Raw genomic sequence first — 54,865 nt, 5'->3', positions numbered from 1 at the left:
CACACCGACTTCACCAATGCCGCGGGTGCCGGTCGGCATCTGGCCAAACGGGAAGTAGGTCATTACCGAGCCCGGCGTCCCGGTCTCATCGCCGTAATACAAATGGTAGACGTCGGGCGCGTCGAAGTTCACGGTCTTCTTGACGCGGCGCAGTCCCAAGGCCTTTGTGAAGAAATCATTGTTCTTCTGGGCGTCCGCAGCCATCGACGTGATGTGGTGGAGCCCCTTGATGAGCTTGTCCATGCCAGTCTCGCAGTTTTGTTTCCTGTGTCAGGATCAAAAATAGGAGACGGCCAACTTGATGAGAATGATAATAGATTTGCATTTACTGTTGCATTAATGGCAATAAAAAGCATGCAAGAGCTCAAACCAATCCGTGTCTTTCTGGAAGTTGCAAGGCTTCAAAGCTTCGCAGCCGCCTCCAAAACACTTGGCATGACGCCCGCCTCAGTCACCCGGGTCATCGCGCGGCTGGAGCAGGATCTGGGTCACCAGCTTTTGGTGCGCACCACGCGCAAGGTGGCGCTAACATCTGTCGGCGCGACGGTTGCCGCCCGGTACCAGCCGGTGGTGGAGTCGTTTGATCGTATTCAGCGTGATCTGGAGCGGGAGATGCAACCGCATCGCGGCCGTTTGTCGGTCAACGCACCGATGTCTTTCGGATTGCGCCTGCTCCCCGGTCTCTTGGACAGCTTTAAGCTGGCCTATCCGAACATCGATCTGACTGTGATGCTGACGGATACGCTGGTTGATGTTGTTGCCGAGGAGTGCGATCTGGCAATCCGCTTGTCGGAACCGCCCCGGGACAAATCAACCATATGGCGGAAGATCTGCGAGGTGCCGAGATGCGCCGTCGCGTCCCCTGATTTCTTGGAACGCGTCGGCAGGCCCGAGGCCCCAGAAGATTTGACACCCGAGATGTGCCTATCCTACGGCGCTGGACAGGAACTGGAGACCTGGCGATTTCAAAAAGGTGGCCTGAAACGGACAACCCTGACAGGAGCCGGCATGCACTCCAATAATGGAGACTTTCTCTATGCCATGGCCCGCTCAGGCGCCGGAATTACGGTTTTGCCGGAGTTTATCGTTGCGGACGGCCTGCGCAGCGGAGAGGTCGAGAGGGTATTGCCAGACTGGTCCTTGCCGTCGCTTTGGCTGTCGCTCTACTATCCGCCCTATGAAGCGCTGCCGCCGCTGGTCGCCACCTTCACGGACTTTTTCGAAGCCTTCCTGGACGATCGTGACGGTTTTGATTTCAGTGGTGTTTAATTGGTCTCATTAACGGCCGGGGCAAATCGTTGGCTGATACGTGGTGTCCCGACCGCATGCTACCCACCCCATACAACAGCATCTTCATGTCTCTTGATGAGATGGCGCAAGTCCTTGAAACCGCTCGCGATGTGCTGCGCATACTTGTCGACCGCCGGAAGATAGGGCGCATCCGCCGGGCGTAGGATTCCAAGTGCGCGATCAGGATGCGGGATCTTGAAGGGCAGCGCAGTCAAAGTGCGGTCTTTCCTATAAGCAAAGACAACGCTGTGCGGCAGAACCGTCAAGGCGTTTGTGCGTGTCATATAGTTGATCACGCTTGCAAGAGACCCGCCAGAATAGCGGATCTTGATTTCCGTTGCACCCAGCGACAACAGAATGGAATGCAAGTCCGCGTAAAGCGGGCTGCCTTCCGGCGGAGCCACCCAGGGGTACTCCAGCAACTCTCGAGCAGTCGGCTTGCGCTTGTTCAAAAGCGGATGCAACACACTGCAGGCAACCACATTGCGCCCTGGCAGGATTTCTTCAAAAACCAGACCCGACCCTTCGCCCAGTATGTCGATCGGACAGATGGCAAGATCTATGCGGTCGGCGTGGATCGCCTCCCGCAGGTCTCTGACATACCCGTAACTCTGGTCGACCCGGATCTCGGGAAGGGAGTTTTGGAACTCGGCGGTCATGCTTGAAATCAGCGCATCCATGAAAAACGGTGTTCCGCCCACGCGCACGCTGCCGGCCTTGCCTTCGCGGAAAAACTGAACGGTTTCTGAGGCTTTGCGCGAGGCCGCCAGCATCGCGTTGCCCTGATCCGCCAAAGCCCGGGCCAAAGGCGTTGGCTGCAGTGGGCGCTGCCCTTTGAAGAAGAGCGGTTCGCCAAGGCGTTTTTCCAGCGTTGAAAGGGTTCTGGAGACCGCAGGCTGTGTCATCCCGAGGAGGTCTGCTCCCCCGGTGACGCTGCCCGTTTGAACCACTGCAGCCAACTGAATGAGATGTCGCTCATCTAACTTCATAGCAATTTGTTATAAAGAAGCGCTCACAAATCATCAACCGTTCTGGTTCGCCCGATAAGCTTCTCTCAAGGTCAGTTAACGACCGGTGGGAGGAACCATGGCTGGCATGTCTGACATTGCCTTTTTCCAGGCCGATGCATCGGACCGTCTGTTCGCAGAGCGGATCAGCGGTGCCGCAGATGAGCGGCTCGCAGTTGTGCTGTGCAAGGTCGCCGAACATGTCCATGCCGTAATTCGCGAAACACGCCCATCCTTGAGTGACTGGCGCGCGGCCATAGAGTTCCTGACCGAAGTGGGTCATCTGTGCGATGAGCGCCGCCAGGAATGGGTCCTTGTGTCGGATTTGCTCGGAACGTCGACCCTTGTAGATGCGCTCAACTCGGACCGCCCGGAGCAAGCCACGCCAAACACAATGCGCGGGCCGTTCTATCGAGGTGATGTCCCCTTGATGGAACATGGCGACAACATCAGCCTGGACGGAATTGGAAATGCCGTCGCCGTAACGATCAGCATTCTAGATCTCAACGGAACACCGATTCCAGACGCACGCCTGGAAACCTGGCAAGCCAATGCTCAAGGGTTTTATGAAAACCAGCAGCCGGATCTGCAACCTGAACACAATCTGCGCGGTCATTTCCTTTCCGGCGACGATGGCAAGGTGTCTTATCTCACGATTCGGCCGTCCGGCTACGATGTGCCAAAGGACGGTCCGCTCGGCGATCTTCTTGAAAAATTGGGAGCGCCGCTGTGCCGGCCCGCGCACATCTATTTTCAGGTATCAGCGGACGGCTACGAAACGCTGACCACCCAAATCTTCGATGGGGACGACCCTAATCTTGGAACCGATCCCCTCTTCAGCGTCAAGCCTGGCCTGATTGGCTGCTTCAAGCCCGATGCCACAGGCAAGGCCGCTTTGCGTCTCGACGTTGAATTTCGTCTTAATCCTTTGCCGCAGGAGCTGTGCTCATGACCCGGGCCTTCACCTATCGGGGCAGCGCAGCCCACATAGTCTTTGGCGCAGGAAGACGAGCCGAAACAGGCGCCTGGCTCGAGAAACTCGGCTGCTCGAACGCTCTGGTTATATCGACACCCAACCAGAAGAGCGATGCCACACATTTGTCCGATCTACTGGGAAGCTTGAGCGCAGGCGTCTTTTCAAAGGCCACCATGCACACCCCTGTCGACGTGACCGATGAGGCAATGGAGGCGGTCAAATCGACCGGTGCTGATTGTGTCGTGTCTCTTGGCGGCGGATCTACAACCGGCCTTGGCAAGGCGATTGCGTACAGGACCGACTTGCCGCAAGTGGTGATCCCGACAACCTATGCCGGATCGGAGGTTACACCGATCCTGGGGCAGACCGAAGGCGGGCGGAAAACGACCGTCCGGGGGGACAGCATCCTGCCGGAAGTGGTGATCTATGACCCTGAGCTGACCATGGGCCTTCCGCTTGGTATGAGCCTGACAAGCGGCCTGAACGCCATGGCCCACGCAGCTGAAGCTCTTTATGCGCAAGACCGCAATCCGGTCTCCAGCCTGATGGCTGCCGAGGGATTGGGCGCCTTCAAGCGGTCCTTGCCCGCACTCGTTGCCGATAGTTCGGATGCAGAGGCCCGCGCGGATGCGCTTTATGGCGCCTGGCTGTGCGGCACCGTGCTTGGCACTGTCGGCATGGCGCTGCATCACAAGATTTGCCACACCCTCGGCGGCAGTTTTGATACCCCGCATGCCGAGACCCACGCGATCATGCTGCCGCACACCGTTGGCTTTAATGCCAGCGCGATGACCGCCGAACTTCAACCGGTTGCCGATCTGTTCGGCGCAACACCGGGGGCTGGTCTTTTTGACTTTTCAAAGGAAATCGGTGCCCCACAGGCGCTCAAGGACCTCGGCTTAACCGAGGCCGATCTGGACCGGGCATCTGATATCGCGACAGAGAACCCGTACTGGAACCCGCGCCCCATCGACCGGGAATCCATTCGCCGTCTGCTTCAGGATGCCTGGGAGGGATCCCGTCCGGCACTTTAACCCTGTTGTTCTGGGAGGAGATTTCATGACTGACCGATACGGATCTTTACGGCCTTCCGAAGCTGATCGGAAGATCTTCGTTATGGCGCATGATCCTGCCGCGCACAAAAGCTGCTTTGAATAAAGGACGACCTTATGGAAGCGCACGAGCTTGGTTATTTCACCGAAGAAAACTCCGCCGAAGTTGTTACCGGCCGGAACAAGAACGCCTCGGATCAACGGCTCAAGGAAATTATGGAGGTCCTTACCCGCAAACTCCATGAAGCGGTAAAGGAAATAGAACCAACCCAGAAAGAGTGGTTCCAGGCAATTCAATTCCTGACCAAGACGGGCCACAAGTGTGACGACTGGCGCCAGGAATTCATCCTGCTGTCCGACGTGCTCGGGGTTTCCATGCTGGTGGATGCGGTCAATTCACGCCGGCCAAATGGCGCTTCGGAGAACACGGTCCTTGGCCCGTTCCACCTCGGCGACGCGCCTGAATACGAGATGGGCCACAACATCTGCCTCGATGAAAAAGGCGAGGACATGCTCGTCTGGGGCAGAGTCACGGATGTCGAGGGCAATCCGCTTGAAGGCGTCAAGATCGATGTGTGGCAGGCCAACGACGAAGGGTTTTACGACGTACAGCAAAAAGGCATCCAGCCGGAGTTCAATCTGCGCGGCGTCTTCCGCACTGGACCAGATGGAAAATATTGGTTCAAGGCCGTCAAGCCGAAACATTATTCGATCCCCGCGGACGGACCGGTCGGAGATCTCCTGAACCGTCTTGGACGTCACCCGTTCCGGCCGGCGCATTTGCATTACATCGTTTCCAAGGACGGCTACGACGAGCTGACGACGCATATCTTCGATCCGGATGATCCGTACATCGATTCCGACAGCGTGTTCGGCGTCAAGAAAAGCCTCATCGCAGATTTCAGGGAAACCAACGATCCGGACAAGATCGCGGCCGCCGGTTTCGATGGCTCAACTTACTGGGATGTCGAGTTCGATTTCGTATTGGCTCCGAAGAAAGCAAAGTCATGAGCAAACCCTGCATCATTTGTGTTGCGATCACGGGCTCTCTGCCGCGCAAGGAGCACAACCCGGCGGTTCCGGTGAACGTGTCTGAACAGATTGAGAGCACACAGGAAGCCTTTGAGGCGGGGGCAGCGATCTGTCACGCTCATGTGCGCAACGAGGACCAGACACCCAGCTCGGATCCGGAGAAGTTTGCACGCCTCAAGGAGGGACTGGAAAAGCATTGCCCCGGCATGATCATCCAGTTCTCGACCGGCGGACGATCGGGAGCGGGCAAGACGCGTGGCGGCATGCTGCCACTGAAACCCGACATGGCGTCGCTCTCCGTCGGCTCGAACAATTTCCCGACTAGGGTTTATGAGAACCCGCCGGATCTGGTGGACTGGCTCGCCGGCGAGATGCGGACCTATGGTGTCAAACCGGAAATCGAGGCCTTTGATCTCAGCCATATCCTGCAAGCTGCGGCCATGCACCGGGACGGTCGCATTCCGGGCAACATCTACATCCAGTTCGTTATGGGCGTAAAGAACGCCATGCCGGCAGACAAGGTTGTCTTCGATTTCTACGTCAAGACCGTCGAACGCCTGATGCCGGAAGCAGAGTGGTGTGCTGCTGGTATTGGAGCAAGTCAGCTAACTCTCAATGAGTGGTCGATTGCCGCCGGAGGGCATGCCCGGACAGGTCTAGAGGACAACATCCGTCTCGACAAGGACCGCCTTGCCCCATCGAATGCAGCGCTTGTGAAACGCACGGCCGAGATCTGCGCTGCCAATCAGCGGCCCGTGGCAACGCCCGTTCAGGCCCGGGACATTCTCGGCCTTCCGCAACACGCTTGAACCTTTAGACTGGAGACCTTTGATGTCTGATGCAGATCTCGCCGCCGATGCCGCCGCCCGTGAGGCCGCCAGGGCGTTGCAGCTTGAAAATCTCAGAGCCGACGAACCAACATTGCGCCTGCTCTTCACCGAAGCCCGGACGCACTACGGTTGGCAGGACCGGGAGGTTCCGGACGAGGTCCTCAAAGATCTTTATGAGATTGCCAAGATGGGCCCGACGTCCATGAACCAGCAGCCCATGCGCGTTGTGTTCATCCGTTCAGACGACGCCAAGGACCGTCTGGAACCGGCCCTGATGGAAGCCAACCGCCCCAAGATGCGATCGGCTCCGGTAACAGCAATCATCGCCTATGACCTGAATTTCTGGGAAGAGCTTCCCAAGGTGTTTCCGCCAAATCCGGCTGCTCAGGACATCTTCAAGAACAATGCCACAGCCGCACAGGTCAATGCCTTCAGAAACGGGACGCTTCAGGGCGCCTATTTCATGTTGGCTGCCCGAGCCGTCGGTCTCGATGTGGGTGCCATGTCGGGCTTCGACAACGCGAAAGTGGATGAAGAGTTCTTCCACGGAACGTCACTCAAGTCGAACTTCCTGGTGAACCTGGGCTACGCCGATACGGATCGTATTTTCAGGCGGTTGCCACGGTTCGACTACACGGACGTCTGCCAGACGCTTTAGGAGGAGGAAGCCATGTCCGGCCCAACAGTCACAAAAGACGACATCCTGAAAGCATCCGCCGGGATGCTTCAAAAACAGCTCTATGTGGTCTTCACCACACCGACCAATGGACTTGGACCGGTTATGGAGAACATTGAAGAGCACCTAAATTTTCAGGTCGATCTGGAACAACGCGGCATCATGCTTGGCGCTGGCCCGTTCTGGGCCGATGACGAACACACCTGGAATGGCGAAGGCATGGTGATCATTCGGGCGGACAGCCTGGAGCATGCCCGCCAGATTGCAGAAACGGATCCGATGCATTCCTCAGGCGCCCGCAGTTTCACTGTGCGGCCATGGTTACTGAATGAGGGACGCATCACGGTGGAGGTGAATTTCTCGACCGGACGGCACGCGGTGAGCTGAGAACCGCATTTTTGGGAGGAAGTACCATGAAACGCATGCTTGCAGCCCTTGCTGCCGTCGCCTTCAGCGCCGCGGCACAAGCTGAAACCTACAACCTCACCATGGCATCCAGTCACCCGACTGTTCTGCCCTGGGTCGGGCAATTGTCTACATTGGTTGTCGGTGAATCCAACAAACGTCTCGAAGCCATGGGATCCGAGGACCGCATTGAATGGACGGAAGCCTATGGCGGTTCGCTTTATGGCTTCAAGGATACGCTGGAGGCCGTGGGAGATGGCCTGACCGATGCCGGATGGGTTGGCACGCTCTGGGAAGGCTCAAAGATGCCGCTCCAGAACATGACCTATTTCACGCCGTTCGTTTCCGATGATCTCGTTGCAACGCTCAAGATCATGAACGAACTTCACCGTGAAGTTCCAGCGCTACAGAAAGCCTGGGACGACCAGAACGTTGTCTTCCTGGGCGCAAGCGGCGTGGAGACCTACCACCTCCTGACCAACTTCCCGGTTAATTCGCTCAAAGATCTGGAAGGCCGCAAGATCCTGGCACCTGGACCGTCCGCGAATTGGATCAAGCATCTCGGTGCCGTGCCCGTGAACGGAGCGCTGCCGACTTACTACAACCAGATCCAGACCGGTGTGGCAGACGGAATGGTAGTCATCCTGACCGGCGCGTTCCCGAACAAACACTATGAAGTTGCACCATATGTCACCCTTGTCGGAATCGGGGCGCAGATGACCGGCGGTCTTGGCATCAACAAGGATGTTTGGGACGGATTGTCTGACGACGTCAAAAAAGTCCTGACCGAACTCGGTGAGGAGTACACAGTCGCCCACGCCGAAGAAGTCATGGCACGCTATGACACCTTCCTGAGCAAGCTGCCGGAAGTTGGCGCCACTGTCACCACGCTGCCGGCGGAAGACATTGCAGCATGGGCCGACGGCCTGCCAAACCTCGCCAAGGACTGGTCAGACGCCAATGCAGGCAAAGGCGCTCAGGAAGCACTCGAGGCTTACATGGCGAAAGTGCGCGATGCCGGCCTTGAGCCGCGCATTGACTGGACACAACGGTAAGCGGGGGCCTCGCCGTGGCGATAACACTCAGACAATTCCGCCACGGCGCAGACCGGACGGTGACCGGGGTTTCCTCGCTCACCGGCGCTGTCAGTGCGGCTGCTTCGGTCTGGATTTTTTGCCTGATGCTTCTGATCTGTTCAGATATCATCGGACGGACCTTCTTCAACTCACCCGTCCAGGGTGTGGCCGAGATTGTGGCCAATTCGATCGTTGCGATCGTTTTTCTTCAAGCAGCACACACCGTTATGAGTGGGCGTATGACCCGCACCGATATCCTGATTGGTGCGATCGAGGAAAACCGGCCCTTTGCAGCCGCAGTCATGCGGGTTTTCTTCCATCTCGCGGGGATCTTCGTCTTTGCGCTGATTGCCTGGGGCACCTGGCCGAAGCTGGTCGATGCCTGGGTCGAGAATGAATTCTTTGGCGCTCAAGGGGTTTTCACCGCTCCCGTTTGGCCAATCAAGGCCTGTCTTTTCGGCGGCTCCGTTCTGACCTGTCTTGCCTTCGCCACCCAGGTTCTCAAAGACATTAAGGAAATTCTGAACTCCACCCGCGTTGAACCGCTGACAATCCGGCACTCGGTCACGGTCGAGCCGCGCGGCATACCATTCCTGATCGCCTTCGGATTGGTCCTTGTCCTTGGTTACGCTTTGTTTTTTGCAGATCTCGGGCGCATTGAGATTGGCTTTGCAGCCATCGGTTTCATGTTGCTGCTGATCTTTTCGGGCGCTCACATCGCCGTGGTTTTGATCCTGCTCAGTTTCTTGGGCATCTGGCTGATCCGGGACAATCCGAATGTCGCCATGCGCTCGCTGGCGCTCGCTGCTGACGGGGCCATCAATCGATACCTGTTCGGCGTCGTTCCGCTGTTTGTTCTGATGGGGTTGATTGTCGACACCGCGGACATCGGCCGTGATGCCTACCGCGTGGCCGCGTGGATGCTGCAGAAGATCAAGGGCGGGCTTGGTATGGCAACGGTGGCCGCCAATGCGGTCTTTGCCTCCATCACCGGGATCTCGATCGCCTCGGCAGCGGTTTTTTCCCGTGTCGCCGTCCCGCAAATGGTGGCCAACGGCTACAACAACCGCTTCGCCCTTGGGGTCGTCGCCGGATCTTCGGTTCTCGGCATGTTGATCCCCCCGAGCCTTCTTTTGATCATCTATGGCGTTTTGGCAGAGCAATCCGTCGGTGCCCTCTTCCTGGCCGCCATCGTTCCGGGCGCTTTGCTGGCATTCGTGTTCGGGGTCGGGATCTATCTGATGGCCCGCTTTCGGCCCAAGATGGTCATGCAAAGCGACCGCCCGGCTGTCATCGAGGGGGAGACCTGGGGCACGGCCGTTGTCAAGCTGATCCCGATCACGGCGCTGGTCGTCATCGTGCTTGGCGGGATCTATTCCGGGGTCTTTACACCCACCGAGGCAGGCGCGGCCGGAGCGGCAGCTGCCATTGTCGTGGCATTGCTGAAGGGCAGCCTGACCTGGGCGCGGTTCTGGCGGGTTCTGGTTGACACAGGCTTGGTCTCCGTCTCGATCCTGCTCCTGATTATCGCGGCGTCCATGTATTCCCGTATGCTGACCCTTTCGACGATCCCGCAGGAAATCACCATGATGTTCTCCGACGCCGGACTCGGCCTCATGGGCTTCATGATGATCTATCTGCTGCTGGTTATCGTGATGGGCATGATCCTCGATTCCACCTCGATCATGCTGATCCTGCTGCCGCTGTCGCTGCCGATCGTCACCGGCCTTGGCGGGGATCTGATCTGGTTCGGCATTGTAACGGTCATTGCCGTGGAAATTGGTTTGTTGACGCCGCCGTTCGGACTCACCGTCTACGTGGTGAAAGCCACAATATCAGACCGGAACACGACACTTGGCGACATCTTCATCGGCACGTTTCCGTTTGTCGTCATGATGACGTTTGTCACCTTGCTGCTGACCTTCATCCCCGCGCTCAGCCTGGTTTTTGAATAGGATCCACCATGCAGTTCGTGGTCTACGCAATCGACAAACCCGATGCCCTCCGGCTTCGTCTGGAGGTTCTGGAAGCGCATCGGCGTTTTCTGGGAACAGAACCGGCAAACTACGGTGTGAGGGTTCTGCTCTCTGGTCCCCTCACCGAGGACGATGGGTCCACCATGCGCGGTTCCTTCTTCCTGCTTGAAGCCGAAAACCGCGAAAAGATCAAAGATATGTTTGTCAATGACCCGCTGCAAGCTGCCGGCGTCTGGGCGGAGCAGCACATCTCCGCCGTTACGGTTCGACAAAACAACATGCCAACAGAGCAGTAGAACACGCGGGAGAAAAGGAATGCCCGAATTTACAGGCGGATGCCTTTGTGGCGCGATCCGTTACGAAGTGGCGGCCAAACCGGTCAACATGTGGAACTGTCACTGCACCGATTGTCAAAAGTCTTCCGGGGCCAGCTATGCAACAAATGTGTTTGTGAAGGTTGCGGACCTGACAATCACTAAGGGTGAGCCCGCAAGGTTCCAGCACCAGGCGGACAGCGGCAACACCATGAGCAAGGAATACTGCTCCAACTGTGGTTCGCAGCTCTTTAACGGCAATTCCGGACGCCCGGCAATCAAGGTGATAAGGGCGGGCACCATCGACGACCCAAGCTTTGTCGTCCCGCGCGCTAATATCTATGCCTCACGGGCACTCCCCGCTGCAATTGAGGGGGCCGAGATCCCAACCTTCGACGAAATGCCTCCCGATCCATCGGTCTTTTTTAACGGTTGAACCGCGTTTCATTGCTTGCCAAGTCAGCTTGCTATGGCATTCAAACCGCCGCTGAGCTATCTCAACGGATAGAGCGGACCTGTTTTCCAATGAAGGTCCGGTTCTCCCGCCTGATGCGGTCACAGCGCTCAATTCGCCGCTGCTCATCTCAGCCTTAAATTATGTGAAGGAATTTCAATGTCCGATATCAAACGCCTGCAAATTGGTCCGCGGATGAGCCAGGCTGTCGTGCATGGTGGCCTTGTCTGGCTAGCTGGCCAGGTTGGCAATCCGGGCGAGAGCGTCGCCGATCAGACCAAGGTCATTCTGCAGAAGATCGAGAAGTTGTTGGCGGATGCCGGGAGCGATAAATCTCGTCTGTTGCAGGCCACAATCTGGCTGGCAAGCATGGACGATTTCGCCGAAATGAACGAAGTCTGGGATGCCTGGGTAGACCCTGCCAATCCGCCAGCCCGCGCTTGCGGAGAGTCCAAACTGGCAACCCCCGAATACACGGTGGAAATCATAGTGGTAGCTGCAACCTCACAATAAGGAGGGCTTAAAACCGATATCCCGGAGCCAGTTTCAGCCTCTGGTTTGGCGCGGATAGTCTCCGGGAGTTGTTTTAAAGCATAAAATCGAAGCGCATTTCGGAACACCCGCTCCCGGAACTCATTTTTGGGCCTGTGAACGTCAACCGTAATGCGCTTCGTCTTCCCGGCGTTCAAAGTCGTAGATTTCGCCGGTTGAGGCCAGCTGGCTGATCCGAACGGGGGCTCCGTCGTCATTGAGTTCCACCAAACCGATCCCCGGGGCGTTCAAAATGCGCCGTCCGTGCGGTGTGCCTTCCGGCTTGCGCGGGATGATGCGCATGCCGCGGCGCTTAGTTAGCCAGTTGAGCGGTGAGCGCGGCGCAAACGCCCAACGGTTTCCATGATCCAGAACGGCGAGCAACCGGTCCGGCCATTTGTTCTTGATGCCGCTGGAACAGACTTGCCAGATCTCCGGGTTCTGACCGGATTGCCGGGTGCGCGACTTCCGCCCGTTGCGCAACTCCACATCGTAAACAAAGGAGTAGTGTACGTCTCCGGACAGAATGACGAAGTGCTTCGGCGTGTTCCGATGCTGGAAAATGTTGAGGATCGCGCTCGCCGTGCCTGGATGGGCCATCCAGTATTCCGCATCCACCATCAGCGGTTTGCCAAGGAGCGTAAACAGTTTCTGGACGGTCTCGATCAGCTTTACCCCGAAGATCGGCGCAGCCGAAACCAGCAACACCGCGTCCTTGTTTCGAAGCCGGGCCTGTAATTCCGTTGCAGCTTCCCAATCGAGAAGGCCGGACGGAAAGTGGCTGTTGCGCTCAGAACGCCATCTGCGGGTCCGCGTATCCAGCGCGATCAAGGGCGGATCAGTCGGCCATTCGAAATCCCACTTCTCATAATCAAGAATGTGGTCAATCGCCGCTTCATGGTCTTCGGTTCCGGGCCACTGCAAGGCAGCCTCGAATACGGTCTTTAGATCTTCCCGAATGGTTTTCGGCCGGTTGCCCCAGCCCTGATTGATGCCATAGGCAATGAGCGCATTGCCGATGACCCGCCGGGCGAGCGGATGACCGTAAGCTGCCTCTTCCCAGGCCAGCGAGAGGTTCCAGTCGTCTGTGACATCATGATCATCAAAAATCATGGCTGTCGGAATGTGGGCCAGCAACCGGCGAACGTTGCCAAGCCCGCTGACAAATCCATCAATATCCTGGTCTTCCCGGTCATACATCCGCTGGTCTTTATCCGAGAGATCCTCTGGCGCGGCACGCCCCGGTAGCACATCCCAGCAGGCCGGTGACCAGACAAGCAGGTACATCGCCAGCATTTCAGCCAGGGTCATCAGATGGTTTCTGGCGTGCAGGGATGTGAAGATCGGTTTTTGCGTTCCGCCAAACAGGACATCGAAGACCGAGGCATTCTGATCGATCTTCGGCAAGAGCTGGTCCCGTTTGTACAAAAAGCCGCCTAGATCCCGCAGATCAGTTCCACTAGCCGGTGCCCCAGGCTCAATCCCGGGCAGGGTTTCATCCGGCAGGCCCAGGACGTGGACCAGCGCGGTGATGGCCTGCACCATCGGACCAGCAGCATCGTCCACATAGACCTGGTCTCCGCTCAGGACCAGCAACTCCGGCATGGGGTGTTGCGCCTCGTTGTCGGAAATCGCCTGCTCAACAGCCCGGTCGGCAGCAACCAGTCCGTCTGCGCAGGAGCTGTGCGGCTTCCTGCATGAGCCGTGCATGACCGAAGAGACTTTCTTCGGGATCCGAATGAACGGGAGTTCGCGGCCCGGATAACAAAGATCCTTTGCCCAATGCGTGTGGTCTTCCCATTGGCCCTCGTCGCCCACTGGCTTTTCAACAAAAAGACTTAGCCGGTAGGGTATCAACACTTCTTCCGGCAAGGGATCAGACAGGACGAGATCGATAAGAAGATAACTGAGTTGCTCTCCGGCCCTTAACCACAACAATTCTGGTGCTGACCGGTCCAATTCGAAAATCCGCGCGTCCATTTCTGGCGGGAAAAGCTCAAGTTTGACCGGGCTCTGCGCTCGAACTGCGAGCCAGATTGCCAACCGGTCTGATTGAATGCGGCGGATGATGGGTCCGGCTAATACAGTGGGAAGCACATTAGATTTCTGCGACTTCGGATCGCTCAACAACATTCTCCAAACTGACAGCCATGCCGTTTGCAACGCGCCGGCACGTTCTACACACAGACTGGACAGTTAGGGCTGCAGGTCGGGATTTACAAATGTCAGCGTATCTAATTGGAAACACGTGAGATTAGCTGGCCGGACTTACAAGGTGTCGCGATGGCGGACTTCCGTTGGCAGTTCGACGCTCTCCGGTGACCGGCCGAGCAATGCTTCGATCAGCGCGCGGGCCGCCAACTGGCCCATGCGCCGGTGCGGGACATGGACAGTGGTCAGCGGAACAGGCGCGATGAACGCCAGCTCGATATTGTCAAAACCTGTGATTGCGACATCACCGGGAACCTTGAGCCCAAGGTTGGCTGCGGCCCTCAGAGCGCCAACGGCCAAGACATCATTGCCGCACATAACTGCGGTCGGAGGATTCGCGCCGGACATCAACTGTTGGAACGCCGCCTCCCCGTTTTCGATTGAATAAGCCGTCTCGACAACCTGCAGAGTGTCTGGGTCAAGACCGGCATCCCGCATTGCGGCCCAAATGCCTTCCACGCGCTCCCGTGCCCTGTCGTTGGTCGCGGTATCTGCAGATATACAGCCGAGTGTCCGGTGCCCCTTGCCAATGACGTCTGAGGCAAGCTCTTTCATGGCCTTCCGGTTGTCAAAGCCGACAGACAAAAAGTCCTGCGAAGGTTCCGATGCCCAGGTCAGAACCGCCGGGATTTTGCGTTTTTTCAAAAACTCATAAATCTGCGGATCCCGCTGATACCCAATCAAGAGCAAGGCATCCGCGCCGCGGGCGGTCAGTGTCCGGATTTGCTCTTCTTCGAGATCCTGCCTGTAGGAGGAGCTGGCAACGAGAAGCGTGCAACCATTCTTTTGCAGCTCTTCTTGAAAAGCCTGGATGCCGCGCGCAAAAATAGCGTTTTCCATCGTAGGAATGATGGCGCCGATCATGTTGGTCCGGCCGGCTGCAAGCGCGCGCGCACTGTAATTTGGCGCATAGCCAAGATGATTGACGGCGTCCATGACGGTCTTGAGCGTTTTTTCCGTGACGCGGTCCGGTGTGTTAAGACATCTGGAAACGGTTGCCGTCGACACACCTGCTCTCGCCGCGACATCGGCAAGTGTTGGCACTGAAGTGTCAGGTGATTTCGAAATTTCTTCCATCGGTCAAACCGCTCGGAAACCGTTTAGTCACATAACGTTGGACCCGCCTTACAGGGCTTGCGCATTAAACAAAACCATTTTTGTGCTTGCAATGGAAAATGTAAGCGCTTACATTTTTCGGAGCCGGGTGAATTGGTCGTTGGGAGGTGATCATGCTTTTGGCGTTGGCAGGCGGTCTCTTTGCCGTCTTCGTGATCAATGTATCGATCGGTTCCTTTGGTGGAACACCGTTTTTCGGAAATGTCGGAGAAATGCTGTGCCTGTTCGCTGTCTCGGCGGCGTTCACCGCAGCTGTGCTCAAGAAGGAAGCAGAAAAGTAACCGGCATCATCAGGTTCAGACAGGATTTCTTGGGAGGAAATCATGAAAAAGACGGAAGACTTGGCCTCACATGAGCGCCGCAATTTCTTGAAGCTCAGCAGCGCTGGCGCGTTCACCGCTGCGGTGGTGGCTGGCGCAGCAGGCACTCTCTGGTCCGACGAAGCTGTCGCCCAAACCGCGCAGGAGGAGCGCGAGCGGGAGCAGGCTGCCGACCACACGATGACACTGGCAACCGCCTATGTTCTCGGCGCATCCCGCAGCTATCCGATCATGCAGCTGGACCTCAAAGAAAACATCCAGAATGCTACAAACGGCAAAGTCTACGTCAAACTCGCACCGGGCGGTCAGCTCGGCGCCGGCGGCGCACTTGCCCAAGCGGTTCAGGGCGGCACCATCCAGGCAGCCCAGCACTCCTTGTCCAACTTCGCTCCGTTCGCATCCGCAGTTGACTTGATCAACATGCCGTATTTCTGCGGCTCCAACCAGCGCTTCACCAACCTCGTGACATCTGAAGCCTGGAAAAAGGAAGTCCACCCGAAGGTTGAGGCCTCCGGCTTCAAGGCTCTCTTCTACGTTGTGATTGATCCTCGAGTTGTTGCAGTTCGCAAAGGTGGAAACAAGGTCATCACCCCAGCTGATCTCGATGGCGTGAAGTTCCGTGTGCCGGGATCTGCCATGCTTCAGCAGTACTACCGCATGGTTGGCGCAAACCCGACACCGGTTGCCTGGGGTGAGACACCATCTGCGATCAAGCAGGGCGTTGCCGATGCGCTCGACCCATCCGTCGGTGCGCTCTACGTCTTCGGCTTCAAAGATATTCTGAGCCATGTGACATTCACGCAGGCTGTACCGGACAGCCAAGTCTACTCCATGAACCTGGAGTGGTTTAACTCCTTGCCGGCCGATGTTCAGCAAGGCATCGAGTTTGCTGGTGAAATCACGGCTCAACAGAACCTTGCAAAAGTTCCGGCAGCTCGCTCCTACGCAATGGCAGAACTGGCCAAATCCGGCGTGGAATTCCACTCGCTTACAGACGACCAGTTGGCCGAGTGGCAAGCCGCCGGCGGCTACCAGCGCGAGGAATGGGATCAGTTCAAGGTTGAACTGGCGGGGTCCATGGAGGCCTTCGGCCGCCTGGAAGAAGCGGCCAATACGCAAGGCCGTCTCTACGTCCACGACGCCTAAGGGCGAATTGCCTGCCGGCGCCATCAAGAGCGCCGGCGGCCCACACTGTGCGCTTTCCAATTCCCTGTTCACGCTACCACCGCATCAGGCATGCCGCCTGATGGGAGCGGTCGAGGAGTGCCAATGTCATCTGTCCTTCAAGCTATAGACAAGAACGGCGAGCGCTGGCTGCTTCTCCTGTTCTACGTCATGCTGGTGCTGACCATGTTCATTGAAGTGGTCCGGCGCGAAGTCTTCGCCTACTCGTCCATTTGGGGCGAGGAGATCGTTCGCTATTCCTTCATCTACCTTGCCTGGATCGGGGCCGCGGCTGCTGTCAAAGAGCGCGGCCATATCCGCATCGATGTTCTGATGCAGTACGTTAGCCCCAGGGTGAAGGCACTGCTCTACATCTTCGGCGACATTATCATGGCGATCGTTGCAGTGATTGCATTCTACTGGTCGCTGGAAACCGTGCTTGTTTCGGCGAAGTTTGGGTCGGTGACACACGGCCTGCGTATTTCGCAAGTCTGGTTCCTCAGCGCCGTGCCTCTCGGCTTCGCCCTCATCCTTTTCCGTCTCGCCCAGTCGTTCCTGCGCGATTTCCGCGACCTTCGTGATGGCAATCCCGTCTACGAAGGCGACAAACTCTTCGACTAAAGGGGGCGGCTATGCTTTGGCAACATATGCAACCGCAAACAATTGAGCTTGGCTGGGATTTCTACGGTCCGGTTCTCCTGTTCGTTCTGCTAGTCGCGCTTGCCGTACCGGTCTGGGCGGCCATCGGTGCCGCCGCGAGCCTCATGCTCGTCTGGTCGGGCGCACTTCCCCTGTCCCTGGTCGGCGAGAAACTTTTCAGCGGTATTGACGCCTTCGCTTTGACAGCGGTGCCACTATTCATCCTGACCGGGGATGCATTGGTCCGAACCGGGCTCAGTCGAAAATTTCTCGACGTGGCGGAAGCACTCACGCAATTCGCAAAAGGTGGCTTCGGCTCCGCAACCGTCCTTGTCTGCGGCATGTTTGCGGCGATCTCCGGCTCGGATGCGGCAGGTGCAGCAGCTGTTGGCCGCATGACCATCGACCGGTTGGTGGAAAGCGGCTATCCGCGCCCCTATGCCTGTGCCCTGGTCGCAGCCGGTGCTTGTACCGGCATTCTGATCCCGCCATCCATCGCGTACATCATCATCGGCTTGGTACTGGGTATCTCCGCATCAACGCTGTTCCTTGCAGCCGTTATTCCAGGCCTTGCCATTCTCGTTTCGATCCTGGCCACCAACATCATCATGAACCGGCTCTATGGCTGGGAAGGTGGCGGCAACATCAGCATGAACGAGTATTTCTCCCGTTTGTGGGTTGCCATCAAATCGGGCTGGTATGCCTTCATCGTTCCGGTGATCATCTTCTACGGCATCTTTTCCGGCCGCTTGACCCCGACTGAGGCCGGCGCCACCGCTGTCGTCGTGACCATCGTCATGGGCTTTATCCTGGGAACCCTGCGGTTCTCGGACTTCCCGGCCATGCTGGTGAGTTCAGCCAAGGTCAATGGTGTGATCATTCCGATCATCGCTTTCTCCATCCCCCTTGCCGAAGCCCTTGCCATCATTGGTGTGCCTCAGGGTTTTGTGGCGGTTGCCACCGGCATCAGCGATGAGCCCTGGGTGCTCATCATGATGATGATCCTGGTTTTGATCGCCGCGGGCTGCGTCATGGAAACCACGCCGAATATCGTGATCCTGGCGCCAATCCTGAAACCTCTCGCCGACAACATCGGCATGAACGAGATCCAGTTCTGCATCATGATGATCACTGCACTTGGTGTCGGGTTCATCACGCCGCCGCTCGGTCTCAATCTGTTCGTCGTCTCCGGCCTTACGGGTGAGTCGATATTGAAAATCGCCGCCCGGGCCGTTCCCTTCGTCCTCTTCATGCTCGCCGTGACCTTGCTGATTGCCTACGTGCCGGCAATCTCAACCACGCTGCTGCCTGAAATTTACAAGTAGGCTCTGCCATGACCGTTGAATATCTGAAGAAAGCAGATCTCACCTCAAAGACCGATGCGTCCGAGACCACAAAGATCGTTCAGGAGATCCTCGATACGATCGAAGCTGGTGGCGATGCCGCTGCGATGGAGTATGCCGCCAAATTCGACAAGTATGACGGCGAAATCATCCTGAGCGATGCCGAAATCGAGGCAGCAAGCGCCAAGGTCCCGGAAAAGCTGAAACGCGACATCGAGTTCGCCCACGCCAACGTCAAGCGCTTTGCAGAGGCCCAGCGCGAGACCTGCCAGAACATTGAGGTTGAGGTCGTTCCGGGCCTCATCGCCGGCCAGAAAAGCATCCCGGTCAACACGGCTGGCTGCTACATTCCTGGTGGCCGCTATAGCCACATCGCCAGCGCGATCATGACTGTCACGACTGCTAAGGTCGCGGGCTGTGAGAACATTGTTGCATGCTCGCCGCCACGGCCTGGCATCGGCATCAACCCGGCAATCATCTACGCGGCCCGTGTGTGCGGCGCTGACAAGATTGTCGCCATGGGTGGGGTCCAGGGTGTGGCCGCCATGACCTTCGGCCTGTTTGGTCTGCCAAAGGCCAACATCCTCGTAGGTCCGGGCAACCAGTTCGTTGCCGAAGCCAAACGGATCCTGTTTGGCCGGGTCGGCATCGACATGTTCGCAGGGCCGACCGACAGCTTGATCCTTGCCGACAAGACAGCGGATCCAGAAGTTGTGGCCGCCGATCTCGTCGGTCAGGCAGAACACGGTTACAATTCACCGGTCTGGCTCGTCACCGACACAAGGTCTCTGGCCGAAGAGGTTATGGCGCTGGTGCCAAAACTCATTGACGACCTGCCCGAGGTGAACAGCCAAAACGCGGCTGCCGCCTGGCGCGATTATGCCGAAGTGATCCTGTGCGATACCCGCGAGGAGATGGCGGCGACATCTGATGCTTATGCTCCTGAACACCTGACGGTGCAGGCCGAAGATCTGGATTGGTGGCTGGACCGTTTGTCCTGCTACGGATCCTTGTTCCTCGGCGAAGAAACCACTGTTGCCTTCGGCGACAAGGCATCGGGCACCAACCATGTGTTGCCGACTTCCGGCGCTGCGTCCTATACTGGCGGCTTGTCGGTCCACAAATTCATGAAGATCGTCACCTGGCAACGGGCCACCCGCGACGGCGCCAAGCCAGTCGCCGAGGCAACGGCGCGCATTTCACGCCTCGAAGGCATGGAAGGGCATGCCCGCACAGCTGACATCCGGCTGCGGAAGTATTTCCCAGGTGAAAACTTTGACTTGAGCGCGGAGGCAGCGGAGTAAGGCCATGTCCGGTCTGTTTGACGTATCCGGAAAAGTTGCTTGCGTCACCGGGGCCAGTTCAGGTCTCGGCCGGCGCGCTGCCACGGTGCTTGCTCAGGCGGGCGCATCCGTGGTTGGCGTTGCCCGCCGTGCGGCCGACCTTGAGGAGTGGCGGCAGGAGGCCGGCGGCTCGACCGCAGCAGTCGCGGCCGATTTGAGCGATCGCGAGCGCCTTACCAGCATTGTAGAGAGTATCGCCGAGCCATTCGGCCCGCCTCAAATTCTGGTACATGCGGCTGGGATCAACACCCGCGAAGCCGCAGATGATGTGACGGATGCCGGTTGGGACATCACCATGATGCTCAATCTGACAGTGCCTTTCTTCCTGAGCAAGGCCTTTGCGCCTGCCATGAAGGAAAAGGGTTGGGGCCGGATCGTCAATTTCGCTTCGCTTCAGACAACACGGGCGTTCCCGGGCGGCATTGCTTACGGAGCCTCCAAGGGCGGTATCGGCCAATTGACTCGGGCCATGGCCGAGGCCTGGTCGAAAGACGGCATCACGGCAAACGCAATTGGCCCCGGTTTCTTCCCGACAGAGCTGACGGCGGCCGTTTTTGGCGACGAAGAACGGGCGCAACGCAATGCTGCCCAGACTTGTATCGGCCGCAACGGAGCGCTCGACGACATCGACGGGCCAATCCTCTTTCTGTGCTCGGATGCGTCCCGATACGTCACAGGCCAAGTCCTGATGGTCGACGGGGGTTTCACCGCAAAATGAAAGCCCTTGTCTACACAGGTCCGGAAACGCAGGCTTACCGGGATGTTGCTGATCCGGCGCCGTCAACAGGCGATGCACTTATCAAGGTGGCCCACACCGGCATCTGCGGCTCCGACATGCATGCCTTCCTCGGCCATGACGAACGCCGCCCGGCACCGCTCATTCTTGGACATGAAGTTGCCGGAACCGTTGTATCGGGCCCGCTTGAAGGAAAAAGGGTGACCGTCAACCCACTGGTCACTTGTGGGATTTGTGAGGCCTGTCGGTCTGGCCGGGACAATCTTTGCCCGGAAAGGCAGATCATCTCCATGCCGCCACGCGAAGGCGGGTTTGCCGATTACCTCGCAATGCCGGAAGACAACCTTGTCGTGGTGCCAGACAACATCACGGATTCCCAGGCGGCACTGGCCGAACCCATTGCCTGCGGCTGGCATGCCGTGCGCCTCGCCAAACGTGCCTTGATATCAGATCCGTCAGAGGCAAAAGCGCTGGTGATTGGCGGCGGCGCCATTGGTCTTGGGGCAGCTCTATCCTTGAAGGCGCAGGGCATCACTCAAGTCCGACTGATCGAACCCAATGCGGAGCGGGCTCAGTTTCTCAAGTCATCCTGCGGAATTGAGGTACTGACCCCTGATCAGGCGGAGACGAGCGGGCAGTATGACCTGATCGTCGACGGCGTCGGCTATGCCGCAACACGGGCAACGGCAACCAAACTGGCCAAGCCAGGCGGGGTTATCAGTCACATCGGGCTTGGGTCGTCTGACGGCGGTCTCGATATCCGGCGGATGACGCTGCAGGAAATCACCTTCATTGGCACCTACACATACACCGCTGAAGATTTCCGCGAGACCACCAAAGCCATGTTCGATGGCCGGTTGGGCGCTCTCGACTGGACCGAAATCCGGCCGTTGTCCGACGGCCTCAAGGCTTTCAACGACCTGCGCCAAGGTGCGGTCGCTGTTCCTAAAATACTACTCACACCCGATAATTGAGGAGACAATTATGTCTGAAATTCCCCATCTTCTCGTCCACGAACATGCCGACAACGTCGGTGTGGTGGTTGTGGAAGGGCTGACGGCCGGCACCGACATGCTGTGCTGTGTCACCCACGACAATTCCACTTTCCGCCTGACCGCCGGCGCGGACGTGCCGATTGGCCACAAGATCGCGCTGAAAGATCTCAACAACGGCGACACAGCCATCAAATACGGTGAAGACATCGGCAAGATCATTGCCGACATCCCAAAGGGCGCCCACGTCCACACCCACAATTGCAAAACCAAGCGCTGGTAAGGAGCCGCCCGAAATGTCTACCAAATACTCGAACATGACGGTGAAGGCTTACCGGCGCGAAAACGGCCGGGTCGGGGTCCGCAACCACGTTGTCATTCTGCCCGTCGACGACATCTCCAACGCTGCTTGTGAGGCTGTTGCCAACAACGTCAAGGGCACGCTGGCCATCCCGCATGCTTATGGCCGTCTGCAATTCGGTGAAGATCTGGAACTGCACTTCCGGACCATGATCGGCACTGGCGCCAACCCGAACGTCGCTGCCGTTGTGGTCATCGGCATCGAGCCGGGCTGGACCAAGCGCATCGCCGACGGGATCCGCGAAACCGGCAAACCGGTCGCCGAGTTCTCCATCGAACAGAACGGTGACTTCGAAACCATTCGCCGCGCCTCATGGGCCGCGAAGGAGTTCGTTCACAAGACGTCGGAATATCAGCGCGAAGAGTGCTCCATCTCCGAGCTTTGGGTCTCCACCAAATGCGGCGAGAGCGACACAACCACAGGTCTCGGCTCCTGCCCGACCGTCGGCAACATGTACGACAAATTGCTGCCGGAAGGCATCACTGGGTTCTTCGGTGAGACCTCCGAAATCACCGGCGCGGAACACATCTGCCAGAAACGCGCGATCAACGAGGAAGTTGGTGAGCGCTGGTACAATATGTGGAAGGCCTATCAGGATGATGTGATCTTCGCGCACCAGACCGATGACCTTTCCGACAGCCAGCCGACCAAAGGCAACATCGAAGGTGGCCTGACCACCATCGAGGAAAAAGCTCTTGGAAACTTGGAAAAAATCGGGCGCACCTCGCAGTACATCGACATTCTCGACCCTGCCGAGGCGCCGAAGTCGGGCAATGGCCTCTACTTCATGGACTCATCGTCCGCTGCTGCGGAATGCGTGACCTTGATGGCCGCCGGCGGCGCCGTGATCCACACCTTCCCGACAGGACAGGGCAATGTGGTTGGCAACCCAATCGTGCCGGTGATCAAAATCACGGCCAATCCGCGTACGGTTCGCACCATGAGCGAACACGTTGACGTTGATGTCTCCGGCATTTTACGCAGGGAAATGACCATCGATGAGGCCGGCGATGCGTTGATTGAAATGATCTGCCGCACCGCCAATGGCCGGAACACGGCTGCCGAAGCGCTTGGTCACCGGGAATTCTCGATGACCAAACTCTACCGTAGCGCTTAAAAGCGACTGGTCTGGTGGCTGGAAACCAGCCACCAGATTCTCGGCCATACGGATAGGGCATCGCCAAGCCCTAAAATTTGCAATAAGTGTCGGCGATCTGTTGTTTTTTGAAAGCATACACACCGATGGAAGCGACCGAACGCCTCAGCCTGTGCAATGCAGAACTTTTGATCAAGTCCGCCTTCCTAGCCGTGGGTGTGCCTGACATAGCCGCACAGTCCGTTGCGAATGCGCTTGTTGCCGCAGAAGCGGAAGGTCAAGTTGGGCACGGATTTTCGCGGGTGGAGGACTACGCCGCTCAAGTCCAGTCCGGGAAAATCGCTGCCTCTGCAGACGTTGTTATTTCTCAAAAGGGAACAAGCAGCCTCCTCGCAGATGCAGGCTTTGGCTTTGCCTATCCCGCACTGGACGCTGTTATTGAAAGAGGCTCCGAGGTGGCGCTGGAACATGGCTGCGCAACCATGGGCATCACGCGGTCGCATCATTGCGGCGCCCTGTCAGTTCAGGTCGAAAAACTCGCCAAACGGGGACTGATGGCGATCATGGTGGCCAATGCTCCGGCGGCAATGGCGCCGTTCGGAGCCAAGGATCCCGTTTTCGGAACAAACCCAATCGCCTTTGCCGCCCCACGGCCGGGCAAGGATCCGCTTGTTGTGGACTTGTCCTTGTCACGGGTAGCCCGCGGCAAGGTGATGAATGCGCGCAAAGCCGGAAAAGACATTCCGGAGGGCTGGGCACTCGACAAGGATGGCAACCCAACCACAAGTGCCGAAGCTGCGCTCGAAGGCACCATGCTGCCAATTGGCGAAGCCAAGGGTACAGCGCTGGCCCTGATGGTAGAGATCCTGGCTTCGGTCATGACTGGCGCTTCGAAAAGCACCGAAGCCTCCTCGTTCTTTTCCGCCGACGGACCACCTCCCGGAGTCGGTCAGTTCCTGATCGCCATGAAGCCGATGGATACAGAACATTTCGCTGCCCGCATCAACGCTCTGCTCAGCCTAATTGAAACAATGGAGGGTGCGCGCCTGCCCGGCAGCCGCCGCGCTGCCGCCATCGCCAAGGCTAGAACGGAAGGCATTGATGTACCGGCCCGCTATGTCGATGCGGTCCGAAAGCTTGCAGAAGGTCATGCCTGACCCTGACCAGTGGCGAAGTCAGGCACGGCTGCAGAAGTTTCAGAAAGGGAGGATTTCGATCCGATGTACAAGCATGTCCTGATACCGGTCGCTCTTGATCATGAGACATTGATCGCCCGAAAGCTGGAAAACGCCCGCCATCTATTGGCGGACGGCGGGCAAATCACGCTTTTGACCGTCCTTGAGAATATTCCGGGGTTCGTTTCTGAATTCGTGACCATGAAGGTCGACAATCATCTGACAACCAAGGTCGAAAACAAACTGCGCGAAGCAACCGGCGGCGATGACAGCATCCAGTGCAAGGTCGTGAGCGGGAAGCCGGGGGTGCAGATTGCAGCCTTTGCCGAGGAAAACGATGTCGATCTCGTCATCGTCGGATCGCATCACCCGACAGCTCAGGACTATTTCCTCGGATCGACCGCATCGCGCGTGGTTCGCCGGGCCGGATGTTCTGTCTTTGTGGTTCGCGATTAAGGCGTCCGCTAAATCCGCCCGGCACGCTGAACAGTGAACTGGTAAACGCTCACCTCCGTAAGCAACAAAAGCAAATTGCTTCGGAGATCTGTAATGCCGCGTTTCGCCCCTGCCGCTGTTGTCATTTCCGGTATCCTCGCTGCAACCGGCCACGCTGTCGCGGCTGATCCTGCGACACAGACGGGCAGCGCCCATGATTTCAGCTTTGAACTTGCAAACGGACTATCCCTGCCGATGAAGGAATACGAGGGAAAGGTGGTCCTTGTGGTCAACACGGCAACGGCCTGCGGTTTCAGTGGCCAGTTGTCCGGACTTCAAGAGCTGCACGAGAGATACGCTGATCAAGGCCTTGTCGTGCTCGGCGTGCCATCGAACGACTTTGGCGGTCAGGAACCGCGCAAGGACGGCGAAATTGCCGCCTATTGCGAAGCGAAATACGGGGCAACCTTCCAGATGACTGCGAAGACGTCCGTGCGTGGGGACACCGCCCACCCGTTCTATCAATGGGCTGTTGAGGAGCTCGGCTCGCTCGCGCGGCCAAACTGGAACTTCCACAAATACCTCGTTGGTCCGGACGGGTCCTTGGTGTCCTGGTTTGGAACTCCCGCAAAACCAACCTCCAAGGCCGTCATGGCCGAAATCGAGAAACATCTCGACCAACTTCCGGCTGATCAAAGTTCCTGATGGACGGTCATGCTTTTTCCAAACTCGCCTGACAATGCGGGTAGCGGTTAAAGCGGACTTTCGCAAACATGCGGTAAAGCATGCCCGCAAGCTGGTATATTCCCGGAAGGGACACAAACCGGCTGAGAAGCGACCAGCCGGAGAATTGACGCCACAACGCGATAAAGGCGTCAACTTCGGTCCGCATCACTCCCTCTGCATCTCGAACATGCATGAACATCAGAGCTTCTGCCTGGGAAACGCCCGTGCCTTCCAATTGCGCAGGATCGTTGGCGATGTCGTGCCACAAGATTGGGTGCTTCGGGGTCCGCCGCTTGAAGAAATTGATTTCCTTGGAACACAAGCCGCATTTTCCATCGTAATAGACCGAGATCACCAACCCACTCCTTGTTTCTGGCTGATCTGTCTACGAGCGCAAAAACAGGATGGATTGGGTTTGGCACAGGGCACCGTCACCTGTGCGGATTCGTCTCAGCTGCCCTTCTTTGTGTGTTCGTAGGTGGCATCCAGACGAGACCAGAGATAATCAGCCCCGGAGATTGGCGCATATCGAGGCGGCCTGTCGGCGCTGACGCATCCTGGAAGGCAGGAGACTTCGGCATCCGGGTTCGGGTCGAGGAAAAACGCGATCGAATACCGTTCGCGGCCACTACTGTTCACGACGCGATGCGGCGTAGAAACATAGACATCGTTGGTCCAGCGCATTAGGCAATCGCCAATATTGCAGATGAATGTGCCGTCGATTGTCGGGGCTTGGATCCATTCACCGTCCCGGCGCCGGACCTCCAGTCCGCCAACCTCGTCGGGGAGCAAAATGGTGATGTTGCCATAGTCCGTATGGGTCCCGGCCCCAATTTGACCGGCCGCAGCATCGGCAGGCTGGGGCGGATAGTGGAGCAGGCGCAGGGTAGCCATTGGCGCGTCAAGCTTGTCTTCGAAAAAATCAGGTGCTGCCTTCAGATCAAGCGCGATGGCCTGATGGATCGTCCGGCCAAGCCCCCAAACAGCATTGAAGTATCTGAGGACTATGTCCCGCCAGTCGGGCACATTCGGCCATTGGTTTAGTGCCCGAAACGGCTCTCCGGCCAAAATACGCGGATCATCCGGCGCGAGTTCTAGGCCGACGTTAAAAGCTTCCTTCAGGTCCGCCGGTTTGGATGGGTCAAGGTTTTCACCCTCCATCGGAACATAGCCGCGGTTGGTCTTATGGAAGTCCTTTGTCAGCGCCAGTTTATCGGCGTCAGGCAAAGCAAACACGGCGTGGGCAGCCGCATTGATCCCGGCAATCAGGTCCGCATCAATGCCATGGTTCTTTACATAGAAGAACCCGGTCTCCCGTGCCGCCTGACCGATCTCTTGCGCGGCTTGTTCAAGCCCACCGGGCGCACCGTCCACCAAACCGCCCAAGTCGATGATCGGAATATGCGCGTTGTTCAAGAGACCGTCCTTTCAGGAAATCGGCATGCCGGCGGCATGTCCCATTCCCTGAACTTCCAACTCAGGCTCGACCTTCGTCAAGAGTATTACAGTCAGTTTGCCGGATCTTCCTTTGGAGCACGCCGCAATTCCGCCAGTTGCCGGGTATAGGCAGCGATTTCCTCCAAAACCGTCTGCGCCGCCACACTATCCCGATTGCCCAGCGCGTCGCGAAGACGGTCATGAAGGCCGGCAATGTGCTTCTTGTCGCGAAGCCGGTAGACCAGCATGTTCATCAAGGGCTGCATAGCTTCGATCGCGCCCGAGACTTGAAACATCAGCAAAGGGTTCCCTGTTGCCTTGGCAATGACCGAGTGAAACCGGACATCTGAATCGCAGAAGTCTTCGTCGGACAGATCCCCACTTTGAAGGCTGATCTCCCGGGCCATTGCGGTCAGATCGTCTTCGCTGCGGTTTTCGCAAGCGAGTGCCAGACAAGAAGACTCCAGAAGGTAACGGGCTTCGATGGCATCTTCAAACGGGATATTGTTCATGCCGATAAGAAGCCGGGTCGTGCCCACCAGGTCGCCTCGAGCTTCATCAAAAGTAATACGGTTGACGAACGCGCCGCCGGACGCACCCCTTTCTGAGCGAATGAGGTTCTGGGCCGCAAGACGCTTCATCGCTTCGCGCACAGTTGCCCGGGACACTCCGAACCGATCAGCGAGCTCTGTTTCACTCGGCAAACGTTCTTCTACGCTCAACGCGCCATCGAGAATGGCCTTACGGATCGCATTGGCAATCTGGGTCGACAAACCCTCCTTGCGGATCGCCTGATACTCGATTGCCAATGGTGTCTCCTTTGCACGCACCCGTCCACGGTGCCTCTCTACAAGACTAGGCCCGGCTCTGGAACAGGGTCAATGCAAATATTTAAATGTCAGACAATTAATTATTTGACTTTTTCAACAGATGCGCTCAGCCTTTTCTCAACGATATGGGAGGACATTGGGTGCAGATCGCCCTTCACTTAGCTGACCGGCGCCAGGCCGCCTGGATCGCGTTCTTTGTCGCGGTTCTTGGTGCGTGGGCAGCTCTTTTCCTGATGCAACCGGATCTCGATCTGCCCGCGGGCTGGCAAGCGCTTGGCCTGGATTACCTGGCATCTCTCTGCCGTCCGGCCGCAGACACAAGCCTTGCCGGATTGATCGCAATGTGGGGCTTGATGTCCCTTGCAATGATGGCGCCAACCGTTGCGCCCGCACTGAAAACCTATCTCGATCTCACCCATACGCAAGGCGCCACAATCGCCGGTTTCTCAGCGCTGCTTGCCGGCTACCTGCTCGTCTGGATCGGCTTTTCGGTTCCGGCAGCTCTTCTGCAGGCTGCGCTGGACACACAAGGCTGGCTGGACCCCTTCGGCCGCAGTTCCGAAGTCTATTTGACCGCGGGCCTTTTGGCGCTTGCCGGAGCGTACCAGTTCAGCCGACTAAAAGAAGCCTGTCTCAACCAATGCCAGAGCCCGCTGTTGTTCTTCATGGGCAAATGGCAAGATGGGCTTTCGGGCGCTTTCCGGATGGGATTGCACCTTGGCGCGATCTGCCTCGGCTGTTGCTGGGCCCTCATGCTGCTCGCCTTTGTTGCCGGCACCATGAACCTCGCCTTCATGGGCCTCGCAATGCTGCTGATGACCTTTGAAAAACTCCCGCAGCTCGGCCGTTACCTGACCGTGCCTGTCGGTTTTGCACTTCTGGGATCTGCCGCTGCAATCCTCATTATCGAACTCATAAAACATCTATAACGGAGACAAGAATGACTGGATGGGCCATCCGTGGGGAATTGATCCTCAATTGCAACTGCACCGTTTTCTGCCCGTGTGTCGTTTCGCTTGGCAAACACGCGCCGACAGAGGGCTACTGCCAGGCCTGGGCCGGTGTCCGGATCGATAAAGGACATTATATGGGCGAAGACCTGTCCGGCTTGAACGTTGGCCTGGTCCTCGAAATCCCTGGTCTGATGGCCCGCGGGAATTGGAAAGCCGCTGCCTATATCGACGAACGCGCTTCGGAAGCCGCCTATGATGGCCTTTTGAAAATCTTCTCCGGTCAGGCCAAGGGCACAACAGGTCTCTTCAAGGTCCTGGTGAGCGAATTCCTCGGCGCTGAACGCGCGCCCGTGACTTACGAAAACGAAGGCAAGAAGCGCCGCCTGATTGTTGGCAAGGCAATCAAGGGCGAAGTCGTTCCGGTTGGCGGATCTGATCCGGACCAGGATATCGTGGTCACTAACACCGAGTACTGGATGGGCTCGGACATCACGGTCGCAACCGCCACGCAGGGCCGTGTCCGTGCCTATGGCCGTGTTTGGGACTTTGACGGCCGCAGCGCCGAAATCTGTCAGATAGACTGGTCCGGCCCGGCCGCCGAACAGGCCGCATAGGGAGGACCCGGCATGCAGGTCCCGTCTCTGTCCATCTCCCGGCGCACGCGCAAGACACCATTCTCGCGCCGTGTCCAGGAAGCCGGTGTAAAAGCCTACACCGTCTACAACCATATGCTTCTACCGACTGTCTTTGAGTCGGTGGAAGAGGACTACAAGCATCTGAAATCAAAAGTTCAGATCTGGGACGTGTCCTGCGAACGCCAGGTCGAACTCTGGGGACCGGATGCCGGACGTCTGGCGCAAATGCTGACGCCGCGGGACCTGTCGGACATGGCACTCAACCGGTGCTACTACACGCCGATGGTGGATGAGACCGGGGGAATGCTGAACGATCCGGTCACAACGAAACTCGCCGAAGACAAGTACTGGGTTTCGGTTGCCGACAGCGATCTGCTTTTCTGGATCAAGGGGCTTGCACACGCGTTCCGGTTGGAGGTCGATGTCGATGAGCCGGACGTTTCCCCTTTTGCCATCCAGGGCCCCAAAGCTGAGGACCTGGTCGCCCGGGTCTTCGGCGAACGCATCCGGTCCATCCGGTTCTTTCACTATGACTATGTGGAGTTTGAGGGGCAGCGCATGGTGCTGGCGCGCTCCGGCTACTCGAAGCAGGGCGGGTTTGAGCTCTATGTCGATGGCAGCAAATGGGGCGAACCCGTCTGGGATGCCTTCATGGAAGCGGGAGCGGACATGGATGTCCGGGCCGGTTGCCCCAACCTGATCGAGCGGATCGAGGGGCAACTTCTGTCCTACGGCAACGACATGACCCGCAACAACACGCCGCACGAATGTGGACTTGGAAAGTTCTGTCAGACACAGCAAGCGATCGGCTGTGTCGGCCGGGACGCGTTGCTCCGTGTTGCGGTCGAAGGGCCTGTCCGCCAGATCCGCAGTTTGGCGATTGATGGCGATCCCGTTCCGCCTTGTAACGAGTTATGGCCCATCATCGGTGGTGGCCGGCAGGTTGGAACGATCAGTTCGGCCGCTTACTCCCCGGATTTCAGAACCAATGTCGCGATCGGCATGGTCCGCATGACCCATTGGGACGACGGCACGAAGGTTCAGGTCGACACGCCGCACGGTATGCGCAGCGCGACCGTCTGGGAAACCCCGTTCTGCAACCAGGGGGGCTAGCGTGAGAGACAATTACGAGGCCCTGCCGCCGCAGACCGCCAACCACGTGCCGTTGTCACCGCTCTCTTTTCTGGAGCGGACAGCAGCGTTGTTCCCGGACCGGCTGGCTGTTGTATACAACGACCGCCACTACACCTGGTCCGATGTTCTGGGGCGGGTACGCCGGATCGCTTCAAGCCTCAAGCAGCGCGGCATCGGGCTTGGCGATACGGTTTCAGTAATGGCAGCCAACACGCCCGAACTGTTTGAGCTTCACTATGCGGTTCCGCTGACAGGCGCGGTACTTAACACGATCAACACCCGCCTCGAACCGGAAACAGTCGCCTATATCCTTGAGCACAGCGATGCCAAACTGGTGATCGCGGACACCGCCTTTTCCGGCGTGATCTCTCAAGCGTTCGACATAAACGGCAAGGCTCTGCCGATCATCAACATTGCCGACCCGGACGGCCCCGGCGGCGCGTTGATCGGCGACGCGGTATTCGAAGACCTGGTCGAAGGGGGCGATCCGGAGTTTCCCTGGCAAGGACCAGCCGATGAATGGCAAGCTCTCGCGCTGAACTACACTTCCGGCACATCGGGCCGGCCGAAGGGCGTCGTCTATCACCATCGCGGCGCTTATCTCATGGCGATGGGGACGCCGATCGCGTGGGAGCTACCGCGCCATCCGGTCTATCTCTATTCCGTGCCCATGTTCCACTGCAACGGCTGGTGTCATGCCTGGACGATGACCTTGATGGCCGGCACGATCATTTGCATCCGGCAGGTGACTGGCGCTGCCGTCTTCGACCTGATCGCCAAGCATCAGGTGACCCATTTGGGCGGTGCGCCCATCGTGCTCTCCATGCTGGTCAACACACCACAAGAAAACCGCAAACCCTTGCCTGGCCCAGTGAAAATCATGACTGCCGGCGCGCCGCCGCCGGCAGCGGTTCTTGCCGCCACCAAGGCGCTCGGTTTTGAAGTGATGCAGGTCTATGGCCTCACCGAGACCTATGGTCATGTCGCCCAATGCCTGTGGCGAGAGGAATGGGACGACCTATCCGCCGACGAGCAAGCCGAGCTTCAGTCTTGGCAAGGCGTTGGCTTCCCAATGACCGAGAGCGTCGATGTCGTTGATCGCGAGACCGGCGAACCGGTGCCCTGGGATGGGGAAACGCAGGGCGAGATCGTCATTCGCGGCAACACCGTCATGAAAGGCTACTACAAGAACTGGGACGCGACGGATGAGGCCTTTTCCGGTGGTCATTTCAAGTCCGGCGATGCAGCTGTTCGGCACGAAAACGGCTATGTGCAGATCCGCGACCGGCTGAAGGATGTCATCATTTCAGGGGGCGAAAACATCTCGTCCGTCGAGGTCGAAGGAGTACTGCACCGCCATCCGGATGTGGTCCTTGCGGCTGTTGTCGCCTTGCCCGACGAGAAATGGGGCGAAGTCCCTTGCGCCTTCGTCGAGCTCAAAGAAGGCAGCCAGGCAACCGAAGACAGCCTGATCGCCTTTTGCCGGGAGAACATGGCCGGTTTCAAGCGGCCCAAGAAAATCATCTTTACCGAGTTGCCAAAGACGGCAACCGGGAAAATCCAGAAATTCGTCCTGCGGCAAGAGGCCCGGACACTCTCAAGTGAAACCGCATAACAGGGATATTTCACATGACTTTCAAAGCACTTGTTGTCGACAAGAACGAAGACGGCAAAACCAGCGCCGCCGTCAAGGAAATCGACGAGAACCAACTGCCGGACGGCAATGTCACGGTTGCCGTTGAGTACTCGACCTTGAACTACAAGGACGGCCTTTGTGTCGGACCGGGCGGCGGTCTGGTCAAGGACTATCCGCATGTCCCGGGCATCGACTTTGCCGGCACTGTCGAGGAGTCCTCTGACGAATGGTACAAACCGGGCGACAAGGTGGTCCTGACCGGCTGGCGTGTCGGTGAAGTCTGGTGGGGCGGTTATGCCCAAAAGGCCAGCGTCAAGGGCGAATGGCTGGTGCCGTTGCCGGATGGCCTCACCACCCGCGATGCGATGGCGGTCGGCACCGCCGGTTTCACCGCGATGCTTGCCGTCATGGCACTGGAAGACCATGGCTTGAAGCCGGAAAACGGGCCGGTTCTGGTCACGGGCGCAGCAGGTGGTGTTGGCTCCGTCGCTGTCGCGATCTTGGCCAACCTTGGCTATGAAGTGCATGCCGTCACCGGCCGCGAAAGCACCTGGGACTACCTGAAGTCTCTTGGCGCCAGTGCCATCGTTCCACGGGACGACGTTGCCGAAACCATCAAGCGTCCACTGGAGAAAGAGGTCTGGGCCGGCGCGATTGATGCCGTTGGCGGTGAAATGCTCGCCCGCATCCTCGGACAGATGAAGTATGGCTGCTCGGTCGCCACCATCGGTCTGGCTGGTGGCGCGAACCTTCCAGCCAGCGTCATCCCGTTCATCCTGCGCGGTGTCAACCTTCTCGGCATCGACAGCGTCATGCGTCCTTATGATGACCGTGTCCGCGCCTGGCAACGGATCGCCAAGGACCTGCCGCTCGACAAGCTGCACGGCATGATCCACCCGGCGACCCTTGAAGACTTGCCAGGTCTCGGCAAGGACATCCTGAAAGGCCAGGTCAAAGGCCGTGTTGTCGTCGACGTGAACGCATAAGAGACATCGGGCGGCTAGGTTTCTGGCCGCCCATATTTCTCCCGTAGAAAGTCGATCATCACCCGAACCTTTTGAGGCAGGTACGAGCGGCTCGGGTAAACCAGCCAGGCCGCTGTCTCAAAGGATGCCGCTGCACAGGCATAGTCCGGAAAGAGATCGATTAGCCTCCCCCGCTTCAAATCTCTCTCAACGAGCATGATCGGCAACAGCGCAATCCCCATTCCCAGACGCGCTGCAGACCGGATCGACAAGGCATTTGAAATCACAGTTGCACCGCCAACCGGCACATTGAACGGCTCATCGTTATCTTTTTTGAATTGCCACAACGTGCGGAAACCGGGAATAGCGAACCGAATACAATCCCGGTCGGAGAGATCGTTTGGATCACCAACGCGCCCCTCACGTTCCAGGTATTCCGGAGACGCAACGACCCGGTAGCGTGTCGTCATCAGCTTGCTGACAATCCAGTCGCCCTTCGGCATGGATCCGAACCGGACGGCCAGATCAATACTGTCGGCCCGAAGATCCAGATTGGCGTCAGAAGCCAGGAGTTCGATGTCAATATCAGGGAATCTGTCCCGAAACTCCGGGAGGACCGGCACCAGGCACTCTTGTACGAACGAAATACTTGCTGTCATTCGCAAAGTGCCACGTGGCGACACAGCGGTTGTCCGAGCTTCATCGCCCGCTGCCTCCAACTCTTCAACCAGTGGCGCGATCCGATTGAGGTAGAGTTCACCCTCACCTGTTGCCGCGAGACTGCGGGTGCTGCGTTGGAATAAACGGAATCCAATATCCTGTTCCAGCTGAGCAATGACACGAGACACGCTGGAGGCGTCGAGATCCAACAGCCGGGCGGCAGCTGCAAAACTGCCTAGGTCCCGAACGAGCAATGCGGTTTTAAGGGCTGCGAGATCCATTCATGCACAATACGCACGACTTCAGTGATCAGCGACCTATTTTTCGAGATCGCGCATGAAATTAAGTCTCCTTTGCCAAACAAGAAGGAGGCAAGGTCAAGACACAATTGCTCCGCATCAACTCCAGTTCACGCTTAGCCGGTTCTCATTCAGCCGCGATAGCCGATGCATTTGAAGCCGGTTTTCGCGCGAAACATCCGGCCTGCACTGCTATCACAAGAAATGTCGCAGATGGTTCCATTCCTTTCGTCGTCCAATCAACCATAGAAGGGTTCTATGCTCCTCAAGAAAATCTGTCGGAAGATCAAAAAGCGGCGACAGCCTTGTCTGATAAGCTGATCGCCGAAATTCAAGCATCTCATACGCTGTTGATTGCGGTTCCGATATACAACTTCACCATTCCAGCAGTCCTCAAGGCTTGGGTGGACCAGATCTGCGGCATCGGTCACACATTCGCAATGGACGAAAACGGATTCCAGGGATTGGTGACAGCAAGACGTGCGATTGTCATCTGCACATACGGTGCGGAAGGCTACCTCTCTGGTGAACCGTTCGAAGCTGCGAACTTCGTTCAGCCCTATCTGACATTCCTGCTGAGGTTTCTGGGAATTGAAGATGTCGAGTACATAAATGTCCAAGGCACAGCAACAAGCGCTCCTGGCGATGTCGAAGAGCCATAAAACAACGCCAGGATGGCACGCAACGTATTGTTTAAAACCCAAGCTGGTCTCATGTCTGTACAAGTCTTCGCAGCAATTAAATTTTTGCTGGAAAGTCGCAGGAAGACGAGCAAACTCTCAACTGCTAATGCCCAACCCATTAACCTCAGGCGGCAAGTTTTTGAGTGTCCATGAATTCGTCATACGGTTTCGGCTGATACCCAAAGAAGAAATAATCAGCTTTAAAATGGTTCACTAAATACCAGTACAGATCTTCTCCAAGCTCAACTGGCTCTGAGTTCTTGCCCGAATTTTCCCATGGGAAGGGGTTGGAAATGCCGAAACGCTCGGCGATCTCGCTGACATCCAGATCTTCGACTCGCAAAACGTAGTCTGGCTCTTTGTTCGATCCAAAGTGATGAGTGTATTTGTATTGCTTGGCTAGAAACAGTCGCTGACGGGCCAATATCGTGGTGAAAAAAGTTAGCGGATCATAGGAATGGATGTCGGGGAACGCCTTCAACATTGTTCCTTGATACGATTCATGCGTCATAAATTTATAGAGTGACAATGCACGTTTTATCGGTTCACGGACGCATACAATTACTGTGTATTCGTCCCAAAGATTGACCGGTGTGTCATAACTCGGAAACCCATGATTTATTCGGCCCTCAAACCCCAACCACTTTCGAAAACTCTTCCCTGCGGCCTTTGGGTTATGGACAAAAATCAGTTTTCGTTTGTCACAGATGTTCGGATTTCGGAGTGATTTAAAAGCAAGTGTTGGTTGCGGCATATCTATGAATCACCAATTTGATCAACATGCGTACAAAATACAATTAAACACCACCTATGATAGTTTTTTCAGCCAATATAAACAATCTATAGAAGAAAAAATATTATAATATTGATATTAATTACGATATTGCAAAATATCTGAACACTCGTTCTTTTCAACTATGTGTAGAGTTCTTCTTTCCTATTTGGCTATCGCCAGTCTCTTTCTGTGAATAGTTGTGGCCAAGGTACGTGACTGAGATGGCACAAATTGTCCTCGCCGGACTTGCGAAGACAGCAACCCTTTCCGGTTGCTTTTCCCAGAAACCTCCCATATAAGCGCCCGGTCCAGAGTCGTCCGGCTCGTTTTGGACTGGATTTTTGCGTTCATGCGCAGGACCTTCCGAAACAACCAAGGGCATGCCGTGTCGGCTCTGAATGCACCAACAATGAAGTGTCTGCTTGCAGGCACACCAAAGAAAGGATGCAAAATGCCCAAGTTGAAGACGAAGTCCGGCGCTAAAAAGCGCTTCAAGGTGACTGCAACCGGCAAGGTGAAAACCGCACAGGCCGGCAAGCGCCATGGCATGATCAAGCGCACGAACAAATTCATCCGGAACGCCCGTGGCACCACCACGCTGAGCGATCAGGATGCAAAGATCGTGAAGCAGTTCCTGCCATACGCCTAACGCCAGCCTTTTAAGGAGATCACCTAGATGTCACGCGTCAAAAGGGGCGTTACCGCCCACGCTCGTCACAAAAAAGTTTTGAAGGCTGCCAAGGGCTACTACGGCCGCCGCAAGAACACCATCCGCGTCGCCAAGCAGGCCGTCGAGAAAGCGGGTCAATACGCTTATCGCGACCGTAAGGCCAAGAAGCGCAATTTCCGCTCTTTGTGGATCCAGCGCATCAACGCGGCAACCCGCCAGCACGGCATGACCTACGGCAACTTCATCAACGGCCTGAACAAGGCTGGCGTAGAAGTCGACCGCAAGGTTCTGTCTGACCTCGCCATCAGCCAGCCGGATGCCTTCAAGGCACTGGTTGACAAGGCTCAGGGCGCCCTGGCTGCATAAGTTCTATCGAACTTAAACGGAATAAAAAAAAGCGCGGCCTTTCGGGACCGCGCTTTTCTTTTGAAGAAAAGTCTCATTCCTTCCCCCGTCATCCTCGGCAAAATGCCGAGGAGCCATGTTTCGGATAACTTATGGATGTTCGGAATACTTCCGGACATGACGCTAAAGGGGCGCTACGCTCAAAGCCCTTCAAAAAGCGCAGTTGAGAGATAGCGTTCTGCAAAAGAGGGGATAATGACAACAATGGTTTTGCCAGCCATATCATCCCGCTGACCGACCTTGATGGCTGCAGAGAGTGCCGCGCCGGAAGAGATGCCGACCGGAATGCCCTCGGTATTCGCGACTTCGCGGGCCATGGCAAAGGCGTCCTCATTGCTCACTTTGGCAATCTCATCGAAGACACCTGTATCCAGCACACCCGGCACAAATCCCGCGCCAATGCCCTGGATCTTGTGCGGACCCGGCTGGCCTCCGGAAAGGATCGGGCTGTCTTCCGGTTCGACAGCCACGACATGTAGGTCCGGCTTCCGGTTTTTCAAAACCTGCGAAACGCCGGTGATAGTGCCGCCGGTCCCAATCCCAGATACAAAGACATCAACCGCACCGCTGGTGTCGTTCCAGATCTCTTCCGCCGTGGTGTTCCGGTGAATTTCCGGGTTGGCCGGATTCTCGAATTGTTGCGGCATGACAGCACCATCGATCTCGGACAAGAGTTCCTCTGCCCGGGCGATTGCACCCTTCATGCCCTTGGCCCCTTCCGTCAGTTCCAGCTCTGCACCCAGGATCTTGAACATCTTGCGGCGTTCCACGGACATGGTTTCCGGCATAACGAGAATGAGGCGATATCCCTTGGCCGCCGCCACAAAGGCGAGCGCGATCCCGGTGTTTCCGGACGTCGGCTCCACAAGGGTCGTCTTGCCCGCTTCAATCTTGCCGTCGCGTTCCATGGCATCGATCATCGCAACGCCAATACGGTCTTTGACGCTGGCGATCGGATTGAAGAACTCCAGCTTGCCGAGAAGGGTTGCCTTGACACCATGAGCATCCGCCAGACGATCCAAACGAACCAACGGCGTGTCACCGATGGTGTCCGTGATCGAGGAGTAGATCTTACCGCGCCCGTGCGTCTTGATTGTCATGGAAGTCTCCCAGCTAAAACGAATGCAGTGCCAATCGCACCTTTCTAAATTGTGACTTCAAGATAGTACGGCACCGCGGGAGATATAAGGGGAAGAACCCCTAGAGAGAGCACCCTCTGTAAAATGCCTTTTCACGAAAGGCTCACGGCTTAGAAAACAGCAAACCTGGAAGTGCGGACATGTCGTCGAAGAGATGCGCACCGGCATCAGACAGCGCTTCACGGTCGCAGGCTGGATCTTCGACATACGCATAAACAGCCATACCGGCAGACCGCGCCGCCCGCACGCCCGGCAAACTGTCTTCAATGACAACACAATCTTCCGGCGGATATCCCATCGTGCTTGCCGCAAGAAGAAACACATCGGGTGCCGGCTTGCCGTTGGCGCAGTCTTCTGCGGAAAACAGCTTGCCTTCAAGGCGGGGCAAAAGCCCCGAGCTGCCAAGTGTAGTCCGCATCTTGGCGTATTTGCCGGACGAGCCGACACAATAAGGCAGGTTGCGCCGGTCCAGCTCGTCCAGAACTTCTGCAATGCCCGCAATGGCGGGAACACCAGCGGCGAACACTTCCAGATCGCGTTTTCGAACCTGATCGGGCCAATCGTCTGGAAGGCTCCGGCCAGTCAACGCCTCAACCATCTCTTTAACGTTTTCGAGGGTCCGGCCCATGAAGCGCTGCTGACACTCTAGCCCAGCGATTGGATAGCCGAGTTCAGTCACCATTTCTGCGAGACTGGCATTGACCATCCGTTCGGTGTCCACCAGAACGCCGTCGCAATCGAAAATGACAAGTTTTGGATCCATGGAAAAACCCTTTGTGCTCAGGCCTTAGCGCTGTCCAGTAGATCCAAACCCGCCGGTTCCCCGGCTTGTTTCAGACAGGATTTCGACTTCCTCGATCTCAGCCTGCAGCACCGGCGCAATCACCATCTGGGCAATGCGATCGCCACGGGAGATTTCAAAGGCCGTATCACCGAGATTAATCAGGATCACTTTAACTTCGCCGCGATAGTCCGCATCGATCGTACCAGGCGTATTAAGCACTGTGACGCCGTGTTTCGCGGCAAGGCCCGAACGCGGCCGCACTTGGGCCTCGTAACCTACCGGCAACGCCATCGCCAAGCCGGTAGGCACCAGCGCCCGGCTTCCAGGTTGCAGCGTCAGACCGTCGTCCACAGCTGCGACAAGATCGAGACCTGCCGCCAATGCGCTTTGATAGGCCGGCAAGGGCAAACCCTGCCCGTGGTCGAGGCGTTTGAGTTCAAGTTTGATGGTCATGAGGCCGTCCCGGTCCGTTTAAGAACGGTTGACGACATTCGAGAGAACCTGTCAAGCGCAACGCGGCCATGAACCGGATATGCGAAAAATATCAAAAGGCTACTTGCAGCAGCCACGTTGTCCTGAAACTATCTGCCGTATCGGAAAGTTCTTCGAGCTGGGAGACCCTAAGAAATGAAATATTTGCTAAGCGCTGTTGCGGCGGGAATGATTTTCGCTGCCGGCATGACGGCACAGGCGCAGACCGTCGGGTTTGCCGATGCCATCAAGATCCTCGCAGGGAGTTGCGGTTCAGACATCGACAAGTATTGCAAATCAGCCACTCTCGCCAATAACGGCATTGGTCAGTGCCTTGATCAAAACCAGGCCAAGGTTTCGCAGAAATGCAATGCAGACCGCGTCGTTGTAGCAAACTTGATTGCCGAACGTCTCGCAGCTCAAAAGGCAGCGCCGGATCTGTGCGCTCGAGACGCCACCCAGTTCTGCAAAGGCGTCAAACCTGGTGCCGGTCACATCCTGCGATGCCTCCTGAAGGCGCAGCCGTCGGTCAGCGCAAAATGCAACACTGCGATTGACCTCGCTGGATACCGCTAAGCCGGGTTAAGGAGACTTTTTATGAAAAACCTGTTTTTTGCCAGCGCTGCCGCATGTGCACTCTGCTTTTCGGCAACACTTGCCAGCGCCCAAACTGAACTGAGCCGCAATCAGATCATCAACTCACTACAAGGCGCTCAGGAAAAAGTGGAAGTAAGCGCGGATGCGCTGCAGCGCGCCGCTCTGGAAAACATTCAGAAGTATCCGGGCGCCGATTCGCCGCAAACCATTCCGATGTATCAGCAGCTCGCGTCCTTGCGCCAGTTCAACATCGAAATCACGTTTGACTTCGATTCAGCGCGCATCCGGCCAGAATCCTATGAAGCCGTTGGCTTGATCGCCGATGCACTTCACACACCCTACCTTCAAGGCCAGACGTTCTTCATCGTCGGTCATACCGACGCCAAAGGGGATCGGACATATAATCTGGAGCTGTCTCAGCGGCGCGCTCAAGCCATTCGTGAGGCCCTGGTGACGACTTTCCAGGTGCCGGGCTCCACCCTCTTCTCGGTTGGTCTTGGCGAAGAGCAATTGCGCGATCCGGCCGACCCGTTTGCCGCCGTGAACCGTCGGGTACAGCTCATCAATATGGGCTATAACTAAGTTATTGTGGTGCGGGTGCTGAGCGCCCGCACTACCATGTGTCACACGTCAGATTACGTCACCCAAAATAGCCAATTTTGATATGTTCGCACTCGTTGTTTAACTTCATTGAACAATGTGTCAAACAGCTCTGATCTTCAGAAAAATCCCGAACGGTTTATTTCTATGTTGAGGCCCACTTGGCCGTAAGCATGGAGTAGACCAATGCCGGATGATCAAACGCCAATTCCTCCTGTTTTCTTCGCCCATGGCGCGCCGACACTGGCCGTACGGGACACACCGGCGAGCCGTTTTTTGAAACATTTCGGCAAGGATATGGAGCAGCCACGCTTCATTTTAATCTTGTCCGCTCATTGGGAAACAGAAAGACTGAAGATCTCGGCTCCGGGCCCTTTGCGCACATATCACGACTTCCGAGGTTTCCCAGACGAACTCTATGAAATCTCCTACCCCGCTTCGGCAGACGCCAGTGCAGTTGAAGAGGTGGTTTCAATTCTAAGCGCTGCCGGATTGGATCCTGAACAAGACGCGGACTGGGGTCTTGATCATGGGGCCTGGGTGCCTTTGTCACTGGCCTTCCCTGACGCAGACATCCCGGTTGTTCAAATTTCGCTCCCAAACAACAGCTCTCCGGAAACGATCTACGCACTCGGGGCAGCTGTGGCACCATTGGCGGAGAGAGGTGTCCTGATCGCCGGTTCCGGCAGCACCACCCACAATTTAAGAGCCATTGGGCCGGATGGATCGCAGGTTCCGGTCTGGGCAACGGGGTTTGATGCCTGGCTCGACAAGGGACTGGATGCAGGGCAATTGAACTACTTCGACAATCTGGAAGCAGCGCCGGATTTTCGTCAAAACCACCCGACAGAAGAACATCTTTTGCCGCTGTTCTTCCCGTTTGGCGCTGCAGGCGAAGGAAGAAAACCCGAGCTCCTGCACCGGAGTTACGAATACGGCTCAATCAGCATGAGTTACTATCGGTTCCAGTGATCCGCCCCCTACACAGCTGTACTTGAATAGAACTGCCGCCGCCCTCAGTCTGGCTCACGACCCAGTTTCTCCGCAGCCCTGGCAATCAGCTGGTGGGCAACCTCTTTCTTGTCCATCGCCGGCCAGTCTTCTACGCCATTGGCGGTGACCAGCCTTATGGTGTTGGCGTCGCCGCCCATGATACCCGTTGCAGGGCTGACATCATTGGCGACGATCCAATCAGCGCGCTTGCGTTGCAGCTTCGAGGTTGCGTTTTTGATGAGATCTTGAGTTTCGGCGGCAAAGCCAATCAGCAGAGACGGCCGCAGCGTTTGATGGTGCCCGACGGTCTTTAAAATGTCCGGATTCTCAGTGAGTTCCAAGCCAGGCGCTTTGCCACTGCCGTCTTTCTTGATCTTCTGATCGCCTTCCGAGACAACGCGCCAGTCAGCGACAGCTGCAGCCATGATTGCGATATCCGCAGGTAGGTTCTGCTCAACAGCTGCCATCATCTCCGCCGCGGATTCAACGTGGATCGTCGTGACATGGTCCGGATCACGGATCGTCACCGGGCCGGAAACAAGTGTGACCCGCGCACCAGCTGCGAATGCGGCTTCGGCAAGTGCATGACCCTGTTTGCCCGAAGACCGGTTCGCGATGTAGCGCACCGGGTCGATCGGCTCATGTGTCGGCCCGGACGTGATCAGGACATGCCTTCCCGCCAACGGCAGTTCCCCGGCTGCAATCGCCTGATCCCGCAAGAGAAGCTTAGCTGCTGCGGCAATATCTAGAGGCTCGCTCATGCGGCCAACCCCGGCTTCGCCTTTTTCCGCCATTTCACCGCTGGCAGGGCCGATGAACGCAATGCCGCGCTGACGCAAGGTGTCGGCATTTTTCAGTGTTGCCGGGTTCTGCCACATCTTCGGGTTCATCGCCGGGGCCAGCAAAACCGGTTTATCAGTCGCAAGTAAAACGGCCGTCGCAAGATCATCGGCAATGCCATGGGCCATCTTGGCCATCAGATTGGCCGTTGCGGGCGCGACAAGGATCAGATCATGATCCCGGGCAAGGCGGATGTGACCCACATCATGCTCCGCCTCCCGGTCGAACAGGTTGGTGAACACCTTCTCAGCGCTTAAGGCCCCCACCGCCAGCGGCGTCACGAACTCCTGCGCACCATCCGTCATGATCGGGACAACCCGAGCGCCCCGTTCTTTGAGCCGCCGGATCAGGTCCAGAGATTTGTATGCGGCGATGCCGCCGCTAATGATCAGCACAATCTCTTTGCCGGCAAGCATCGGAACTATACTCCCAGGAGGCGATGGAGGTCAGAAACCGGAACGGAAATCGCGCGGAGCAGCGGACACAACCTGACTGCCGGAACCCGTCACCTGATACACTGCAAGCCCACGTTCATTAAGGCCATTCGGCTTGAACCGGAACAAGCCGTCAATTCCAAGGAACCCGTCCCGGTTTGTCAGGATGCTCTGCTGGAACCGTTGCGGCCCAGCGGAGCGGATCAGGCCGGCCGCGAGTGTAACGCCGTCATAGACAAGGCTGGCGTTCCGCGGCGGGGGCGCGCCGTAGGTCTGTTGATAGCGCTGCGCAAACCCGCGGAACCCGCTGTCTTCAGGACCTGCAAACCAGGATCCGGTCAGAGTGGGGTTGTTCTTGACTTGCGGCGTATCCCACTGGCCCGAGCCAAGCAACTTGATGTTGCCGATCTCGGCATTCAGCCCCATCAGGGTCTGCATCACCAGGCCAGGCACAGGTCCGCCCGCCGGGACAAAGAGAGCGTCGATGCTGGTCAAAGACGACTGAAGGGCGTTGGCCTTGGCGACCAGGTCCGACGTGTCCGAACCACTGACGTTGTAGCGCTGGATCGTTGCAATCCGTCCACCGGTGCGACCAACTTCCTGACGGAACGCCGCCTCAACCACACTGCCGTAAGAATCGTTGGGCAGGAGGGCTGCATAAGAACGTTTCTGCTGGCTGCTGGCATAGCCAATGATGCGCTTCACATCGCTTTCCGGAAGGAAGCTCAACAGGTAGATGCCGCGCGCGGCGACTGACGTATCTGTCGAAAACGCAATAACCGGAACACCTGCCGCCCTTGCAGCGGAACCGGCACCCGACACTGCCGGCGCAAAGACGGGACCAAGGATCAGCTCGGCACCCTCAGAGATCGCCTGTTGCGCGGCAGCGCGGCCCCCTTCCGTCGTCCCTCCGGTGTCTTTCACCAGAAGCTGCACATCCGAATTTGGAAAGTTTTGAAGCGCCAGCGCAGCGGAGTTTTTGAAAACGGTTCCAATCGACGCATTGCCCCCACTTGAGGACAGCGGCAGCATAAGTCCGACCCGGACCGCGCCAGTGCCGATTGTTTCACCGTTCACCTGCGGTTGGGCGCCCGGCTGGATCTGTTCACCGGGCAACGTTCCAAGGGATGAGCCCAAACAGCCCCCGAGCGCCAATGTGCTGGCACCGGCCAAAGCGGTTTTCAAGAATGTGCGTCGGCGATGCCGAACAACGGCGTCCGTTTCGTCCATGTGTCTGATTTCCATCCACCCTTTGCCACAGACTTAAGGATTAACGAATGCGCTGTCCAGTTTTCAGCCGCGCAACGCGGCATGAATGGTGGATTTGCCTTGCATTGCGTGTTTCGGGCAGGTAGCGCAAGAAAATCGGGACATCCTTGAGGTCGGAACCGAGTGTTTGAATTGTGGTAAAGGGATCCGTGATGACAGAGCCAGGCGGCGGACAAACAGGTTCCAAAAACCGTTACAGCTTGTCGGAACACGCCTTCACGGCGCCCAATCTGGAACCGGCGCTCTACATTGTCTCCACGCCGATCGGAAACCTTGGTGACATCACCGTGCGCGCGCTGGAAACACTCGCGGCTGCGAGCATGATCGCTTGTGAAGATACGCGGATAACATCGACGCTTACGCAAAAATTCGGCCTCAAGACCCCGCTTCTTCCATACCACGAGCACAACGCCGATAAGCAGCGGCCTAAAATTCTCGGAGAACTTGAAGCCGGCAACGCGGTTGCCCTTGTATCCGATGCCGGCACGCCGCTGGTGTCTGATCCGGGCTACAGGCTGGTCCGGGACGTTGTTGCGGCAGGATACAAGGTGTTCCCGATCCCCGGCGCCTCCGCCCCCCTCGCAGGTCTGGTTGCATCCGGGCTCCCCAGCGACACGGTTCTGTTTGCAGGTTTTCTGCCGCAAAAAGGCGGCCCCAAGACAAAGCGCCTTGAAGAGCTTGCCAAAACACCGGCGACACTGATTTTCTTTGAATCGCCCCATCGGACTGCGGCAACCCTGGAACTCATGGCAACGGTTTTTGGCGGAACGCGAGAGGCGGTGGTCGCCCGCGAGCTCACCAAACGCTTTGAGACCTTTGAGCGGGGAACGCTGCAAGAGCTGGGCAACCGGTTCGCAGATCAAACCGTGAAGGGTGAGATCGTCATTCTGGTGGGACCGCCAGAGGAAAAACCGGAAGCAGATGCAGAAGACCTCGACACCCTGCTCCGGGAAGCGCTCTCGGATATGCCCGTTAGCACAGCCGCTAAACAGGTTTCCAAGGCAACGGGTCTGGATCGCAGCGAGGTCTACAAACGGGCGCTCGAACTCAAGGCTGGCACCTGACCATGGCAGAAGGCGACGGCCGCACTACCGAACACCGCCGCAAGGCTCATTCCCGCGGCCTTTCCGCAGAGACTTATGCGGCCTGGTATTTGCGCCTGACCGGTTGGCGCATCCTGAAGCAACGCTACAAGACGAAGGCGGGCGAAATCGACTTGATCGCCAAGAAACGCAAGACCGTCGCCTTTATCGAGGTCAAAGCGCGTAAATCCAGGCAAGCCGCGCTTGAAGCAGTGACCCCGGCCAGCCAACAGAGGATCGGCCGGGCCGCAAAGATCTTCGTCGCAGAACATCCGAAAGCCGGCTTTTTCACGCTCCGGTTCGACGTCATGATCATTCGCCCGTGGGCACTGCCTGAGCGGATCGTGAACGCCTTTGAGGCGAGAGACTGACACCAGGCCTCTAGACAAACCCTGTCACGGACCGCATATCTGCCGCGAACAGTCTTTTGTCCCAAGCGCACCGTTTCAAACGGATGGCGCCCCGCCGGGAGTGGCCTCATGCCGATAAAAGTCGCGGTCCAGATGGACCATATCGAATCCATCAACATTGCCGGCGACAGCGCCTTTGCGATGATGCTGGAGGCCCAAAAGCGCGGCCACGAGCTCTATCACTACACACCGGACCGGCTGGCAATGCGCGGTGATGAGGTCTTTTGCGCGCTTGAGCCTGTCACAGTGCGCGATGAAAAGGGCAACCACTTCACGCTCGGCGAACGAACACGCACAAACATGCGCGAGATCGATGTGGTGTTGATGCGGCAGGACCCGCCGTTCGATCTGTCCTATATCGCGGCAACGCACATCTTGGACAAGATCCACCCGGACACTCTGGTGGTGAACGATCCAACGGAAGTACGCAACGCGCCGGAAAAACTGTTCGTCACCGAATTTCCGGATTTGATGCCGCCGACTCTGATCACCAAGGACCGTTCGGAGATCGATCTCTTCCGGGAAGAATACGGCGATATCGTCATGAAGCCGCTCTTCGGCCATGGCGGCGCGGCGGTGTTCCGGATCACAAAAGATGATCTGAACTACGGATCGCTGTACGACTTCTTTGCCGCCACATTCCGCGAACCCTGGGTCATTCAGCAGTTCCTGCCGAACGTCAAACACGGCGACAAACGCATTCTCCTGGTCAACGGTGAGTTTGCCGGTGCGGTGAACCGTGTCCCGGCGGCGGGCGATCTCCGCTCCAACATGGTGCGTGGCGGCGCGCCGACAGACAGTGATCTGACAGAACGGGAACGGGAAATCTGCGCCCGCCTCGGACCGTCTCTGCGTGAAAAAGGCCTGATCCTGGTCGGCATTGATGTGATCGATGGCATGCTGACGGAAATCAACGTCACCGCCCCAACCGGCATCCGCGCCATCCAGAACCTCGGCGGACCCGATGTCGCGGCAAAGGTCTGGGATGTTCTGGAGCAAAAAATCAAGGGCTGAACCGTGGCTCGGGGCTGCAGCAGCCAGAAAAAAACCCTCACACCGAGGTGTGAGGGCTGAAGTGTGTGCTTAGACAATGCAATAGAGGGCCTATTCAGCAGCCTCTGTATTTAGAACACCCGGATAGGTCCAATCTTCCGCGACCGTTTCAAAAAATATTCTAAACCTTCAAAAACAGTCTCAAGCCTCCCCTGCGAGCAAAAGGTATTTGGCGTGACAAACGCCGAAATCCTCAAGACAAGCACGATAGGTTCAAGCAACAACCACAGCCTCAACGGTATTTAGGCATCCAAAATAAATTGGTTAATAATTGATTATCATTCTCGCCCCTTAACCAATTAAATCACTGAGGATATTTTCTTTTCAAGACAAGTCTTGTCGCTCTACTGAGACGTACAGTAATTCGTTAACCAAGAAAAAGTAGCGTCTTTTGAAATTATAACGCAAAGGAAGATTTGCATTTCTTTGGCTTGGGAGACACCGAATTCACCGACTATTGGAGGCACCATGCCCAGCCAGTATCCCTTGAAAGTTATGAGCACCGCAGTCGTCGGCATTGGCTCCTTACTGCCACTCGCTGCAACAGCTGCAGACCTGCCAACACTCGATCCGATCATTGAAGCACGCCCTGTCAGCAGCTGGACGGGCTTTTATGCTGGCGCATTCTTGGGCTGGGGATGGTCAGATGATGATGCGACCACAACGGGCACCAGCGGCTTTCAATCCCTTGGCAGCACGATTGTTCCCTCTTCCCTTGGCCTCTCGGGAAATGGGGTCCTGGGCGGTCTAACCGCTGGTTATGATTATCAGATCAACAGTTTTGTGGCCGGTCTCGAAGGCGATATTTCCTGGGCTGACATCAACAAAAGCAGCTCGTTTACAGGTGCTGCGGTTCTTGGAACCCGCCTTACCACATCCGCAAAGAAGCGGATGAGCTTCTTCAGCACAGTGCGCGGACGGCTCGGCTATGCCGCGTCCGACCGCTTTATGGTCTTTGCAACAGGCGGTCTGGCCATGGGTCAGGTTGAACTGGAGACGTCGGTCAACGGTGTCGATGCGCCCGCACTTGCATGGAACGGCAGCGACGATGAGCTGAAATTCGGTTGGACCCTTGGCGGCGGCGCGGAAGTCAAAGTCACCGACAACATCTCAATGAAGCTCGATGGCCTCTACTATGATCTGGAAGACAGCAATATCACAGCCACCGGGAATGCGGCCGTACGATCGGTCGGAGCGCTGGATGGCATTGATTATGCTGCAGAATCCGACAACACAGGCTTTCTTGCCCGCCTCGGCGTGAACTACCGTTTTTAATTGGATATCGGACAAAGAAGCCCCCTCAGTTGCTTGGCCTGAGGGGGCTTTTCTTTAGGTGCCGCGGTTATTCTGCAGCGTCTGTTGCCAGCACGCCCCGGCGGATCTGATCTTCCTCGATGGATTCAAAAAGAGCCCGGAAATTACCTTCGCCGAAGCCCTCGTCGCCTTTTCTTTGAATGAATTCAAAGAAGATCGGCCCGATGACGGTCTTGGAAAAAATTTGCAGAAGGATCTTGGTCATGCCGCCATCGATGACGCCTTCGCCATCGATCAGGATGCCGTGACGCTTCATCCGCTCGATCGGTTCATCATGGCCATGCACCCGGCCACGAGACATCTCGTAGTAAGTGTCCGGCGGGCCCGGCATGAATTTCAGCTCGTTGTCCGCCAGCTTGTCGGTGCTGGTGTAAATATCATCCGAGCCGACCGCGATGTGCTGAATGCCTTCGCCCTTGTACTTGCGCAGATACTCTTCGATCTGGCTGGTATCATCCTTGGATTCGTTCAGCGGAATGCGGATCTTGCCGCACGGCGAGGTGATCGCCCGGCTGACAAGGCCTGTGATCCGGCCATCAATGTCGAAGAAATGGATCTGTTTGAAATTGAAGAGATCGCGGTAAAAATCCCACCACTTGTCCATATTGCCGCGGTAGACGTTGTGCGTCAGGTGATCGAGGTAATAGAAGCCGACCCCTTCCGGTTTCGGATCCACGTCCCCAAGCCAATTAAATTCCGCTGAATAAGCTGATCCCTTGTCGCCGTAGGCTTCGATGAAATACAGCAGCGAGCCGCCGATGCCCTTGATGGCGGGAACGTTCAACGTCTTGTCATTGTCCGCGTAGGGCTCCGCCCCTTTGGAAATGGCATGGTCATAAGCCTTTTGCGCATCGACCACCCGCCATGCCATGGACGGGGCACACGGTCCGTGATCTTCAACGAAACGCATGGCGTGGCTGCCAGGCTCGGCGTTCAGCACATAAGTAATGTCACCCTGACGGTAGAGCGTAATCTCTTTGGTCTTGTGTTTCGCGACCGGCACATAGCCCATCTTGCGGAACAGAGCATCGAGCTTCTCCGGTTCCGGATGTGCAAACTCGACAAACTCAAAACCGTCCGTGCCGGCCGGATTCTGCGGGGTGATTTGCGCCGGCGGCGCATTATGCGGGAACGGTCCCATGGCGGATCCTCCTGGAAAGTGCAAACTTAGCGTCTAGAATGCCCGGGACTGCGCGCAGGGTGTGTGCAATCTGCGTGATTTACCGTATAGTGATGCGTATTTCGTGCGTAGTTAGAGAAAAATCAGCATGCAAATTGCACTGGACAGCTTTGATGTGAAGTTGCTCGCCGCCCTTCAGGAAAATTCAGCCGCAACCAATGCGGAGATTGGCGAAACAATCGGCCTTTCTGCCAGCCAGGTCTCCCGGCGCCGGCAGAAGCTGGAGGACAACGGCATCATCCGCCGGTACCGGGCGGCCTTGGATCCAGAGGCCCTGGGTTTTACCGTGACAGCCTTCGTCGGCGTGACCTTAGGCGCCCACAGCCGGGAAAACGCCCGAAAGTTTCGCAACATGGTCACCGCCATGCCGGAAGTTCAGGAAGCCCATACGCTCACCGGGGATGTCGATTACATGCTGAAAGTGGTCGTCCGGGACCTGAAAGCTCTCAGCCGGATCGTCAACGACGAACTCTTGCCGCAGGAAGCTGTCCAGCACGTGAAGTCCTCCATTGCAATGGACACATTGAAGGACGACAACTTGTTACCTTTGACGTGAATATCGGCACAGCGGTCGCTAACCCAAACTGTTTGATGAAAAACCGTCATGAATTACGTCATAACCTTGCGACCGGGCGCAAAATTCCCATCTGAAGAACGATGATTTCGTCCTCTGCGGACATAGGGAGCCAAACATGTTTGATGCAAAATCCTTGCTGGATCAGTTTTTGGGTAGCCAGGGCGGCGCCCCCGGCGGGCAAGGCGGCCAATATCCTGGTCAGAACCAGCGTGGCGGATCCGGTGATCTTCTCTCCCAAGGCAAGGATTTTCTGTCCTCACAAGGTGGCGGCCTGGCACTTGGCAGCCTTGCCGGTTTGATGCTCGGCTCAAAGTCCGGCCGGAAGATCGGTAAAAAAGCGGTCACTTATGGCGGTTTGGCGCTGGTAGCCGGTCTTGCGTACAAAGCTTATCAGGGCCATCAGGCCAACAAGCAAAACGCGCCACGTCCACACTATCCGCAAGACGAGCCGATCCCGCTGGAAGCCCCGCGCGGCACCGCCTTTGACCCGGCACAGCAGCCGGGCGGCGAAAACCAGTTCGCAGTCAACCTTCTGACCGCCATGATTTCAGCCGCCAAGGCTGACGGCCATATCGACCGGGACGAGCAAGACAGGATCTTTGAAAAGATCGATGAAGCCGGTCTCGACAGCGAAGCCAAAGCGTTCCTGATGGATGAGCTGCGTTCGCCGCTTGATCTCGACAAGGTCGTCGCCAGCGCAACTTGCCCGGAAACGGCAGCCGAGATCTACGCCGCGTCCCGGCTCGCCATTGACCCGGACCATCCGGCGGAAAAAGCCTATCTCCAGATGCTGGCCGCCCGGCTTGGCCTCGAAGAGGGTCTGGTGCAGGAAATTGAAATGGCGGTCCGCGAAGCGGAGATGGCAGGGTAACACCTTCAGTTGCTACGGGGTCCGGGAAGCGGTTACGCCCCCGGTTCCCAGCCTTCAGGCGCCATTTCAAATCCTTCGAACTGAAATCCCGGCGCGACGGTACAGCCGACGAGTGTCCATGCTCCGAGTGAGCGGGCTTGCTGCCAGGCCTCACGCGGCACGATGCCCTGCGGGCGCTCTCCGCCAGCCAAGTCATTGCCAAGCTGGATCACCTGCTTGTCGTTGCCATCCAAGCTGATGGACAGTTCCAGCGCCGCACCGGCATACCAGTGCCAGGTCTCCACAGCGTCCACCCTGTGCCAGCGGGACACGACGCCTTCCGGCAACAGGAAATAGATCAGCGTGGAGGCCGCACGTCCTTGCGCGTCCGTGACATCATCACGAAAGGTTTCTGCATAAAACCCGCCCTCCGGATGCGGCTGCATCTTCAGGAGGTCAACGATGTTGTCGGCGGAAAGAGTTGGATCAACCGGCATACCTGTCCCGTGGTCTAAGGCAATTGGAACACCTGAATAACAGGTGTTTCCAATCCGCGCCGGAGATTTATTGGGAGTTGGACAATAATGTCAGTGATTGGGTTTGGACTCGGTGCAAAACGCGATGTCATCGACGGTTTCCCGGAGAGCGGCGACGATTTCTTCGTAGAGCACTTGCATATCGAGGCGGTGGCCACCGCCGTGGGTGAGTGGAATGGGTTCGGCCTGGCTTGCAATTCTCTGCACCACATCCTGGGCGCGTTGTTCCGGAGTCCGTCCGGATGGGTCTAAAGACCTGTCAGTCGTCATGGTTTCTGCCCCTTACAGGATCATAACGACTTGGATATAGGAGCGGTTGGCCTGCGTTTTTAGCGGTCCGGTCAAAGTTTCTTGATCGAGCCGCACCATCAGGCGGGTGGTAAATGCAGCGTCAAGACACTGCACCACGATCAGGCATTGTCTTTGCGCGTGCGGATTTCAGTGAACACTGCCTCTGCCGGCTGCCCCGCCATGCCCAGCGCGTCCGCGACCGACGCTTCACCTGCGCGAAGAAATGGGTTGGTTGCCTTTTCCGCTGCCATTGTCGTCGGGAGTGTTGGCTTGCCCAGAGCGCGGATGTCGGCAATTTCCTTCGCACGCGCCTGCAAGGCTTCATTGCTCGGCTCGATGGTCAAGGCAAACTTCGCATTGGCCTCGGTGTATTCATGTCCGCAGTAGATCGTGGTGTCGTCCGGCAGCCGGTGCATAAGATGAGACAGCGAGGCCCACATCATCTCCTTGTCGCCTTCAAACACCCGGCCGCAGCCCAGCGCAAACAGTGTATCGCCGGTATGGGCAACCTTGATTGAGGGAATGTACCAGGAAATCTGATCCAGCGTGTGGCCAGGCGTTGCAATGGCCTTGACCTCATAAGGCCCGCACAAGACATCATCGCCGTCCTCGACGGTCCGGTCGAGCTCGGAGATCTTTTGACGTGACCGCTCTGGACCGATCACCACCGCACCGGTTTTGGTCTTCAACTCTCCCAGCCCCTGCACGTGATCCCAATGATGGTGGGTGATCAGGATATGGCTGAGTTTCCAGCCGGTTTCCGCCAAGGCCGCCTCATAGGCTGCCGCATCCGGCACATCGACAGCCACGGTCGTGCCGCTCTCGCGGTCATGTATGAGGACACCAAAATTGTCGTCCAGGCAGGCAAACTGATGAATTTCGGTGGTGTCGCTTAAAGACATGAGAAGCTCCTCGGCCGGGGATCGGAATGCGCGCCACAGTGGCAAAGACCGGCGCTGCGGGCAAGCCATTGAGGTGTATCCGCTTGGCGGGATTTCAAGTCTTGCGCTCCACTACAGTTCCCTGTTCAATCGCCGTCCAAGCTTCCATCAGGCGAATTTTATGTATCTCGACGTCGTTCATTTGCGGGCCTTTTATGATCTTCCACTTGGGCAGTTGCTGCGAGGCTTGATCGGCGCACCGGTCGCGCAGATGTGGCCGGATATTCAAGGGCAAAGCCTGTTGGGTCTCGGGTATGCCGGTCCGTTCATGCGCCGGTATCACGGATCGGCCGAACGGGTAATCTCCGCCATGCCCGCCCCCCAAGGCGCCATCCACTGGCCGCGGGAACATGCCAACTCCTGCGCCCTGGTCGAAGATGAGGCTTTGCCGTTTTCCGACGCAACATTCGACCGGATCATGCTGGTGCACGCACTGGATCATTGTTCCGATCCATCGGCGATGCTCCGGGAAGTGTGGCGCGTGCTCGCCCCGGGCGGCCGAGTGATCGTTGTTGTGCCCAATCGGCGCGGTTTGTGGGCCCGCTCGGAACTCTCCCCATTCGGCTATGGCCGGCCGTATTCGGGAAGCCAGCTGAAGGAACTCATGAAGAACTGCCAGTTCAATGTCTTGAGCGATTCTGAAGCCCTCTTCATGCCGCCATCGCGGGCGGTCAGCATACAGAGAACGGCGCGGACCTGGGAGAACCTTGGGCGCCGATTCTGGCCGGCATTCGCCGGCATCCTGATCCTTGAAGCGGAAAAGCTGGTGTTCCGCAGTTTGCCGGTCGATGGCAAGAAGAGCCGCCTCCGGGTTCTGCGCCCCGTGTTCATTCCGGACGGTGCAGCGACCGGGTTGAAACCAGTGCGCCGGGAACGGTCGGAGCAGTAGTGCCAGGTCCGGAATTCTTTTGCCTTTGCCCTGACAGATGCCTATGACTGGGCCGCGTCTGCACACGCTTGTTTTGAGGGATTTTTGAATGACCCGGAGCCCGGATAACGGCGCATCAATCGATACCGCCCGCGCCCGTCTCGCTGAAATCGATGCGCGCATTCACGATGCGCTGGTGGAACGTCACCAAACAGAGACCAATCTCGCCGCTCTGCACGAGGGCGCAGACACCTCCTCCCGAGCCCAAGACTTTGACCGTGACACCGACCTGATCCGGTCATTGGCAGAGCTCAATCAAGGCGCATTGCCCTTAGTTGCCCTTGAAGAAATCTGGCGCGCAATCCTCTCAACAAGCTTATACCCGCCCGCTGGGTCCGCGATTCATCTGGACGGCAGCGGTGATCTCGTGGGCATGCTGGATCTTGCCCGTTATTATTTCGGGTTTTCGGCGGACCTTGTGCCGGGAAGCGATGCTGCGGATGTTGCTGGCGCTGTAAGCGATGCCGTCTCAGACATTGGACTTGTGGCCTTGACCGACCGGGCGGATCTGCCCTGGTGGCGCGGGTTGAATGAAAGCGGTGCTCAGATCCGGGCGCGCTTGCCCCTCGTTCTTGTTGATGAACGACCGGCAGATTTGCCGGCGCTGGTTCTTGCCAAATCCGACAGGATCATCGACAAGCCGGAAATTGCGGTTTATGACGCGCGTTGGTCTGACCGTTTGCCAGGCAAATTGATGGACCAGGGGATCGAAGTTCTGAGCTTCTACCGCTCGGCAACCGGCGTGGATGCACTGCTTGCCGTTTCCGGCGATCTGCCGGAGGACGCTGTCTTGGCAGCTTGCCTGGAAGCAGGCGCCGCACCAGACGTATTGAGAGCAGTTGGTGGTTATGCAGCGCCAATTGACGGGGCAAGCGATCCAGATGATGTGTTTGACCCTGCAGATGCAGGGGACTTGGGATGAATGACATGACGATTGCAGTGACTGAAGTCGATCAGACGGCCGTTCAGAGCCGCCCGCAGCCGAAACAAGGCGTGTTGGATATTGCCCCCTATGTGCCGGGCAAATCCAAGGGCTCTCATGGCAAGACACTTCATAAACTCTCGTCAAATGAAACACCGCTTGGTTTCAGTGACACGGTGTCCGCAGCAATCGAAGGCGTTGCAAAGTCCTTAGAGCTTTATCCTGACGGCGGGGCGACCGAATTGCGGGCCGCGATCGGGGATGTTTACGGCCTCAATCCGGATCGCATCATTTGCGGCGCAGGATCGGATGAAATCCTGAGCATGCTCGCCAACACCTATCTCGATGAAGGTGATGAGGCGATCTATTCGGAGCACGGGTTCCTCGTTTACGAGATCGCCATCCGCGCCGCTGGGGCAACACCGGTCGTTGCGCCGGAAGAAGATTTCACCACCGATGTAGACGCGATCCTGGAACGGGTGACCGCCAAGACAAAGATGGTTTTCCTGGCCAATCCGAACAATCCGACCGGCACCTACATCCCGTTTGAGGAGGTCAAGCGCCTGCATCAAGCTCTGCCGCCACATGTTCTACTCGTGCTGGATGCCGCTTACGGTGAATATGTCCGACGGAACGATTATGAAAGCGGGATCGAGCTGGCCGCGACTGCCGACAACGTTGTTATGACCCGGACCTTTTCGAAGATCTATGGCCTTGCCAATCTGCGTCTTGGTTGGGGCTTCGGCCCGGCGCACGTGATTGATGCCATGAACCGCATACGCGGGCCGTTCAACGTCTCCGGCGTTGCGATTGCAGCAGGCGCAGCGGCTGTCCGCGACCGGTCCTTCGTGACCGCATCGGTCGAGCACAATGAAAAATGGCTGCCGTGGGTGACGTCCGAATTGGAAAAACTCGGCCTGACGGTCACTCCAAGTGTTGGCAATTTCGTTCTGGTCCATTTCCCGGACGTTGATGGCAAACGGGCAACAGATGCGGATGCGTATCTTCTGGAGCGCGGCTGTGTTCTGCGCTTGGTGGGCAATTACGGCCTGCCGAACGCAATTCGCATGACCATTGGCAGCGAAGAGGCCAACCGCACAGTGGTTGCGCACCTGAAGGATTTTCTGGCGCAAGCCTAAAATAAAAAGACCTTATGACCAACGCCCCCATTTTTGAGCGCATGGCCCTGATCGGGATTGGCCTGATCGGGTCGTCCCTTGCCCAGGCCGCCCGCCAGCGCGGCCTTGTGAAAGAAATCTCCATCTCCACCCGCTCCGAAGCAACGCTTCGGCGGGC

General features: G+C 57.3%; 63 protein-coding genes (2 of these 63 only partly in view). 45 read left to right on the top strand and 18 right to left on the bottom strand.

Features of this window, described 5'->3' with window-relative positions:
- Positions 1-243, bottom strand: the start of a protein-coding gene (locus AC0J4F_RS06365) for a ring-cleaving dioxygenase (protein ID WP_133952522.1). 690 nt of this gene lie to the left of the window's left edge; 243 of the gene's 933 nt are visible here — the first part of the coding sequence; it begins with the start codon at positions 241-243; the stop codon falls past the left edge of the window.
- A gap of 111 nt (positions 244-354) precedes the next feature.
- Between AC0J4F_RS06365 and AC0J4F_RS06360 the strand changes: the two genes are divergently transcribed.
- The gene (locus AC0J4F_RS06360) at positions 355-1,269 is read left to right on the top strand and encodes a LysR family transcriptional regulator (protein ID WP_473025739.1); all 915 of its coding nucleotides are present in this window, start codon (positions 355-357) and stop codon (positions 1,267-1,269) included.
- Positions 1,270-1,328: 59 nt separating this feature from the next.
- Here AC0J4F_RS06360 and AC0J4F_RS06355 read toward each other — a convergent pair whose 3' ends face one another.
- Positions 1,329-2,279 (bottom strand): LysR family transcriptional regulator, encoded by a 951-nt coding sequence (locus AC0J4F_RS06355; protein ID WP_133952524.1) that lies wholly within the window; start codon positions 2,277-2,279, stop codon positions 1,329-1,331.
- A gap of 97 nt (positions 2,280-2,376) precedes the next feature.
- Between AC0J4F_RS06355 and AC0J4F_RS06350 the strand changes: the two genes are divergently transcribed.
- The 11 genes from AC0J4F_RS06350 (at position 2,377) to AC0J4F_RS06300 (ending at position 11,601) form a co-directional block, all read left to right on the top strand.
- Positions 2,377-3,249: a dioxygenase family protein gene (locus AC0J4F_RS06350; RefSeq protein WP_473025738.1), complete on the top strand. Its 873-nt coding sequence runs from the start codon at positions 2,377-2,379 to the stop codon at positions 3,247-3,249.
- The gene (locus tag AC0J4F_RS06345; RefSeq protein ID WP_473025737.1) at positions 3,246-4,307 is read left to right on the top strand and encodes a maleylacetate reductase; all 1,062 of its coding nucleotides are present in this window, start codon (positions 3,246-3,248) and stop codon (positions 4,305-4,307) included. The genes AC0J4F_RS06350 and AC0J4F_RS06345 overlap by 4 nt, the downstream gene beginning before the upstream one ends.
- Before the next feature lie 135 nt (positions 4,308-4,442).
- On the top strand, positions 4,443-5,336 hold the full coding sequence (locus tag AC0J4F_RS06340) for an intradiol ring-cleavage dioxygenase (RefSeq protein WP_473025736.1): 894 nt from the start codon (positions 4,443-4,445) through the stop codon (positions 5,334-5,336).
- Positions 5,333-6,166, top strand: coding sequence for a 3-oxoadipate:acetyl-CoA acetyltransferase (locus tag AC0J4F_RS06335; RefSeq protein ID WP_473025735.1), 834 nt, complete (start codon positions 5,333-5,335; stop codon positions 6,164-6,166). The genes AC0J4F_RS06340 and AC0J4F_RS06335 overlap by 4 nt, the downstream gene beginning before the upstream one ends.
- A gap of 19 nt (positions 6,167-6,185) precedes the next feature.
- Complete coding sequence (locus AC0J4F_RS06330; protein WP_473025734.1) at positions 6,186-6,845, top strand: malonic semialdehyde reductase; 660 nt, start codon at positions 6,186-6,188, stop codon at positions 6,843-6,845.
- Between the two features lie 12 nt (positions 6,846-6,857).
- A complete protein-coding gene (locus AC0J4F_RS06325) occupies positions 6,858-7,250 on the top strand; it encodes a YciI family protein (protein ID WP_008189029.1) in 393 nt (130 codons plus the stop codon).
- A gap of 26 nt (positions 7,251-7,276) precedes the next feature.
- Positions 7,277-8,323 carry a C4-dicarboxylate TRAP transporter substrate-binding protein gene (locus AC0J4F_RS06320; protein WP_133952531.1) on the top strand — a complete coding sequence of 349 codons (1,047 nt, stop codon included), beginning with the start codon at positions 7,277-7,279 and terminating at the stop codon, positions 8,321-8,323.
- A gap of 14 nt (positions 8,324-8,337) precedes the next feature.
- Positions 8,338-10,299 (top strand): TRAP transporter large permease subunit, encoded by a 1,962-nt coding sequence (locus AC0J4F_RS06315; protein ID WP_447236284.1) that lies wholly within the window; start codon positions 8,338-8,340, stop codon positions 10,297-10,299.
- Positions 10,300-10,307: 8 nt separating this feature from the next.
- Positions 10,308-10,616: a YciI family protein gene (locus AC0J4F_RS06310; RefSeq protein WP_473025733.1), complete on the top strand. Its 309-nt coding sequence runs from the start codon at positions 10,308-10,310 to the stop codon at positions 10,614-10,616.
- Positions 10,617-10,635: 19 nt separating this feature from the next.
- On the top strand, positions 10,636-11,070 hold the full coding sequence (locus AC0J4F_RS06305) for a GFA family protein (protein WP_473025732.1): 435 nt from the start codon (positions 10,636-10,638) through the stop codon (positions 11,068-11,070).
- Between the two features lie 177 nt (positions 11,071-11,247).
- Positions 11,248-11,601 (top strand): RidA family protein, encoded by a 354-nt coding sequence (locus tag AC0J4F_RS06300; protein ID WP_133952534.1) that lies wholly within the window; start codon positions 11,248-11,250, stop codon positions 11,599-11,601.
- Positions 11,602-11,742: 141 nt separating this feature from the next.
- Here the strand turns inward: AC0J4F_RS06300 and AC0J4F_RS06295 are convergent, their stop codons facing one another.
- The gene (locus AC0J4F_RS06295) at positions 11,743-13,752 is read right to left on the bottom strand and encodes a metallophosphoesterase family protein (RefSeq protein ID WP_473025731.1); all 2,010 of its coding nucleotides are present in this window, start codon (positions 13,750-13,752) and stop codon (positions 11,743-11,745) included.
- 135 nt (positions 13,753-13,887) lie between these two features.
- Entirely contained in the window at positions 13,888-14,874 is a 987-nt protein-coding gene (locus tag AC0J4F_RS06290; protein ID WP_473025730.1) for a LacI family DNA-binding transcriptional regulator, read from the bottom strand.
- Positions 14,875-15,059: 185 nt separating this feature from the next.
- Here AC0J4F_RS06290 and AC0J4F_RS06285 point away from each other — a divergent pair, with 185 nt between their 5' ends.
- The 12 genes from AC0J4F_RS06285 (at position 15,060) to AC0J4F_RS06230 (ending at position 25,255) form a co-directional block, all read left to right on the top strand.
- Entirely contained in the window at positions 15,060-15,227 is a 168-nt protein-coding gene (locus tag AC0J4F_RS06285) for a hypothetical protein (protein ID WP_166672832.1), read from the top strand.
- Positions 15,228-15,269: 42 nt separating this feature from the next.
- A complete protein-coding gene (locus AC0J4F_RS06280; RefSeq protein WP_133952537.1) occupies positions 15,270-16,412 on the top strand; it encodes a TRAP transporter substrate-binding protein in 1,143 nt (380 codons plus the stop codon).
- A gap of 123 nt (positions 16,413-16,535) precedes the next feature.
- Positions 16,536-17,051 carry a TRAP transporter small permease gene (locus AC0J4F_RS06275; protein WP_133952538.1) on the top strand — a complete coding sequence of 172 codons (516 nt, stop codon included), beginning with the start codon at positions 16,536-16,538 and terminating at the stop codon, positions 17,049-17,051.
- 11 nt (positions 17,052-17,062) lie between these two features.
- Positions 17,063-18,394: a TRAP transporter large permease gene (locus tag AC0J4F_RS06270; RefSeq protein WP_133952539.1), complete on the top strand. Its 1,332-nt coding sequence runs from the start codon at positions 17,063-17,065 to the stop codon at positions 18,392-18,394.
- An 8-nt stretch (positions 18,395-18,402) separates the two neighbouring features.
- Positions 18,403-19,716: a histidinol dehydrogenase gene (hisD, locus tag AC0J4F_RS06265; protein ID WP_133952540.1), complete on the top strand. Its 1,314-nt coding sequence runs from the start codon at positions 18,403-18,405 to the stop codon at positions 19,714-19,716.
- Between the two features lie 4 nt (positions 19,717-19,720).
- Positions 19,721-20,473: an SDR family NAD(P)-dependent oxidoreductase gene (locus AC0J4F_RS06260; protein ID WP_473025729.1), complete on the top strand. Its 753-nt coding sequence runs from the start codon at positions 19,721-19,723 to the stop codon at positions 20,471-20,473.
- Positions 20,470-21,465: a zinc-dependent alcohol dehydrogenase gene (locus tag AC0J4F_RS06255; protein WP_473025728.1), complete on the top strand. Its 996-nt coding sequence runs from the start codon at positions 20,470-20,472 to the stop codon at positions 21,463-21,465. Before AC0J4F_RS06260 ends, AC0J4F_RS06255 begins: the two co-directional genes overlap by 4 nt.
- Before the next feature lie 10 nt (positions 21,466-21,475).
- Positions 21,476-21,766: a UxaA family hydrolase gene (locus AC0J4F_RS06250; RefSeq protein WP_133952543.1), complete on the top strand. Its 291-nt coding sequence runs from the start codon at positions 21,476-21,478 to the stop codon at positions 21,764-21,766.
- A gap of 13 nt (positions 21,767-21,779) precedes the next feature.
- The gene (locus AC0J4F_RS06245; RefSeq protein ID WP_473025726.1) at positions 21,780-22,961 is read left to right on the top strand and encodes a UxaA family hydrolase; all 1,182 of its coding nucleotides are present in this window, start codon (positions 21,780-21,782) and stop codon (positions 22,959-22,961) included.
- A 107-nt stretch (positions 22,962-23,068) separates the two neighbouring features.
- Positions 23,069-24,097 (top strand): Ldh family oxidoreductase, encoded by a 1,029-nt coding sequence (locus AC0J4F_RS06240; RefSeq protein WP_473025725.1) that lies wholly within the window; start codon positions 23,069-23,071, stop codon positions 24,095-24,097.
- 63 nt (positions 24,098-24,160) lie between these two features.
- Entirely contained in the window at positions 24,161-24,571 is a 411-nt protein-coding gene (locus AC0J4F_RS06235; RefSeq protein ID WP_133952546.1) for a universal stress protein, read from the top strand.
- 93 nt (positions 24,572-24,664) lie between these two features.
- Positions 24,665-25,255: a glutathione peroxidase gene (locus AC0J4F_RS06230; protein WP_473025724.1), complete on the top strand. Its 591-nt coding sequence runs from the start codon at positions 24,665-24,667 to the stop codon at positions 25,253-25,255.
- Positions 25,256-25,262: 7 nt separating this feature from the next.
- On the opposite strand, the gene AC0J4F_RS06225 is transcribed toward AC0J4F_RS06230, so the two are convergent.
- The 3 genes from AC0J4F_RS06225 to AC0J4F_RS06215 all read right to left on the bottom strand — a co-directional run bounded on the left by AC0J4F_RS06225 (position 25,263) and on the right by AC0J4F_RS06215 (position 27,522).
- Positions 25,263-25,631, bottom strand: a complete 369-nt coding sequence (locus tag AC0J4F_RS06225) for a thiol-disulfide oxidoreductase DCC family protein (RefSeq protein WP_473025723.1) — start codon at positions 25,629-25,631, stop codon at positions 25,263-25,265.
- Between the two features lie 95 nt (positions 25,632-25,726).
- Positions 25,727-26,692 (bottom strand): isopenicillin N synthase family dioxygenase, encoded by a 966-nt coding sequence (locus AC0J4F_RS06220; RefSeq protein WP_473025722.1) that lies wholly within the window; start codon positions 26,690-26,692, stop codon positions 25,727-25,729.
- Positions 26,693-26,784: 92 nt separating this feature from the next.
- Positions 26,785-27,522 carry a FadR/GntR family transcriptional regulator gene (locus tag AC0J4F_RS06215; RefSeq protein ID WP_209002591.1) on the bottom strand — a complete coding sequence of 246 codons (738 nt, stop codon included), beginning with the start codon at positions 27,520-27,522 and terminating at the stop codon, positions 26,785-26,787.
- Between the two features lie 161 nt (positions 27,523-27,683).
- On the opposite strand from AC0J4F_RS06215, the gene AC0J4F_RS06210 reads away from it, so the two are divergent.
- Genes AC0J4F_RS06210 through acuI form a run of 5 tightly spaced genes read left to right on the top strand, consistent with a single transcriptional unit; the run spans position 27,684 to position 32,887 of the window.
- Positions 27,684-28,472, top strand: coding sequence for a DUF2182 domain-containing protein (locus AC0J4F_RS06210; protein ID WP_473025721.1), 789 nt, complete (start codon positions 27,684-27,686; stop codon positions 28,470-28,472).
- Positions 28,473-28,483: 11 nt separating this feature from the next.
- On the top strand, positions 28,484-29,110 hold the full coding sequence (locus AC0J4F_RS06205; RefSeq protein ID WP_133952550.1) for a DUF1326 domain-containing protein: 627 nt from the start codon (positions 28,484-28,486) through the stop codon (positions 29,108-29,110).
- 12 nt (positions 29,111-29,122) lie between these two features.
- Positions 29,123-30,244 carry a dimethylsulfoniopropionate demethylase gene (locus AC0J4F_RS06200; RefSeq protein WP_133952551.1) on the top strand — a complete coding sequence of 374 codons (1,122 nt, stop codon included), beginning with the start codon at positions 29,123-29,125 and terminating at the stop codon, positions 30,242-30,244.
- 1 nt (position 30,245) lies between these two features.
- Positions 30,246-31,880, top strand: a complete 1,635-nt coding sequence (locus AC0J4F_RS06195; RefSeq protein ID WP_133952552.1) for an acyl-CoA synthetase — start codon at positions 30,246-30,248, stop codon at positions 31,878-31,880.
- 14 nt (positions 31,881-31,894) lie between these two features.
- A complete protein-coding gene (gene acuI / locus AC0J4F_RS06190) occupies positions 31,895-32,887 on the top strand; it encodes an acrylyl-CoA reductase (NADPH) (protein WP_133952553.1) in 993 nt (330 codons plus the stop codon).
- A 14-nt stretch (positions 32,888-32,901) separates the two neighbouring features.
- On the opposite strand, the gene AC0J4F_RS06185 is transcribed toward acuI, so the two are convergent.
- Positions 32,902-33,807: a LysR family transcriptional regulator gene (locus AC0J4F_RS06185; protein ID WP_473025720.1), complete on the bottom strand. Its 906-nt coding sequence runs from the start codon at positions 33,805-33,807 to the stop codon at positions 32,902-32,904.
- A 107-nt stretch (positions 33,808-33,914) separates the two neighbouring features.
- On the opposite strand from AC0J4F_RS06185, the gene AC0J4F_RS06180 reads away from it, so the two are divergent.
- On the top strand, positions 33,915-34,487 hold the full coding sequence (locus tag AC0J4F_RS06180; RefSeq protein ID WP_473025719.1) for an FMN-dependent NADH-azoreductase: 573 nt from the start codon (positions 33,915-33,917) through the stop codon (positions 34,485-34,487).
- Positions 34,488-34,632: 145 nt separating this feature from the next.
- On the opposite strand, the gene AC0J4F_RS06175 is transcribed toward AC0J4F_RS06180, so the two are convergent.
- Complete coding sequence (locus tag AC0J4F_RS06175) at positions 34,633-35,262, bottom strand: hypothetical protein (RefSeq protein ID WP_473025718.1); 630 nt, start codon at positions 35,260-35,262, stop codon at positions 34,633-34,635.
- A 472-nt stretch (positions 35,263-35,734) separates the two neighbouring features.
- Here AC0J4F_RS06175 and rpmI point away from each other — a divergent pair, with 472 nt between their 5' ends.
- Positions 35,735-35,932 (top strand): 50S ribosomal protein L35, encoded by a 198-nt coding sequence (gene rpmI, locus AC0J4F_RS06170; protein ID WP_023002610.1) that lies wholly within the window; start codon positions 35,735-35,737, stop codon positions 35,930-35,932.
- Positions 35,933-35,959: 27 nt separating this feature from the next.
- Positions 35,960-36,319: a 50S ribosomal protein L20 gene (gene rplT, locus AC0J4F_RS06165; protein ID WP_133952557.1), complete on the top strand. Its 360-nt coding sequence runs from the start codon at positions 35,960-35,962 to the stop codon at positions 36,317-36,319.
- 179 nt (positions 36,320-36,498) lie between these two features.
- On the opposite strand, the gene cysK is transcribed toward rplT, so the two are convergent.
- The 3 genes from cysK to dut all read right to left on the bottom strand — a co-directional run bounded on the left by cysK (position 36,499) and on the right by dut (position 38,734).
- Positions 36,499-37,458: a cysteine synthase A gene (cysK, locus tag AC0J4F_RS06160; RefSeq protein WP_133952558.1), complete on the bottom strand. Its 960-nt coding sequence runs from the start codon at positions 37,456-37,458 to the stop codon at positions 36,499-36,501.
- 142 nt (positions 37,459-37,600) lie between these two features.
- Positions 37,601-38,260: an HAD family hydrolase gene (locus AC0J4F_RS06155; protein WP_133952559.1), complete on the bottom strand. Its 660-nt coding sequence runs from the start codon at positions 38,258-38,260 to the stop codon at positions 37,601-37,603.
- A gap of 24 nt (positions 38,261-38,284) precedes the next feature.
- Positions 38,285-38,734: a dUTP diphosphatase gene (dut, locus tag AC0J4F_RS06150; RefSeq protein ID WP_133952560.1), complete on the bottom strand. Its 450-nt coding sequence runs from the start codon at positions 38,732-38,734 to the stop codon at positions 38,285-38,287.
- 174 nt (positions 38,735-38,908) lie between these two features.
- Between dut and AC0J4F_RS06145 the strand changes: the two genes are divergently transcribed.
- The 3 genes from AC0J4F_RS06145 to AC0J4F_RS06135 all read left to right on the top strand — a co-directional run bounded on the left by AC0J4F_RS06145 (position 38,909) and on the right by AC0J4F_RS06135 (position 40,921).
- Positions 38,909-39,328, top strand: a complete 420-nt coding sequence (locus AC0J4F_RS06145; RefSeq protein ID WP_208981284.1) for a hypothetical protein — start codon at positions 38,909-38,911, stop codon at positions 39,326-39,328.
- Positions 39,329-39,349: 21 nt separating this feature from the next.
- Positions 39,350-39,931: an OmpA family protein gene (locus tag AC0J4F_RS06140; RefSeq protein WP_133952561.1), complete on the top strand. Its 582-nt coding sequence runs from the start codon at positions 39,350-39,352 to the stop codon at positions 39,929-39,931.
- A 204-nt stretch (positions 39,932-40,135) separates the two neighbouring features.
- Positions 40,136-40,921 (top strand): DODA-type extradiol aromatic ring-opening family dioxygenase, encoded by a 786-nt coding sequence (locus tag AC0J4F_RS06135; protein ID WP_473025717.1) that lies wholly within the window; start codon positions 40,136-40,138, stop codon positions 40,919-40,921.
- 44 nt (positions 40,922-40,965) lie between these two features.
- Here AC0J4F_RS06135 and coaBC read toward each other — a convergent pair whose 3' ends face one another.
- Both coaBC and AC0J4F_RS06125 read right to left on the bottom strand, forming a co-directional pair.
- Complete coding sequence (gene coaBC, locus AC0J4F_RS06130) at positions 40,966-42,198, bottom strand: bifunctional phosphopantothenoylcysteine decarboxylase/phosphopantothenate--cysteine ligase CoaBC (protein WP_133952563.1); 1,233 nt, start codon at positions 42,196-42,198, stop codon at positions 40,966-40,968.
- 30 nt (positions 42,199-42,228) lie between these two features.
- Positions 42,229-43,446 (bottom strand): penicillin-binding protein activator, encoded by a 1,218-nt coding sequence (locus AC0J4F_RS06125; RefSeq protein WP_209002596.1) that lies wholly within the window; start codon positions 43,444-43,446, stop codon positions 42,229-42,231.
- Between the two features lie 191 nt (positions 43,447-43,637).
- Here AC0J4F_RS06125 and rsmI point away from each other — a divergent pair, with 191 nt between their 5' ends.
- From rsmI to AC0J4F_RS06105, 4 genes are all read left to right on the top strand, one after another.
- A complete protein-coding gene (gene rsmI / locus AC0J4F_RS06120; protein WP_473025716.1) occupies positions 43,638-44,549 on the top strand; it encodes a 16S rRNA (cytidine(1402)-2'-O)-methyltransferase in 912 nt (303 codons plus the stop codon).
- Between the two features lie 2 nt (positions 44,550-44,551).
- Positions 44,552-44,938 (top strand): YraN family protein, encoded by a 387-nt coding sequence (locus tag AC0J4F_RS06115; RefSeq protein ID WP_133952566.1) that lies wholly within the window; start codon positions 44,552-44,554, stop codon positions 44,936-44,938.
- Between the two features lie 108 nt (positions 44,939-45,046).
- Positions 45,047-45,991 (top strand): glutathione synthase, encoded by a 945-nt coding sequence (gene gshB / locus AC0J4F_RS06110; RefSeq protein ID WP_133952567.1) that lies wholly within the window; start codon positions 45,047-45,049, stop codon positions 45,989-45,991.
- Between the two features lie 507 nt (positions 45,992-46,498).
- The gene (locus AC0J4F_RS06105) at positions 46,499-47,305 is read left to right on the top strand and encodes an outer membrane protein (RefSeq protein ID WP_473025715.1); all 807 of its coding nucleotides are present in this window, start codon (positions 46,499-46,501) and stop codon (positions 47,303-47,305) included.
- Positions 47,306-47,372: 67 nt separating this feature from the next.
- Here AC0J4F_RS06105 and hppD read toward each other — a convergent pair whose 3' ends face one another.
- Positions 47,373-48,485 carry a 4-hydroxyphenylpyruvate dioxygenase gene (gene hppD / locus AC0J4F_RS06100; protein WP_473025714.1) on the bottom strand — a complete coding sequence of 371 codons (1,113 nt, stop codon included), beginning with the start codon at positions 48,483-48,485 and terminating at the stop codon, positions 47,373-47,375.
- 127 nt (positions 48,486-48,612) lie between these two features.
- Here hppD and AC0J4F_RS06095 point away from each other — a divergent pair, with 127 nt between their 5' ends.
- Together AC0J4F_RS06095 and AC0J4F_RS06090 are read left to right on the top strand one after the other, a co-directional pair.
- Positions 48,613-49,080, top strand: coding sequence for an Lrp/AsnC family transcriptional regulator (locus AC0J4F_RS06095; protein WP_422020499.1), 468 nt, complete (start codon positions 48,613-48,615; stop codon positions 49,078-49,080).
- Positions 49,081-49,216: 136 nt separating this feature from the next.
- Positions 49,217-49,972, top strand: coding sequence for a tellurite resistance TerB family protein (locus AC0J4F_RS06090; RefSeq protein WP_306149321.1), 756 nt, complete (start codon positions 49,217-49,219; stop codon positions 49,970-49,972).
- Between the two features lie 32 nt (positions 49,973-50,004).
- Here AC0J4F_RS06090 and AC0J4F_RS06085 read toward each other — a convergent pair whose 3' ends face one another.
- The 3 genes from AC0J4F_RS06085 to gloB form a co-directional block, all read right to left on the bottom strand.
- Complete coding sequence (locus AC0J4F_RS06085) at positions 50,005-50,448, bottom strand: cupin domain-containing protein (RefSeq protein ID WP_133952572.1); 444 nt, start codon at positions 50,446-50,448, stop codon at positions 50,005-50,007.
- 90 nt (positions 50,449-50,538) lie between these two features.
- Positions 50,539-50,757 carry a hypothetical protein gene (locus AC0J4F_RS06080; protein ID WP_133952573.1) on the bottom strand — a complete coding sequence of 73 codons (219 nt, stop codon included), beginning with the start codon at positions 50,755-50,757 and terminating at the stop codon, positions 50,539-50,541.
- A 140-nt stretch (positions 50,758-50,897) separates the two neighbouring features.
- Positions 50,898-51,680 (bottom strand): hydroxyacylglutathione hydrolase, encoded by a 783-nt coding sequence (gene gloB, locus AC0J4F_RS06075; RefSeq protein ID WP_473025713.1) that lies wholly within the window; start codon positions 51,678-51,680, stop codon positions 50,898-50,900.
- Between gloB and AC0J4F_RS06070 the strand changes: the two genes are divergently transcribed.
- From AC0J4F_RS06070 to AC0J4F_RS06055, 4 genes are all read left to right on the top strand, one after another.
- Positions 51,679-52,608, top strand: coding sequence for a class I SAM-dependent methyltransferase (locus tag AC0J4F_RS06070; protein ID WP_209002598.1), 930 nt, complete (start codon positions 51,679-51,681; stop codon positions 52,606-52,608). The genes gloB and AC0J4F_RS06070 overlap by 2 nt on opposite strands.
- An 88-nt stretch (positions 52,609-52,696) precedes the next feature.
- Positions 52,697-53,569 (top strand): chorismate mutase, encoded by an 873-nt coding sequence (locus AC0J4F_RS06065; RefSeq protein ID WP_473025712.1) that lies wholly within the window; start codon positions 52,697-52,699, stop codon positions 53,567-53,569.
- The gene (gene hisC / locus AC0J4F_RS06060; RefSeq protein WP_133952576.1) at positions 53,566-54,708 is read left to right on the top strand and encodes a histidinol-phosphate transaminase; all 1,143 of its coding nucleotides are present in this window, start codon (positions 53,566-53,568) and stop codon (positions 54,706-54,708) included. The genes AC0J4F_RS06065 and hisC overlap by 4 nt, the downstream gene beginning before the upstream one ends.
- A gap of 14 nt (positions 54,709-54,722) precedes the next feature.
- Positions 54,723-54,865 carry the 5' portion of a prephenate/arogenate dehydrogenase family protein gene (locus AC0J4F_RS06055; RefSeq protein WP_209180309.1) on the top strand. The gene runs 781 nt beyond the window's last position, so only the first 143 of its 924 coding nucleotides appear in the window; the start codon lies at positions 54,723-54,725; its stop codon lies off the right edge, out of view.

The organism is Roseibium sp. R5, from assembly GCF_055755305.1.
The sequence above is the reverse complement of the archived record's forward strand: the minus strand, read 5'-3'. Positions and strand labels throughout refer to the sequence as shown.

Excerpts from the sequence above, each read along its gene's own strand:
- rplT (WP_133952557.1), top strand. The coding sequence starts at position 35,960 with ATGTCACGCGTCAAAAGGGGCGTTACCGCCCACGCTCGTCACAAAAAA.
- AC0J4F_RS06205 (WP_133952550.1), top strand. The coding sequence starts at position 28,484 with ATGACTGGATGGGCCATCCGTGGGGAATTGATCCTCAATTGCAACTGC.
- AC0J4F_RS06310 (WP_473025733.1), top strand. The coding sequence starts at position 10,308 with ATGCAGTTCGTGGTCTACGCAATCGACAAACCCGATGCCCTCCGGCTT.
- AC0J4F_RS06355 (WP_133952524.1), bottom strand. The coding sequence starts at position 2,279 with ATGAAGTTAGATGAGCGACATCTCATTCAGTTGGCTGCAGTGGTTCAA.
- acuI (WP_133952553.1), top strand. The coding sequence starts at position 31,895 with ATGACTTTCAAAGCACTTGTTGTCGACAAGAACGAAGACGGCAAAACC.
- AC0J4F_RS06070 (WP_209002598.1), top strand. The coding sequence starts at position 51,679 with ATGAGAAGCTCCTCGGCCGGGGATCGGAATGCGCGCCACAGTGGCAAA.
- AC0J4F_RS06280 (WP_133952537.1), top strand. The coding sequence starts at position 15,270 with ATGAAAAAGACGGAAGACTTGGCCTCACATGAGCGCCGCAATTTCTTG.
- AC0J4F_RS06305 (WP_473025732.1), top strand. The coding sequence starts at position 10,636 with ATGCCCGAATTTACAGGCGGATGCCTTTGTGGCGCGATCCGTTACGAA.
- AC0J4F_RS06095 (WP_422020499.1), top strand. The coding sequence starts at position 48,613 with ATGCAAATTGCACTGGACAGCTTTGATGTGAAGTTGCTCGCCGCCCTT.
- hisC (WP_133952576.1), top strand. The coding sequence starts at position 53,566 with ATGAATGACATGACGATTGCAGTGACTGAAGTCGATCAGACGGCCGTT.
- AC0J4F_RS06250 (WP_133952543.1), top strand. The coding sequence starts at position 21,476 with ATGTCTGAAATTCCCCATCTTCTCGTCCACGAACATGCCGACAACGTC.
- AC0J4F_RS06275 (WP_133952538.1), top strand. The coding sequence starts at position 16,536 with ATGTCATCTGTCCTTCAAGCTATAGACAAGAACGGCGAGCGCTGGCTG.
- gshB (WP_133952567.1), top strand. The coding sequence starts at position 45,047 with ATGCCGATAAAAGTCGCGGTCCAGATGGACCATATCGAATCCATCAAC.
- cysK (WP_133952558.1), bottom strand. The coding sequence starts at position 37,458 with ATGACAATCAAGACGCACGGGCGCGGTAAGATCTACTCCTCGATCACG.
- gloB (WP_473025713.1), bottom strand. The coding sequence starts at position 51,680 with ATGTCTTTAAGCGACACCACCGAAATTCATCAGTTTGCCTGCCTGGAC.
- dut (WP_133952560.1), bottom strand. The coding sequence starts at position 38,734 with ATGACCATCAAACTTGAACTCAAACGCCTCGACCACGGGCAGGGTTTG.
- AC0J4F_RS06270 (WP_133952539.1), top strand. The coding sequence starts at position 17,063 with ATGCTTTGGCAACATATGCAACCGCAAACAATTGAGCTTGGCTGGGAT.
- AC0J4F_RS06125 (WP_209002596.1), bottom strand. The coding sequence starts at position 43,446 with ATGGACGAAACGGACGCCGTTGTTCGGCATCGCCGACGCACATTCTTG.
- AC0J4F_RS06085 (WP_133952572.1), bottom strand. The coding sequence starts at position 50,448 with ATGCCGGTTGATCCAACTCTTTCCGCCGACAACATCGTTGACCTCCTG.
- AC0J4F_RS06065 (WP_473025712.1), top strand. The coding sequence starts at position 52,697 with ATGACCCGGAGCCCGGATAACGGCGCATCAATCGATACCGCCCGCGCC.
- AC0J4F_RS06175 (WP_473025718.1), bottom strand. The coding sequence starts at position 35,262 with ATGCCGCAACCAACACTTGCTTTTAAATCACTCCGAAATCCGAACATC.
- AC0J4F_RS06295 (WP_473025731.1), bottom strand. The coding sequence starts at position 13,752 with ATGTTGTTGAGCGATCCGAAGTCGCAGAAATCTAATGTGCTTCCCACT.
- AC0J4F_RS06155 (WP_133952559.1), bottom strand. The coding sequence starts at position 38,260 with ATGGATCCAAAACTTGTCATTTTCGATTGCGACGGCGTTCTGGTGGAC.
- AC0J4F_RS06185 (WP_473025720.1), bottom strand. The coding sequence starts at position 33,807 with ATGGATCTCGCAGCCCTTAAAACCGCATTGCTCGTTCGGGACCTAGGC.
- AC0J4F_RS06335 (WP_473025735.1), top strand. The coding sequence starts at position 5,333 with ATGAGCAAACCCTGCATCATTTGTGTTGCGATCACGGGCTCTCTGCCG.
- AC0J4F_RS06080 (WP_133952573.1), bottom strand. The coding sequence starts at position 50,757 with ATGACGACTGACAGGTCTTTAGACCCATCCGGACGGACTCCGGAACAA.
- AC0J4F_RS06325 (WP_008189029.1), top strand. The coding sequence starts at position 6,858 with ATGTCCGGCCCAACAGTCACAAAAGACGACATCCTGAAAGCATCCGCC.
- AC0J4F_RS06140 (WP_133952561.1), top strand. The coding sequence starts at position 39,350 with ATGAAAAACCTGTTTTTTGCCAGCGCTGCCGCATGTGCACTCTGCTTT.
- AC0J4F_RS06090 (WP_306149321.1), top strand. The coding sequence starts at position 49,217 with ATGTTTGATGCAAAATCCTTGCTGGATCAGTTTTTGGGTAGCCAGGGC.
- AC0J4F_RS06230 (WP_473025724.1), top strand. The coding sequence starts at position 24,665 with ATGCCGCGTTTCGCCCCTGCCGCTGTTGTCATTTCCGGTATCCTCGCT.
- AC0J4F_RS06300 (WP_133952534.1), top strand. The coding sequence starts at position 11,248 with ATGTCCGATATCAAACGCCTGCAAATTGGTCCGCGGATGAGCCAGGCT.
- AC0J4F_RS06255 (WP_473025728.1), top strand. The coding sequence starts at position 20,470 with ATGAAAGCCCTTGTCTACACAGGTCCGGAAACGCAGGCTTACCGGGAT.
- AC0J4F_RS06115 (WP_133952566.1), top strand. The coding sequence starts at position 44,552 with ATGGCAGAAGGCGACGGCCGCACTACCGAACACCGCCGCAAGGCTCAT.
- AC0J4F_RS06345 (WP_473025737.1), top strand. The coding sequence starts at position 3,246 with ATGACCCGGGCCTTCACCTATCGGGGCAGCGCAGCCCACATAGTCTTT.
- AC0J4F_RS06350 (WP_473025738.1), top strand. The coding sequence starts at position 2,377 with ATGGCTGGCATGTCTGACATTGCCTTTTTCCAGGCCGATGCATCGGAC.
- AC0J4F_RS06200 (WP_133952551.1), top strand. The coding sequence starts at position 29,123 with ATGCAGGTCCCGTCTCTGTCCATCTCCCGGCGCACGCGCAAGACACCA.
- AC0J4F_RS06320 (WP_133952531.1), top strand. The coding sequence starts at position 7,277 with ATGAAACGCATGCTTGCAGCCCTTGCTGCCGTCGCCTTCAGCGCCGCG.
- AC0J4F_RS06340 (WP_473025736.1), top strand. The coding sequence starts at position 4,443 with ATGGAAGCGCACGAGCTTGGTTATTTCACCGAAGAAAACTCCGCCGAA.
- AC0J4F_RS06245 (WP_473025726.1), top strand. The coding sequence starts at position 21,780 with ATGTCTACCAAATACTCGAACATGACGGTGAAGGCTTACCGGCGCGAA.
- hppD (WP_473025714.1), bottom strand. The coding sequence starts at position 48,485 with ATGGGACCGTTCCCGCATAATGCGCCGCCGGCGCAAATCACCCCGCAG.
- rpmI (WP_023002610.1), top strand. The coding sequence starts at position 35,735 with ATGCCCAAGTTGAAGACGAAGTCCGGCGCTAAAAAGCGCTTCAAGGTG.
- AC0J4F_RS06135 (WP_473025717.1), top strand. The coding sequence starts at position 40,136 with ATGCCGGATGATCAAACGCCAATTCCTCCTGTTTTCTTCGCCCATGGC.
- AC0J4F_RS06285 (WP_166672832.1), top strand. The coding sequence starts at position 15,060 with ATGCTTTTGGCGTTGGCAGGCGGTCTCTTTGCCGTCTTCGTGATCAAT.
- rsmI (WP_473025716.1), top strand. The coding sequence starts at position 43,638 with ATGACAGAGCCAGGCGGCGGACAAACAGGTTCCAAAAACCGTTACAGC.
- coaBC (WP_133952563.1), bottom strand. The coding sequence starts at position 42,198 with ATGCTTGCCGGCAAAGAGATTGTGCTGATCATTAGCGGCGGCATCGCC.
- AC0J4F_RS06260 (WP_473025729.1), top strand. The coding sequence starts at position 19,721 with ATGTCCGGTCTGTTTGACGTATCCGGAAAAGTTGCTTGCGTCACCGGG.
- AC0J4F_RS06105 (WP_473025715.1), top strand. The coding sequence starts at position 46,499 with ATGCCCAGCCAGTATCCCTTGAAAGTTATGAGCACCGCAGTCGTCGGC.
- hisD (WP_133952540.1), top strand. The coding sequence starts at position 18,403 with ATGACCGTTGAATATCTGAAGAAAGCAGATCTCACCTCAAAGACCGAT.
- AC0J4F_RS06235 (WP_133952546.1), top strand. The coding sequence starts at position 24,161 with ATGTACAAGCATGTCCTGATACCGGTCGCTCTTGATCATGAGACATTG.
- AC0J4F_RS06360 (WP_473025739.1), top strand. The coding sequence starts at position 355 with ATGCAAGAGCTCAAACCAATCCGTGTCTTTCTGGAAGTTGCAAGGCTT.
- AC0J4F_RS06145 (WP_208981284.1), top strand. The coding sequence starts at position 38,909 with ATGAAATATTTGCTAAGCGCTGTTGCGGCGGGAATGATTTTCGCTGCC.